The 54,499-nt window shown below is 69.6% G+C and carries 56 protein-coding genes and 7 pseudogenes (1 of these 63 only partly in view); 33 read left to right on the forward strand and 30 right to left on the reverse strand.

What is annotated here, in order from left to right:
• Positions 1–647, reverse strand: the 5' portion of a protein-coding gene (locus tag MMF93_RS00335; RefSeq protein ID WP_242748447.1) for an acyl-CoA dehydrogenase family protein. The gene continues 517 nt to the left of window position 1, outside the view; only the first 647 of its 1,164 coding nucleotides appear in the window; it begins with the start codon at positions 645–647; the stop codon falls past the left edge of the window.
• 379 nt (positions 648–1,026) lie between these two features.
• Here MMF93_RS00335 and MMF93_RS00340 point away from each other — a divergent pair, with 379 nt between their 5' ends.
• From MMF93_RS00340 to MMF93_RS00355, 4 genes are all read left to right on the forward strand, one after another.
• Positions 1,027–2,007 (forward strand): UDP-glucuronic acid decarboxylase family protein, encoded by a 981-nt coding sequence (locus MMF93_RS00340; protein ID WP_242748448.1) that lies wholly within the window; start codon positions 1,027–1,029, stop codon positions 2,005–2,007.
• 500 nt (positions 2,008–2,507) lie between these two features.
• On the forward strand, positions 2,508–3,053 hold the full coding sequence (locus MMF93_RS00345) for a hypothetical protein (RefSeq protein ID WP_242748449.1): 546 nt from the start codon (positions 2,508–2,510) through the stop codon (positions 3,051–3,053).
• Entirely contained in the window at positions 3,050–4,213 is a 1,164-nt protein-coding gene (locus MMF93_RS00350; protein WP_242748450.1) for a hypothetical protein, read from the forward strand. Before MMF93_RS00345 ends, MMF93_RS00350 begins: the two co-directional genes overlap by 4 nt.
• Positions 4,214–4,226: 13 nt before the next feature.
• Positions 4,227–4,769 carry a hypothetical protein gene (locus MMF93_RS00355; protein WP_242748451.1) on the forward strand — a complete coding sequence of 181 codons (543 nt, stop codon included), beginning with the start codon at positions 4,227–4,229 and terminating at the stop codon, positions 4,767–4,769.
• Positions 4,770–4,988: 219 nt separating this feature from the next.
• Here the strand turns inward: MMF93_RS00355 and MMF93_RS33295 are convergent, their stop codons facing one another.
• The 4 genes from MMF93_RS33295 to MMF93_RS00370 form a co-directional block, all read right to left on the reverse strand.
• Positions 4,989–5,120, reverse strand: coding sequence for a hypothetical protein (locus MMF93_RS33295; protein ID WP_274709413.1), 132 nt, complete (start codon positions 5,118–5,120; stop codon positions 4,989–4,991).
• A gap of 358 nt (positions 5,121–5,478) precedes the next feature.
• Positions 5,479–6,195, reverse strand: coding sequence for a M23 family metallopeptidase (locus tag MMF93_RS00360; RefSeq protein WP_242748452.1), 717 nt, complete (start codon positions 6,193–6,195; stop codon positions 5,479–5,481).
• 323 nt (positions 6,196–6,518) lie between these two features.
• Entirely contained in the window at positions 6,519–7,274 is a 756-nt protein-coding gene (locus tag MMF93_RS00365; protein ID WP_242748453.1) for an ATP-binding cassette domain-containing protein, read from the reverse strand.
• Positions 7,275–7,323: 49 nt separating this feature from the next.
• On the reverse strand, positions 7,324–7,557 hold the full coding sequence (locus MMF93_RS00370; protein WP_242748454.1) for a hypothetical protein: 234 nt from the start codon (positions 7,555–7,557) through the stop codon (positions 7,324–7,326).
• A gap of 158 nt (positions 7,558–7,715) precedes the next feature.
• Between MMF93_RS00370 and MMF93_RS00375 the strand changes: the two are divergent.
• Positions 7,716–8,596, forward strand: a pseudogene (locus tag MMF93_RS00375) (IS5 family transposase).
• Here the strand turns inward: MMF93_RS00375 and MMF93_RS00380 are convergent.
• The 3 genes from MMF93_RS00380 to MMF93_RS00390 are packed head-to-tail and all read right to left on the reverse strand — an operon-like array spanning position 8,559 to position 10,398.
• The gene (locus tag MMF93_RS00380; RefSeq protein WP_242748455.1) at positions 8,559–8,867 is read right to left on the reverse strand and encodes a hypothetical protein; all 309 of its coding nucleotides are present in this window, start codon (positions 8,865–8,867) and stop codon (positions 8,559–8,561) included. The pseudogene MMF93_RS00375 and the gene MMF93_RS00380 overlap by 38 nt on opposite strands.
• Positions 8,864–10,216, reverse strand: a complete 1,353-nt coding sequence (locus MMF93_RS00385; RefSeq protein ID WP_242748456.1) for a hypothetical protein — start codon at positions 10,214–10,216, stop codon at positions 8,864–8,866. Before MMF93_RS00385 ends, MMF93_RS00380 begins: the two co-directional genes overlap by 4 nt.
• Entirely contained in the window at positions 10,213–10,398 is a 186-nt protein-coding gene (locus tag MMF93_RS00390) for a hypothetical protein (RefSeq protein WP_242748457.1), read from the reverse strand. The genes MMF93_RS00385 and MMF93_RS00390 overlap by 4 nt, the downstream gene beginning before the upstream one ends.
• A gap of 885 nt (positions 10,399–11,283) precedes the next feature.
• On the opposite strand from MMF93_RS00390, the gene MMF93_RS00395 reads away from it, so the two are divergent.
• The 4 genes and pseudogenes from MMF93_RS00395 to MMF93_RS00410 form a co-directional block, all read left to right on the forward strand.
• The gene (locus MMF93_RS00395) at positions 11,284–11,847 is read left to right on the forward strand and encodes a hypothetical protein (protein ID WP_242748458.1); all 564 of its coding nucleotides are present in this window, start codon (positions 11,284–11,286) and stop codon (positions 11,845–11,847) included.
• A gap of 303 nt (positions 11,848–12,150) precedes the next feature.
• The gene (locus MMF93_RS00400) at positions 12,151–12,762 is read left to right on the forward strand and encodes an ArsR/SmtB family transcription factor (RefSeq protein WP_242748460.1); all 612 of its coding nucleotides are present in this window, start codon (positions 12,151–12,153) and stop codon (positions 12,760–12,762) included.
• Positions 12,755–14,113: an MFS transporter gene (locus tag MMF93_RS00405; RefSeq protein ID WP_242748462.1), complete on the forward strand. Its 1,359-nt coding sequence runs from the start codon at positions 12,755–12,757 to the stop codon at positions 14,111–14,113. The genes MMF93_RS00400 and MMF93_RS00405 overlap by 8 nt, the downstream gene beginning before the upstream one ends.
• Positions 14,114–14,246: 133 nt before the next feature.
• Positions 14,247–14,437: pseudogene (locus tag MMF93_RS00410) on the forward strand (IS5/IS1182 family transposase); the annotation flags it as partial.
• Here the strand turns inward: MMF93_RS00410 and MMF93_RS00415 are convergent.
• The 3 genes and pseudogenes from MMF93_RS00415 to MMF93_RS00425 all read right to left on the reverse strand — a co-directional run bounded on the left by MMF93_RS00415 (position 14,432) and on the right by MMF93_RS00425 (position 15,679).
• Positions 14,432–14,866 carry a VOC family protein gene (locus MMF93_RS00415; protein ID WP_242748463.1) on the reverse strand — a complete coding sequence of 145 codons (435 nt, stop codon included), beginning with the start codon at positions 14,864–14,866 and terminating at the stop codon, positions 14,432–14,434. The pseudogene MMF93_RS00410 and the gene MMF93_RS00415 sit on opposite strands and share 6 nt — an antisense overlap.
• 109 nt (positions 14,867–14,975) lie before the next feature.
• Positions 14,976–15,068, reverse strand: a pseudogene (locus tag MMF93_RS33300) (hypothetical protein); the annotation flags it as partial.
• A 246-nt stretch (positions 15,069–15,314) separates the two neighbouring features.
• Positions 15,315–15,679: pseudogene (locus MMF93_RS00425) on the reverse strand (VOC family protein).
• A 95-nt stretch (positions 15,680–15,774) separates the two neighbouring features.
• Here MMF93_RS00425 and MMF93_RS00430 point away from each other — a divergent pair.
• Complete coding sequence (locus MMF93_RS00430) at positions 15,775–16,740, forward strand: helix-turn-helix transcriptional regulator (RefSeq protein WP_242748465.1); 966 nt, start codon at positions 15,775–15,777, stop codon at positions 16,738–16,740.
• Between the two features lie 197 nt (positions 16,741–16,937).
• Here the strand turns inward: MMF93_RS00430 and MMF93_RS00435 are convergent, their stop codons facing one another.
• Complete coding sequence (locus MMF93_RS00435) at positions 16,938–17,603, reverse strand: helix-turn-helix domain-containing protein (protein WP_242748466.1); 666 nt, start codon at positions 17,601–17,603, stop codon at positions 16,938–16,940.
• 67 nt (positions 17,604–17,670) lie between these two features.
• Here MMF93_RS00435 and MMF93_RS00440 point away from each other — a divergent pair, with 67 nt between their 5' ends.
• Both MMF93_RS00440 and MMF93_RS00445 read left to right on the forward strand, forming a co-directional pair.
• Positions 17,671–18,513: an oxidoreductase gene (locus MMF93_RS00440; RefSeq protein WP_242748467.1), complete on the forward strand. Its 843-nt coding sequence runs from the start codon at positions 17,671–17,673 to the stop codon at positions 18,511–18,513.
• Positions 18,514–18,752: 239 nt separating this feature from the next.
• Positions 18,753–19,151, forward strand: a complete 399-nt coding sequence (locus MMF93_RS00445; protein WP_242748468.1) for a helix-turn-helix domain-containing protein — start codon at positions 18,753–18,755, stop codon at positions 19,149–19,151.
• A gap of 26 nt (positions 19,152–19,177) precedes the next feature.
• On the opposite strand, the gene MMF93_RS00450 is transcribed toward MMF93_RS00445, so the two are convergent.
• Together MMF93_RS00450 and MMF93_RS00455 are read right to left on the reverse strand one after the other, a co-directional pair.
• Entirely contained in the window at positions 19,178–19,681 is a 504-nt protein-coding gene (locus MMF93_RS00450; RefSeq protein WP_242748469.1) for a GNAT family N-acetyltransferase, read from the reverse strand.
• 416 nt (positions 19,682–20,097) lie between these two features.
• Positions 20,098–21,327, reverse strand: coding sequence for a hypothetical protein (locus MMF93_RS00455; protein WP_242748470.1), 1,230 nt, complete (start codon positions 21,325–21,327; stop codon positions 20,098–20,100).
• Between the two features lie 589 nt (positions 21,328–21,916).
• Here MMF93_RS00455 and MMF93_RS00460 point away from each other — a divergent pair.
• The 5 genes from MMF93_RS00460 (at position 21,917) to MMF93_RS00480 (ending at position 26,286) form a co-directional block, all read left to right on the forward strand.
• On the forward strand, positions 21,917–22,540 hold the full coding sequence (locus MMF93_RS00460) for a histidine phosphatase family protein (RefSeq protein ID WP_242748471.1): 624 nt from the start codon (positions 21,917–21,919) through the stop codon (positions 22,538–22,540).
• The gene (locus MMF93_RS00465; protein ID WP_242748473.1) at positions 22,541–23,173 is read left to right on the forward strand and encodes a terpene synthase family protein; all 633 of its coding nucleotides are present in this window, start codon (positions 22,541–22,543) and stop codon (positions 23,171–23,173) included.
• A gap of 9 nt (positions 23,174–23,182) precedes the next feature.
• Positions 23,183–24,139: a GlxA family transcriptional regulator gene (locus MMF93_RS00470; protein ID WP_242748475.1), complete on the forward strand. Its 957-nt coding sequence runs from the start codon at positions 23,183–23,185 to the stop codon at positions 24,137–24,139.
• Between the two features lie 207 nt (positions 24,140–24,346).
• Positions 24,347–25,345, forward strand: a complete 999-nt coding sequence (gap, locus tag MMF93_RS00475) for a type I glyceraldehyde-3-phosphate dehydrogenase (RefSeq protein WP_242748477.1) — start codon at positions 24,347–24,349, stop codon at positions 25,343–25,345.
• A gap of 200 nt (positions 25,346–25,545) precedes the next feature.
• Positions 25,546–26,286 (forward strand): class I SAM-dependent DNA methyltransferase, encoded by a 741-nt coding sequence (locus MMF93_RS00480; RefSeq protein WP_242748479.1) that lies wholly within the window; start codon positions 25,546–25,548, stop codon positions 26,284–26,286.
• An 80-nt stretch (positions 26,287–26,366) separates the two neighbouring features.
• Here MMF93_RS00480 and MMF93_RS00485 read toward each other — a convergent pair whose 3' ends face one another.
• Complete coding sequence (locus MMF93_RS00485) at positions 26,367–27,275, reverse strand: PDR/VanB family oxidoreductase (RefSeq protein WP_242748481.1); 909 nt, start codon at positions 27,273–27,275, stop codon at positions 26,367–26,369.
• 27 nt (positions 27,276–27,302) lie between these two features.
• Positions 27,303–27,932 (reverse strand): MSMEG_1061 family FMN-dependent PPOX-type flavoprotein, encoded by a 630-nt coding sequence (locus MMF93_RS00490; RefSeq protein WP_242748483.1) that lies wholly within the window; start codon positions 27,930–27,932, stop codon positions 27,303–27,305.
• Positions 27,933–28,066: 134 nt separating this feature from the next.
• On the opposite strand from MMF93_RS00490, the gene MMF93_RS00495 reads away from it, so the two are divergent.
• Positions 28,067–28,777 (forward strand): TetR/AcrR family transcriptional regulator, encoded by a 711-nt coding sequence (locus MMF93_RS00495; protein ID WP_242748485.1) that lies wholly within the window; start codon positions 28,067–28,069, stop codon positions 28,775–28,777.
• Positions 28,778–28,830: 53 nt separating this feature from the next.
• On the opposite strand, the gene MMF93_RS00500 is transcribed toward MMF93_RS00495, so the two are convergent.
• The 3 genes from MMF93_RS00500 to MMF93_RS00510 form a co-directional block, all read right to left on the reverse strand.
• Positions 28,831–30,315 carry a carboxylesterase/lipase family protein gene (locus tag MMF93_RS00500; protein ID WP_274709414.1) on the reverse strand — a complete coding sequence of 495 codons (1,485 nt, stop codon included), beginning with the start codon at positions 30,313–30,315 and terminating at the stop codon, positions 28,831–28,833.
• Between the two features lie 33 nt (positions 30,316–30,348).
• Positions 30,349–30,732, reverse strand: a complete 384-nt coding sequence (locus tag MMF93_RS00505; protein ID WP_242748488.1) for a hypothetical protein — start codon at positions 30,730–30,732, stop codon at positions 30,349–30,351.
• A 100-nt stretch (positions 30,733–30,832) separates the two neighbouring features.
• On the reverse strand, positions 30,833–31,528 hold the full coding sequence (locus MMF93_RS00510; protein WP_242757156.1) for an NADPH-dependent F420 reductase: 696 nt from the start codon (positions 31,526–31,528) through the stop codon (positions 30,833–30,835).
• Between the two features lie 72 nt (positions 31,529–31,600).
• On the opposite strand from MMF93_RS00510, the gene MMF93_RS00515 reads away from it, so the two are divergent.
• The 3 genes and pseudogenes from MMF93_RS00515 to MMF93_RS00525 all read left to right on the forward strand — a co-directional run bounded on the left by MMF93_RS00515 (position 31,601) and on the right by MMF93_RS00525 (position 33,310).
• Positions 31,601–31,975, forward strand: coding sequence for a winged helix-turn-helix transcriptional regulator (locus MMF93_RS00515; protein ID WP_242748490.1), 375 nt, complete (start codon positions 31,601–31,603; stop codon positions 31,973–31,975).
• A gap of 6 nt (positions 31,976–31,981) precedes the next feature.
• A pseudogene (locus MMF93_RS00520) lies at positions 31,982–32,455 on the forward strand (GlxA family transcriptional regulator); the annotation flags it as partial.
• Between the two features lie 159 nt (positions 32,456–32,614).
• On the forward strand, positions 32,615–33,310 hold the full coding sequence (locus MMF93_RS00525) for an alpha/beta fold hydrolase (RefSeq protein WP_242748492.1): 696 nt from the start codon (positions 32,615–32,617) through the stop codon (positions 33,308–33,310).
• Positions 33,311–33,430: 120 nt separating this feature from the next.
• Here MMF93_RS00525 and MMF93_RS00530 read toward each other — a convergent pair whose 3' ends face one another.
• Entirely contained in the window at positions 33,431–34,195 is a 765-nt protein-coding gene (locus MMF93_RS00530; protein ID WP_242757158.1) for a GNAT family N-acetyltransferase, read from the reverse strand.
• Positions 34,196–34,350: 155 nt separating this feature from the next.
• Here MMF93_RS00530 and MMF93_RS00535 point away from each other — a divergent pair, with 155 nt between their 5' ends.
• Together MMF93_RS00535 and MMF93_RS00540 are read left to right on the forward strand one after the other, a co-directional pair.
• Positions 34,351–34,512 carry a hypothetical protein gene (locus tag MMF93_RS00535; protein WP_242748494.1) on the forward strand — a complete coding sequence of 54 codons (162 nt, stop codon included), beginning with the start codon at positions 34,351–34,353 and terminating at the stop codon, positions 34,510–34,512.
• A 134-nt stretch (positions 34,513–34,646) separates the two neighbouring features.
• Positions 34,647–36,107: a glycosyltransferase family 2 protein gene (locus MMF93_RS00540; RefSeq protein ID WP_242748496.1), complete on the forward strand. Its 1,461-nt coding sequence runs from the start codon at positions 34,647–34,649 to the stop codon at positions 36,105–36,107.
• 68 nt (positions 36,108–36,175) lie between these two features.
• Here the strand turns inward: MMF93_RS00540 and MMF93_RS00545 are convergent, their stop codons facing one another.
• Positions 36,176–36,739: a 2'-5' RNA ligase family protein gene (locus MMF93_RS00545; RefSeq protein ID WP_242748498.1), complete on the reverse strand. Its 564-nt coding sequence runs from the start codon at positions 36,737–36,739 to the stop codon at positions 36,176–36,178.
• Positions 36,740–37,049: 310 nt separating this feature from the next.
• On the opposite strand from MMF93_RS00545, the pseudogene MMF93_RS00550 reads away from it, so the two are divergent.
• From MMF93_RS00550 to MMF93_RS00560, 3 genes and pseudogenes are all read left to right on the forward strand, one after another.
• Positions 37,050–37,319: pseudogene (locus MMF93_RS00550) on the forward strand (DUF6000 family protein); the annotation flags it as partial.
• A complete protein-coding gene (locus MMF93_RS00555) occupies positions 37,316–37,498 on the forward strand; it encodes a hypothetical protein (protein ID WP_242748500.1) in 183 nt (60 codons plus the stop codon). The pseudogene MMF93_RS00550 and the gene MMF93_RS00555, both read left to right, overlap by 4 nt.
• Positions 37,499–37,575: 77 nt before the next feature.
• Positions 37,576–38,061 (forward strand): GNAT family N-acetyltransferase, encoded by a 486-nt coding sequence (locus tag MMF93_RS00560; RefSeq protein ID WP_242757160.1) that lies wholly within the window; start codon positions 37,576–37,578, stop codon positions 38,059–38,061.
• Between the two features lie 290 nt (positions 38,062–38,351).
• Here the strand turns inward: MMF93_RS00560 and MMF93_RS00565 are convergent, their stop codons facing one another.
• From MMF93_RS00565 to MMF93_RS00595, 7 genes are all read right to left on the reverse strand, one after another.
• Entirely contained in the window at positions 38,352–39,287 is a 936-nt protein-coding gene (locus MMF93_RS00565) for a LysR family transcriptional regulator (RefSeq protein WP_242748502.1), read from the reverse strand.
• Between the two features lie 39 nt (positions 39,288–39,326).
• On the reverse strand, positions 39,327–40,718 hold the full coding sequence (locus MMF93_RS00570; RefSeq protein ID WP_242748504.1) for an MFS transporter: 1,392 nt from the start codon (positions 40,716–40,718) through the stop codon (positions 39,327–39,329).
• 271 nt (positions 40,719–40,989) lie between these two features.
• The gene (locus tag MMF93_RS00575; protein WP_242748506.1) at positions 40,990–42,138 is read right to left on the reverse strand and encodes a M20 family metallopeptidase; all 1,149 of its coding nucleotides are present in this window, start codon (positions 42,136–42,138) and stop codon (positions 40,990–40,992) included.
• Positions 42,135–42,809 carry a DUF1028 domain-containing protein gene (locus MMF93_RS00580; protein ID WP_242748508.1) on the reverse strand — a complete coding sequence of 225 codons (675 nt, stop codon included), beginning with the start codon at positions 42,807–42,809 and terminating at the stop codon, positions 42,135–42,137. The genes MMF93_RS00575 and MMF93_RS00580 overlap by 4 nt, the downstream gene beginning before the upstream one ends.
• On the reverse strand, positions 42,806–43,276 hold the full coding sequence (locus tag MMF93_RS00585; RefSeq protein ID WP_114025228.1) for a RidA family protein: 471 nt from the start codon (positions 43,274–43,276) through the stop codon (positions 42,806–42,808). Before MMF93_RS00585 ends, MMF93_RS00580 begins: the two co-directional genes overlap by 4 nt.
• 9 nt (positions 43,277–43,285) lie before the next feature.
• Positions 43,286–44,572, reverse strand: a complete 1,287-nt coding sequence (locus tag MMF93_RS00590) for a flavin-containing monooxygenase (protein ID WP_274709415.1) — start codon at positions 44,570–44,572, stop codon at positions 43,286–43,288.
• Positions 44,573–44,811: 239 nt separating this feature from the next.
• On the reverse strand, positions 44,812–45,549 hold the full coding sequence (locus tag MMF93_RS00595; protein WP_242748512.1) for an SDR family oxidoreductase: 738 nt from the start codon (positions 45,547–45,549) through the stop codon (positions 44,812–44,814).
• Positions 45,550–45,769: 220 nt separating this feature from the next.
• Here MMF93_RS00595 and MMF93_RS00600 point away from each other — a divergent pair, with 220 nt between their 5' ends.
• Entirely contained in the window at positions 45,770–46,588 is an 819-nt protein-coding gene (locus MMF93_RS00600; RefSeq protein WP_242748514.1) for a helix-turn-helix transcriptional regulator, read from the forward strand.
• 92 nt (positions 46,589–46,680) lie between these two features.
• Here MMF93_RS00600 and MMF93_RS00605 read toward each other — a convergent pair whose 3' ends face one another.
• Positions 46,681–47,844 (reverse strand): type I phosphomannose isomerase catalytic subunit, encoded by a 1,164-nt coding sequence (locus MMF93_RS00605; RefSeq protein ID WP_242748516.1) that lies wholly within the window; start codon positions 47,842–47,844, stop codon positions 46,681–46,683.
• A gap of 293 nt (positions 47,845–48,137) precedes the next feature.
• Between MMF93_RS00605 and MMF93_RS00610 the strand changes: the two genes are divergently transcribed.
• The 3 genes and pseudogenes from MMF93_RS00610 to MMF93_RS00615 all read left to right on the forward strand — a co-directional run bounded on the left by MMF93_RS00610 (position 48,138) and on the right by MMF93_RS00615 (position 48,927).
• The gene (locus MMF93_RS00610) at positions 48,138–48,380 is read left to right on the forward strand and encodes a hypothetical protein (protein WP_242748518.1); all 243 of its coding nucleotides are present in this window, start codon (positions 48,138–48,140) and stop codon (positions 48,378–48,380) included.
• A gap of 1 nt (position 48,381) precedes the next feature.
• Positions 48,382–48,525: pseudogene (locus tag MMF93_RS33610) on the forward strand (Clp protease N-terminal domain-containing protein); the annotation flags it as partial.
• A gap of 42 nt (positions 48,526–48,567) precedes the next feature.
• Complete coding sequence (locus MMF93_RS00615; RefSeq protein WP_423835569.1) at positions 48,568–48,927, forward strand: Clp protease N-terminal domain-containing protein; 360 nt, start codon at positions 48,568–48,570, stop codon at positions 48,925–48,927.
• A gap of 93 nt (positions 48,928–49,020) precedes the next feature.
• Here the strand turns inward: MMF93_RS00615 and MMF93_RS00620 are convergent, their stop codons facing one another.
• Positions 49,021–49,194: a CsbD family protein gene (locus MMF93_RS00620; RefSeq protein WP_114025222.1), complete on the reverse strand. Its 174-nt coding sequence runs from the start codon at positions 49,192–49,194 to the stop codon at positions 49,021–49,023.
• Positions 49,195–49,583: 389 nt separating this feature from the next.
• Between MMF93_RS00620 and MMF93_RS00625 the strand changes: the two genes are divergently transcribed.
• From MMF93_RS00625 to MMF93_RS00635, 3 genes are all read left to right on the forward strand, one after another.
• Positions 49,584–51,059, forward strand: coding sequence for a bifunctional glycosyltransferase family 2/GtrA family protein (locus tag MMF93_RS00625; protein ID WP_242748521.1), 1,476 nt, complete (start codon positions 49,584–49,586; stop codon positions 51,057–51,059).
• Complete coding sequence (locus MMF93_RS00630; protein WP_423835329.1) at positions 51,056–53,344, forward strand: ArnT family glycosyltransferase; 2,289 nt, start codon at positions 51,056–51,058, stop codon at positions 53,342–53,344. The genes MMF93_RS00625 and MMF93_RS00630 overlap by 4 nt, the downstream gene beginning before the upstream one ends.
• 240 nt (positions 53,345–53,584) lie before the next feature.
• Positions 53,585–53,941 carry a hypothetical protein gene (locus MMF93_RS00635; protein ID WP_242748522.1) on the forward strand — a complete coding sequence of 119 codons (357 nt, stop codon included), beginning with the start codon at positions 53,585–53,587 and terminating at the stop codon, positions 53,939–53,941.
• Positions 53,942–54,499 lie beyond the last annotated feature (558 nt).

The raw sequence follows: 54,499 nt of genomic DNA on the forward strand, positions 1-54,499 counted from the left end.
CCGACCGCCTGGTCCGCCGGCACCTCTCCGGACAGGCGCAGACCCAGGCTCTCGGTGCCACGCATGCCGAGCGTGTCCCACTCACCGGTTTCGGTGACCGACAGGTCGGTGCGGTCGGCATAGACCAGGGACACCGCCTGGGCGGGCCCGTCCGCGTCGCCTTTCATGGTGATCAGGAAACCTTCGGCGACGCTCGCGCCGGTCACCACGGGGGCGTTCCGTTCGATGCGCAGCCTGCCCTCGTGCGTGCTCAACGGCGCCTCGGCCGTCAGCAGGTGCCCGCCCTTGCCGCTTTCCGTGGTCACCGACGCGATGTACAGCTCCCCTCGGGCGACCCGGGGCAGCACCCGTCGCCGCAGGTCCGGAGTGCCGAAGCGGGCGATGGCGTCCACCTGCTGGCAGTGCATCACCCACGCGAGGGCCGTGGAGAGACAGCCTCCGCCGAGCACCTGGGCCACATCGGCGAAGGCGTCCAGACCCGCGCCGGGCCCCCCGTACTCCCCAGGCACCACAAGTCCGAGGAGCCCGCTCTCACGAAGCGCACCGAAGCTCTCCACGGGAAATCTGGCCCGCTCGTCCACCTCCGCCGCGTACTTGCGCAGGACGTCCACGGTGGCCAGCGCCACCTCGCGGAACGCGTCATTCATCGCCGACCTCTCCCCCGGCCGGACTGCCCGACCTGTTTCGACGCGCTTGCGTCTCCTCCCAGGTCGCGGAATGCAAAAACCTGGTGGATGCCTGAGTCCAACGGAATTCAAGACGATCGGTCAGCGTAATGGCGGCGCCCCGGGCTCCGTCAAGGACCTTCAGCCTACCCTGCATCACCCCGGATTCCCCTGCCGGAAGGTGAGTTACCCTGCTAGGATCCCGAGTTCGAACCGGCACCTTCACGCACCGCCGCATCGCGGGGCCACACCACGGGACGAACCGGCTTTTTTCGCGCACGGAAACACGGAAGTATGCGAGTACGGAAGTGCTTGAGCATGGAATGTTAATCCGGCCGACGCAGCAGAAAGCGGGGACAGCATGAAAAACAAGCTGCGGAAAGTGGTGGTCACCGGTGGTGCCGGTTTTCTGGGTTCTCATCTGTGCGAACGGCTCCTACGCGAGGGCGACTCCGTGGTCTGCGTCGACAACTTCAGCACGGGAAATCCGGACAACGTCGCCCATCTGCTGACCAACGATCGCTTCCGTCTGCTGAAGTGGGACATCTGCGATGGGATCGATATCGAAGGACCTGTCGACGCGATCGTCCACCTGGCCTCACCGGCCAGCCCGATGAACTACCTGCGCCTGCCCGTGGAGACACTGCGGGTGGGCTCGGCCGGCACCCTCGCCGTCCTGAAGCTGGCCCGGAACACGAATGCCCGGATCGTCTACGCCTCCTCCAGCGAGGTGTACGGCGATCCGCTCGCCCACCCCCAGGACGAGAAGTACTGGGGCAACGTGAACCCGCTCGGGCCGCGTTCGGTGTACGACGAGAGCAAGCGCTTCGGCGAGGCCGCGGTGGCGGCCTACCGCCGAGAGCACGGAGTCGACACGTGCATCGTCCGGTTGTTCAACACCTACGGCCCGCGCATGCAGCCGGACGACGGGCGGATGGTGCCGAACTTCGTCCTCCAGGCACTGGCGGGCAAGCCCCTCACCATCTACGGCTCCGGCCGTCAGACCAGGTCTCTGTGCTACGTCTCCGACACCGTGGCGGCTCTCCTGCGCGCCCTCCGAAGCGACCACCCGGGCCCCCTCAACCTCGGCAACCCTACGGAGCTGACCGTCCTCCGCGTCGCCGAGCTGATACGCGACCTCGCCGGATCGTCTTCCGAACTGGCCTTCCTGCCCGCCATGGAGGACGACCCACGGCTTCGCCGCCCGGACATCTCGCTGGCCCGCGAAGTGCTCGGCTGGGAACCGGAGGTCGGGCTGCGGGAGGGCCTGACCGAGGTCATCGCGTCTTTCAGGGACCCGCGGGCGGCACGGATCGACACCCCCCGCGTGACGGAAGCCTGACGTCCCGGCACCCAGGGCCGACCCAGCGCCGGGCTCGTCGCCCGCCTCACCACAGTCCTCGCCGCCCCTTGCCCCTCGGCCGGCGGTCAGCACGGCTCCGCCCCAGTCGGCGTGTGCGCGCTCAGATCCGAGGTGACGGCGCAGGCCGAGCAGCACCCGCTGTGGTATCCATCCCTGCCGGCCCTCAGTTGCGGGGAGTCGAGTAGAAGTTGGGCCTCGATACGGCCCTGAGAGCCGTACAACGCCGCATGTTGTGCCGTCCGTGGCGATGTCGGGGGTCGACGACCTTACGCGATACCCGCCTGACAAGATGGCCGGCGAAGCGGCACTCTGTATTGCTGCACGTGCTGTTGAAAGAGACCTGCGCGCTTCTGTGCTGCCCCTGCTTTCTGGAAGCTGGGAGAAGCAGGCCGGGTGACGGCTGTGGCCGAATCCGCGGTGGGACAGCGGTTCCGTGGGTCAGGGGGACGGGGAGAGACTGAGATGGGGGCGGTGCAGTCGTGAGTGGTTCAGAGCCCAAAGGTGACAGCGAGCTGCCGGAGCCGGTGTTCGGGCCACCGGTTCCGCCGGGTGAGCAGGGCATGCTCGAACCGCCGCGTGAAGAAGGCGGTCCCCTTCCTCTGCAGCCGGGCGAGGGCTCGCTCCTCAGGCCGCAGCTGAAGGTATCCCACAGCGTGCTGGCCAAGGGCGCCACCAGCGCTGGAGAGATTCACACGGCTTTCTACAAGGCCGCGGCCTCGTTGGAGACGTCGACGCGCACGGCGGCGACAGAGTTCAAGGGGTGGACGGCCGCCCAGGGGCTGCGGAAGTCACACGAACAGTGGGAGATCCAGGCCGGGAACGTGGCTGCGTGGCTGGCGAAAATCGAGCAGAGTCTGCGGGACGCCAAGAAGGCGTACAAGACTCAGGACCACGGCACCGAGACCGACCTGGACAAACTGGTGAAACAGCAGGGGCAGCAAGACAGCCCCCCACTCGGCCCTACCAGTTCAGCCCTGCCACCTGTGGCCCCGCGTCGTTCGGCGCTTGACGAGTACGACCGATGAAGAGCGGCAACTTCTACCACGAGTTGATGACCACTGACTTCTCGGTTCTCACGGACCTGGCCAAGAAGTGGAAAGCGGTCGTCACCGCCATCGACGGCTTGTCCGGCCGGATCCACAAGGAGCTGATGAAGCCCTTGCGTGACGAGGGCTACTGGGAGGGTGCGGCCGCGCCCTACGCATGGCAGATGATCGACGACATGGCGCGCCAGGCCAGTCGGGCGACCGAGGTGGCCCGCAAGATGAAAAAGGTCCTGGAGGACGGCGAGTCGGACCTGACCACGCTGCGCGGTCAGGTGAAGGGGATCGTCCGCCGGATCGAGGAGGACAGCAAAGGGACAGTGGAGGTGACCTCCCACGGGAAGGTGCGCGCCACCGCGAGCGGCGAGGTGGACAAGGAGACCGCCCAGCTGGTCCGCGACGGGCAGCGTGACCTGAACACTGCCTTGCGTGGCGGGTTGTTCATCGACAGCAACCTCGCCTACGCCCTCGTGGCCGATGTCGGTCTCGGCCAGTGGTTCAACGCCAAGCCCCAGCACACCAACCTGGACAGCACAGGCAGTATCAGCCCCGAGGACTTCGACGCTTACACCCGTGTCCTGGACGGCAAGAGTCCGCACGCGGACCCGAACAACGCGACACCCCGCACCACAGGTTGGGGCTGGCTCTTCGGCAAGGGGACATTCGAGCCGAACCGGCAGTTCCACCAGGGGGACCCGTTCGTCCAGCAGCTCCAAAAGAGCGACAGTATGGCGTCGATCCGCGACCAGACGTTGCAGAAATGGCGCGAGGGAGAGCTGTCCGGACGGGTGAAGCACAAGATCTCCGGAGAGGGGCGCGGCGACCAGATCAAGATGTTCGCCAAGGACATGGCAGGGCTGAGCGGCCTCGACAACCTCTGGGGCGGAGACACCAACGAGGCCCAGTCCCTCCTCGGCTCCTACGACGTCGACTACACGGTCAAATCCGAGGAACCGGACGGCTCCATCGTGGTGCAGTACACGCTCAACAACGACACCGACGTCGAATCCTTCCTCCCCGGCTACCCGAAGTGGCAGGAGAAGCTCAATCCCCCTGCAGGGCCCGGCACCGGCATTCACGAGAAGATGACCTGGACGGAGCGCATCCACCCGCCCCGCTTCGAGGCTCCCGATGAGCAGTGAAACGATGGCTTCCATGACGACTCACGGCTCGGCCGCCCCCTCACGCAGGCCGAGCGGCACGGCGTCACGCAAGGCGGCAGCGGTGGCCGCCTGCGCTCTCGCCACCCTCGCCTCGTGCACCGTCCTGGACGACGCTTCGGGCCCGTGCCCGAAGTCGAGCACCACGGTCCGCGCCGGCGACCTGCACGGCGACTACCAGGGCCCGCACGGCATGCGCGTCACTCTCGGGCGCGCCTCCACCCAGTACCCCGAAGGGCGTACCGCTCAGGTCGGCACGGTGCGGGTGAGGAATTGGGCGCTCTCGCTGGAGGAACTGGACGAGAACGGCCCCGCCGGCAAGGGGTTCCGGGGAGAGGGAACCTGGGAGTTCCGCAAGGAGGAAACCACCGGTGGGGAGAGGTTCCGCCAGATCAAACTCGACTTCCTCCGCGGCACACCCGAGCAGCGGGTTCCTACCGACCCGCAGTACCTGGAAATCGGCGGCACCCGCAGCAAGCCGGAACTGTTCGTGGAATCCGACCCGGACACCTGCCCCGACGTCGTCTTCCACCGGTAACCGCCCCTCCCCCACGGCAGCCGGTGGTGCGACGCGGTGAGATCACCGAGTTGTTCGTAGAGCGCGCAGAGCGGGCGGGTATGCGCTCATCACCGAGGCCGGTGCCGTACTCGTGCATCAGCTACCTGGTGGTGCTCGACGAGGGCGCCCGACCTGACGTGGCCGCGAAGTACGGTGTGCGGGCACCGCAGCGGGCGACGACGAGCTGGGCAGCGGCGCCTACGTGGTCGGCATCGTCGGCGGCACCACGTACGGGGTGGCCAAGAAGACGAACCTGAGCTCGGTCAAGGTGCTCGACGCGTCCGGTGGCGGCACCGACGCCGGGGTGCTGGCCGGGATCGACTGGGGCACCGAGCACGCCTCGGGCCCGTCGGTGGCGGACTTCGTCGTCGGCCTTCCCGGACGACGTGCTCGACGCCGCGGTGCGCAAGTCCATGGCGTCCGACCGGCCGGGTGGCGGGACGACCACGGACTCGGGCACCACCGTCTCCGCCGGCCACGTCTCCGGTGCCGCCGCGATCTACCTGAGCCGCCGCCCGAAGGTCATGCCGGGTGAGGTGGCCGGTGCGCTGGACGATGCGGCCGTGGACGGCGTCCTGACGGTGCGCCCACCGACGGCACACCCAACAAGCTGCTCCAGATCGCCCGGTAGTCCGGGCCCGCCGACCGCGCACCGATCTCGTCTGGGGCCGGGCCCGGGCCCTCTGTCTCAGGCGAGCGGCTCCACCACCGCGCCCTCACCGGGCACACCGCGCTCTCTGATCCGGGCCTGGCCTCTCCCCCTTCCTCCTGGCCATTCGCGAAAGCGCCGGAACTCCACGGGCACGCCGCGGGCGGTGACCGGGTCGCGGGTGTCCATGACCTGAAGGTGCACGTGCGGCTGGGTCGAGTTGCCCGAGTTGCCGCAGTCCGCGACGTGCTGTCCCTCGGTCACCCGCTGGCCCGGGGACACCCGCACGGAGCCGGACTTGCAGTGCGCCAGGACGACATGGGCGTCGACCTCGGACAGCGCGATGACCACGTGGTTGCCGGCGATGGCGCCGACACCGCGCCGCGCCCGGCCCGCCTGGCCGAGCGCGTAGGGCACCAGCGTCAGCTGGGAACGCCGCGCTTCGTGGTCGGCCTCGGAGTCGTGCACCGCGACGACGGTGCCGCCGCCGGGTGCCAGCAACGTCCGGCCGAAGGCGACGAAGCGCTCCGGCGGCTCGGTGGCGAAGAGGGTCCGCCAGTCGCTGACGCCGGAGGTACGGTGGCGCTCGTCCACGCCGACGAAGTCGATGGCGTAGCGCCCACCGAACAGGTCCGTGCCATGGCTCGGGACCCGCCGGGCCGGACTGTTCTCGATCAGCCAGCGTCCGGTGAACGGCAGGGAGAGCTCGACGGCCCGGGTGTTTCGACCTGGCAACGGCGATTCCTCGGCAGCCATGGCGTCAGCATAGGTGCGCGGGGCGGCGCGCGCGGCGGGTTCCTGCGCCTGTGTCGGCTCTCTCTCCTCCCCCGACGGGCGATACCGCGGTGCTCCGGGACGAGCGCCGGGGTCTCGCCCGCTCCTCGGCCATGCTCTGTTCCGACCGCTCGGCACCGTAACGGACGGTCTCCGAACCCGGCTTCGTATGACGGAGTTCTCGGTATCAGGGTGCCCAGCTCAGAGGGGGAGCCTCGGGAGACACAGCGCGTGCAGATCGGGTACGCGCACGCCGTGGGGCGCCAGGGTGGGCCCACCCTCCGATTCGGGAGCTCTCGCTGCTCTCACTGCTGCTGTGGCCGGTCGCGTGCTGGGTGGGTACCGAGTGCGGTGTAGGCGGCCTCAGCTATCCGGCCTGGGGCGGCGTCGGCGGGGGCGTGGGCGAGGAAGTCCGCGGTGGTGCCGGTGTAGGTGATGTGACCGGAGTGCAAAACGGTGACGTGCTGGGATTCCTCGGCCAGGTCGGCGATGTCGTGGGTGGACAGCAGTACGCGTACGTCACCGGTCAGGGAGGTGAGAGTGTCACGGAAGACGCGGCGCTGGTGCGGGTCCATGTCGGCGGTGGGTTCGTCGAGCAGGAGGACGCGGGCGCTGTGGACAAGGGCGGAGGCGACACCGACGCGGCGTAGTTGGCCACCGGAGAGCTGTTTGGTTCTCGTGTCAGCGCGGTCCGTCAGGTCGACGCGTGCCAGAGCGCGCGCGGCGGCGTCCCAGGCGTCGCGCTTCTTCATGCCCTTGAGCCAGCCGGTATAGGCGACTTGTTCCCGAGCGGTCAGTCCGGCCATGGCGGTGATCTGCTGGGGCATCCAGGCGACAGCGGCTCGGAAAGCCTTGTGGTGGGAGTCGCTTCCGTCGAGTTCGACGCTGCCGTGGCGTGGTCTGGTGACGCCGGCGGCGAGGCGTAGAAGAGTGGTCTTACCGGCACCGTTGGGGCCGAGCAGAACGGTGAGGCCGTCGGGGAGGGTGTAGGTGAGGTTCTCGAGTACGGGGCGGGCCCGCAGGCCGTAGGCGTAGGTGCAGCGGGTCAGTGTGAGTGTCAACGGGGCCTCCGGAGGGGGAGTTGCTGGCTGCCGCGAGAGATGTCGGCGTTCAGATGCCGGCTGTGGTGGCGGGGCGAACCAGCAGCGCGGCCAGACCGCCGGCGCATGCGAGAACGGCTGCTGTGGCGGCGACGGGGTCGGTGCCGGGGCGTAGGAGGACAGTCCAGAAGTAGAGGTGGCCGTCCGGGGCGCGGCCCAGGAAGAGCACGGCGAATCCCCACGCGACGGGTGCCAGCACAGCTCGCGAGCCGGCCACGGAGCGCACCATCAGCATCAGCCCCACCAGGAAAGCGGTGTCGCGTCCGAGGTTGAGTCCGGCGTCGGCGCCGCTCAGTTTCCACGCCAGGAGCGCGGTCGCGCAGGCAGCCAGGACCGTGACCGCGGCTAGGTTCTGTCCGGCGGATCATGTGACCCTCTGACTGGTCGCTCGTTGGTCCGGACATGGGGCGGGGGGATCTGACGAATCACGAGTGGTCGTTGCTGGAACCGCACCTGCCGCCTCTGGGCTGCCGGGGCGGCCGGTGGAACGATCACCGCACCGTGGTCAACGGGATCCTGTTCCGGATCCGAACCGGTGTCCCGTGGCGTGATCTGCCGGAACGCTACGGCTCGTGGTAGACCGTCTATGAACGGCATCGCCGCTGGTCGGCGGACGGCACCTGGAACCGGATCCTGCATTCGGTCCAGGCCGATGCCGACCTGGCGGGGCGGGTCGACTGGTCGACGGTCGGGGTCGACTCGACGTCCTGCCGAGCGCATCAGCACGCGGCTGGCGCCCGCAAGGCCAAGCCGCGGGTCCCGAAAAAAGGACGACGCCCCGGCACCACCGCCCCGACGAGGGACTCGGACGGTCCCGGGGCGGCCTGACCTGCAAGATCCATCTCGCCGGCGAAGGCGGCTGCCGCCCCATGTCCCTCCTGCTCACGCCGGGACAGTGGGGCGACGCACCGCAGATGATCGAGGTCCTGGACCGGATCCGAGTTCCCCGGCCACTGGGCGGAAGGCCCCGGACCCGGCCGGACCACGTCAGCGGCGACAAGGCATACAGCTCTCGCCGAAACCGCCGCTACCTGCGAAGACGCGACATCCGGCACACGATCCCGGAACCGAAGGACCAGCGGGCCAACCGCCGCCGCAGGGGCAGCAACGGGGGCAGGCCCGCCGGCTTCGACCGCGACCGCTATCGGCGACGCAACGAGGTCGAGCGGACCATCAACCGGCTGAAGAACTCCCGCGCGGTCGCGACGCGTTACGACAAGAGGGCCTACGTCTTCCACGGCACCGTCACCGCCGCAGCGATCCGACTCTGGCTCCGTCAGTGATCCGCCGGACAGAACCTAGGGCGGTGTCCATCCAGGCCACAGGGCGCGTGGCGGTGGTCTCGGCTGCCGGCAGGCGGGAGTCCAGGCACAGCGCCAGTGCGGCGCACAGCAGGATGGGCAGCAGAGCGATGACCGGCGCGGGCACGGTTCCGGCCAGGAATGAGGGAAGGTCGAGAACCGTGTCCCGCCACAGCACGGCCAGGAGGCAGAACGGCAGGAACAGCCCGGGCAGGACCGTGTGGGCGCGTCGCGCTTTGATCCACCACGTCACGGTGTACCGCCCCGGGCCGGGCAGACGTGGGCGAGTGTGGTGCGGTACCAGGAGCGCTGCTGGGTATCTGTCTGCTTCAGTACCGCGTTCACGCGCGCTTTCACGTGTGCCACGCGTGCGTCTTCGGCTCGCTGGATCCGGGCGAGATCCGTGTCGTTCCCCGGGTCGATGACATCGCCCCGGAGTCCCTCGAGGTAGCGCTCGTCCTCCCCCACCTGGTGTGCCTGCCAGAGGCGGAGCGCGGAAGCGTCCGCTCGGTGTGGGTGAGCGCAAGGCAGAGTGCCCGCGGCGCGCAGGACGCGGTAGCGCAGTGCGCCGTCACGTTCAGCCTGCGTGAGGGGCAGGTGCCACTCGGTGCCGGTGGTGCGGTACCTGCCTTCCAGGAGGGAGTCGGTCACCTTGCGGGGCATGTCGACGTGGACTCCAGCGGTCCCCAGGGTGGTGGTGACGTCGGTGATCGTGTTCCGGGCACGATCGAGGATCTGATCCGCCTGGCGTGGAACGCACACCCGTGGCAGCTCGCCGGCGCAGGCCGTGGGCAGATGGGCGCGCGTGGTGGGTGGTGTCTCTTCCCAGTCGGAGGCGATCCGGTAGGCAGTGGTGGAGGCGCCGGCGGTCACGAGGCAGGCTGCCACCACAGCGATCACCCGCGTGAGCGTCGATCTGCTGCCGCACCACAGCAGCCCGAGCCCGGCAGCGAGACCGATCGTGGGCAGAACATGAGCGGCCAGAGAGGACCACGTGGCCAGTTCACCGAACGCCAGGAAGCCGGCATACGAACCTGACAAGTGACGGCTCCAGTTGGCGCCGCCGTCGCTGAACTGGCCGGCCCCTGCGAACGCGACGAGGTAGAAGACGCCTACGGCCAGCAGAGGCGCAGCGAGCAACCGGGGGGCGAGCCGGCCTACGGTGAAGCCGATGACGCAGTGTCCAAGTGTCAGAACGGCCGCCATGGCGGGGAGCTGGAGCGATCCGGGGGTGGGGGCCACGCCCTCCTGGGCCAAGGCCAGGCCGGCCGCCAGCGCGAGCATCAGCCAGCCGAGTGCGAGCACCGGCCACAGGGCACCGGCCGCGATGGACAAGCGTGAGCGCACCGAGGCGAGTCGCCATACACCGTCCTGCGTGAGGCGGCCCGCTTCCCAGGCGCTCAAGGCTGAGACGACGGCGTAGGTGAGACCGTAGAAGGGCTGCAACGCGTAGGAGACGACTTCCGGTGCGTACGGCAGGGCGCTCTTTGAGTCGGGGTAGTCGACGCCGAAGATGTGCACCGCGTAGAAGAGAGTGAATGCGATGACGAGCGGGGAGGCCCACAGAGCGCTGCTCGTGCGTATGCGTGCGCGTAGATTCATGATATTCCGAGGCGGTGCTGGACGTGGCCGGGCAGGGCCATTAGCTGGTCCGGCTCAACCGTCGGTTGAGGGCCGTCCGCAACCCCTTCGACCGCACCGGCCGTCGGGGCACCGCCGAGAAGCGAGGCGGCCATGACTTCGGTGACGGCAGCAACGCCGGCCTTGGCGAGATGAACGTCCATAACGGAAAGGTATCCTCCGCTTTTCCCGTGAACGCGTTGTGCACGGCTTGTGACCGTATACGCCTGTTGCGGCGGAGATTAATGGAGCTTTTCGTGCTTGGCCTGAAAGAGCAGGCGGGTACTCGCCCCTCTAGCGCTGTGAACCAGAGGAGAGCACGGCCACGAAGAAGTAACTGTTGCGTCGCTTTCCCTAATGGTGGAACAGCCCCCTACCTGCGGCTCACGTTCGCCAGGTGGCGGCGACACAGCGCGATTCATCGCCAGCCGGCTCAGCCGCGCTGCGACCACCGCTTGGGCGCGCGGCAGGTACTCAGCGATGGCAGCCACCCGCCCTCCCCCTCCCTCCGCTGCCACCGCGCCAGGGCCACCAAGTGCGCCGGTACCCGCATCGACGTCCCAGTCGCCGAGCGACCACTGCTCAACCATCCCGTCGACGGGGTGACGGGCGAGCCCTGGACTGAGCCATGCGGTTGATGGGTCCGTGCGGGGGCTGCTGCCCCCGCCCCAGGCGCCGGGCTGGGTGAAGTAGCCGAGCCTGCCAGTCGGCCGCGGCTCCAGTCGGCAAGTCCCCGCAGCAGGCGTACCTGCCGGTCCGCTCCACGTCGGCCCTCTTTCCCCTCACGAATCCTTCCACCCCGATAGGCGGCTCTGAGCTCACGAGTATTTCCCGCACCGAATCACCGGCACTTTCGGGTGAAGAGGAGCTGGGGGAAGGTTCCGTCCCCTTCGTGCGGCAACAACACACAATGCCGACGCATTCATCGCGCCGGAGAAACCACGTTTCGGTTCTTATTCGGGACGGGAGACGGGGTCATTCCCTGCATTGAGGTTGCCTCGGTGGCGCGTGCCGGATACCTGGAATGTCGAGAACAAGGAGAGAAAACCATGGAACCCAACTCTCTGGACGCCGTCGTCAGCTCGGTGCGAGACAAGGACCCGGTGGTGCTCGTGCACTACCTCACGGGCGGCTACGCGAAGCGTGCCGGAGACCTTCAGGTGGTGCCGGACAAGGTGGCCAAGAGCTCCGACATGAGCCACCGGTTCCGCATGGAACTGGAAGGCACCCACGAGGGCAACAATCTCTACAGCTTCGAGAACCTGAAGCAGATCGACGACAAGGGGCGCCTCGAGGAGAAGCGGTTCATGAGTGCCAATCCTCGCGACATCTCCGACGGTATCATCTGGGCGAAAAAGGAAGCGCTCACCAAGGGAAGCGACGAGGCCAAGGCTCAGGCATGGTATGTGGTTCCGCAGGATTGCGGCGGCTATGCTCTGCTGAATTACCTGGATCCGACGTATCTGTTGGGCATGATCAACAAGACGCCGAATCTTGCCGCCTGCGGCCGACCCAACGAGTCCGTCTTCGGCGTCACGCCGCTCATCGGCATCTGGGTCATCGTCAAACCCCGCGACAAGGAGTGCATCCACCAGCACACCCCCGAGGTCTGACCCACACCCGAGGGCAACCGCGACCTCGTCGGCGGGACCTCAGCCTCGCAGCCGGACCGGCCACGGTGTGCTCCGTGGCGGGTTCGGCCGACGGCGTCGCCGGGACGCCGTGTTCCGTCATGCGGCGTCGCGACGGGCACGGCAGCAGAGCTGATGCTCTACCAGGCGTTCCGGTCGGCCGGGCACGGGCGAGTCGGAGAACACCACCGGGCACAGACGTCAGCCGAGGCCGCCGAGCGGCCGAGCGGCCGAGGAAAACGAGGGGTTGACAGACCGCATGACGTGAAAGAAAGCTTTCACGTCATGGATGCCGACAACCTGCTGGGTGACCTCACCGTCACGGACCCCAAGGCGATGCGCGCGCTGTCCCATCCGGTGCGGCTGGCGATTCTGGACCTGTTGCGCCGCGACGGCCCGGCAAGCGCCACGGAGCTCGCCAAGGAGATCGACGCGTCGCCCTCGACCATCAGTTGGCACCTGCGCCACCTGGCGGGCTTCGGGCTGGTGCGGGACAGCGAGGGCGGCTCGGACCGCAGGTACCGGCGGTGGGAGGTGGTAGCCCGCGGCTTCCGCTTCGAGGTTCCGGAGGACCCGGAGGACGAAGAGGGCAGATCGGCTGCACGACTGCTGTCCCAGCAGATGTTCCTGCAGGCAGGGCAGACACCGGTCCGCTGGGCGGCCGACGTGGAGCCGGGTCTGGAGCCGGTCTGGCGTCGGCTGGCCGGCCTGGCCAACACGCGCGTCGTACTCGGCCCGGACGAACTCGATTTCATTCAGCGCGAGTTCGAGCGCATACTGGCGCCCTTCGTGTCCCGCGACGAGGCCGACTGGCCGGCCGATGGCCGCCGGGTACGGCTGCTGCGCTACGTCCTTCCCGAGCAGGCCGATCTGCCCACGGAGGCACCAGTTGAGTGACGCGGCACCGTCCGCGGCGCCTGCCCCGTCGCTCTGGCGGGACCGGCGGTTCCTGCGCTTCTGGTCGGCTCAGACGGTCTCCCACCTCGGTGACCGCATCACCGAACTGGCACTGCCGCTGATCGCCGTGACGACGCTGCACGCCTCCGCCAACGAGGTGGCCTGGCTGACAGCACTGATATGGACCCCGAACCTCATAGCCATCGTGCTCGGCGCCTGGGTCGACCAAAGGCCCCGCAAGCGCCGGCTGATGGTGGCCGCCGACCTGGCCCGTGCCCTGGTGCTGCTCAGCCTTCCGGCAGCGTACCTGGCCGGAGCGGTCACGCTCGGGCACCTGTACGCCGCCGCGTTGCTCATGGGGACAGCCGCGGTGCTCTTCAACACCTCGTACTCAGCTTTTTTCGCACATCTGGTGCCCCGGTCGTCCTACGTGGACGCCAACAGCAAGCTCAGCACAAGTCGCTCGGCCTCTCTCGTGGCGGGCCCGGCACTCGGCGGGGCGCTGGTGCAGGCACTGAGCGCTCCGGCCGCCCTCGTCGCGGACGCGGCCTCTTTCTTGGCCTCCGCCTTCCTGGTGGGGCGCATCCGCACCGAGGAGCCCCCGCCCTCCACGTCACAGCCCTCTGTGCTGCGCCGGGCGCGCGCGGGGATGGCCTTCGTGATCCGCCACCCGGTCCTGCGGGCCACCCTGGGCTGCGCCGCCACCGTCAACTTCTTCACCTTCATCTCCGGCACCGGCCTGACGGTCCTGTTCGCCACCCGCGAGCTGCGCCTTTCGGCCGGTGGGATCGGTCTGGCACTCGGCGTGGGGGCGCTCGGTTCGCTGCTGGGCGCGGTGATCGCGCCTGGGATGTCGCGCCTCTGGGGTGTGGGACCGAGCATCGCGGTCGGTGCGGTGCTCTTTCCCGCGCCCATCGCCATCGCGGCGCTTGCCGACGGCCCGCTGTGGGCGCGCGGCGGGGCTCTGGCCCTCGCGGAGTTCCTGGCCGGCATCGGGGTGATGTTCTTCGACATCAACCTCAACTCTCTGCAGACCGCCGTCATCCACGACGGAATCCGCAGCCGCGTCGCCGGTGCCTACAGCACCGTCAACTACGGCGTGCGCCCCCTCGGCGCCGCCGCCGGCGGCGCACTCGCCACCACGATAGGGCTGCGACCGACACTGCTGTTGGCCGCCGCCGGCGGCGCGCTGTCAGTACTGTGGCTGCTCTGCTCGCCCGTACTGCGGATCCGCACCCTGGACCAGGCACCCACCACCGGCCCACGCGACGCAACCGACGAGCCGCCGCCCACCGAGAACTACCCAGGCCCGCTCAGCGGGGCGGACGTGGGAACTGCCACCGAACGGTGACCAACGGCACCTCCATTGCCGGAGAACGGGGTGCCGTGGCGGGTCTGCCCGCGCCTTTCGGCACGTGGAAGGCCGTCTACGACGGCGTCGACGCTGGTCGGCGGACGGTACGTGGGGCAAAGGCCTCGCGGGGGACGAACGGGCCAACCTCCAACGGCGCGGCGGCGACCGGCCCATGGCGTTCGACAAGACGTCCACAAGCGCCGCAACGAAACTGAACGGACGATCAATGCGCTCAGGCACTTCCGAGCGGTGGCTACCAGATACGAACTGTGCGCCTATGTCTTCCACGGCACGGTCGCCGTTGCCGCGCTGCGGCTATGACTTCGCTGAGACAACACAGAACTCATTGCCCTCCGGGTCGGCCATCACAACGTGGTGTCCGTCAAACACCTCCAGGATCGTCCCGCCCGCCTCCGTCAAGCGCTCGGACTCTGCCTTGATCCGCGCCCACCGTTCGTCAGGGCTGCCGTGTCCAGGCACCCGGACGTCGATGTGGAGCCGGTTCTTCGCCGACTTGGGCTCCGGGACTGTGAGGATGGACAGACGCGGGCCGACGCCGGCGGGATCACAGAGCCACGCGCCACCGTGCTCAGCGTCACCTTCCGGGAGGTCGAACTGCGCGAGCCACGCATCGCGTGTTGTGAAGGGAGGGGGCGGTGGCTCGTCAACGTAGCCCAGCGCCGTCTTCCAGAACACAGCAAGGAGCTGCGCATCCGCACAATCAAGCGTCAGGTCGATGTGAACTGCCATGGCAGGACCGTACAGCGCGCCTGTGACAACGCTTCGCGACGAAAGAGCGGCCGTTGCTGGACCGTCGTGATGCTCTGGACAGGACCTCAGTAGTCGGCTTCAGAAGTGTGTAGCAGCGGACGTAGGCCCATCCGCCGACCATGGAGCGGCGGAAGCGTTCGACCTTGCCGTTGGTCTGCGGACGGTAAGGGCGCGTGTACTTCGGTGTGATCGAGAGGGTGTCGCACGGGTCGCGCCGCTACGGTTGGCCAGGACACCTGGAATCGGGCGGCGACTTCGCTGATCGGCCAGCGCTCGTCAACGACGAGTCGAGCGACTTTCAGACGGTGGCGCGGGGTGAAGACGGCATCGGATGTGACATGTGTGAGCTCCTGGACAGCCTGAAGGGCCGACCATCGGGTGCGGCCGGCCCTTCGACAACGAGAAGTGTGGGTAGAGGGCGTGAAGATCAGTCCACCGGGGAGACCCGGATGAGGTTGCCGTCGGGGTCCGTGATGACGAACGTGCGACCGAAGACAGCGTCGCGTGGCTGCTCCGCGACATGGACTCCCTTCGCGACCCAGCTCGTGAAGATCTCGTCGATCGCGGTCGCTCCTCCTGGGACCATCAGTCCGACTTCGCTCGTTCGAGGGGTGCTCGGGACCGCTTGCTCGCTGTAGCCCGTCCACAGCGCGAACAGGACGCCGGGGCAACCTCAAAAGCTACGTAGTGGGGACTGATGAAGGTCGGTTCGATCTCGAACAGGTCGCTGTAGAAGGCGGTAGCGGTCTCGGCATCGCGGACGCCGATCAGGAACAGGTTGGGTGCGGGCATAGCGCGCTCCTCAGATCGTCGAATTCTCGGTACCGCTCCAGTCGACCGCCGCATCACGACAGTTCCTGTCACCTTTTCTGCAAAGGTTGGTCAGTATGAAGGCTTCGAGGCTGCTGCATCTCTTGCTGCTCCTGCAGACCCGTCAGCGCATCACCACCACCGAGCTCGCCGGACGTCTGGAAGTGTCTCGGCGGACCGTGCTGCGGGATGTCGAGGCGCTCTCGACAGCAGGTGTGCCTGTCTATGCCGAACGCGGGCGGAACGGCGGGATCGTCTTGCTCCCCAGTGCACGGCTCAACGCATCGCATCTGGAACCATCAGAGCTGGAGGCGCTCTCCGTAGCCGGTTTGGACAGCGCGCAACTTGAGCGTATGGGTCTGTCTGCGGTGTGGGAGTCGGCCGCGCGCAAGATCGCCGCTCGGCAGGCTGCAGCACCTGGATCGCCGAGCCTGCTGCAACTGGCGGACTTGGTGCTGGTGGACAGCACCGCGTGGTTTGCCGACTCGGAGGCAGGGGTCGACGTATCGGATCTGGCCTCGGCGCTGCGCCAGGGCCGCCGGCTGCGAATCCAATACCGGCGCAGCGCCGAGAATCAGGCCTCAACGCGGGTGGTCGACCCATACGGGATCGTAGCGAAATCCGGTCGCTGGTATCTCATCGCCGATGACCAGGGGAACGGCCGGCTGTTCGCTCTGGAACGACTCTCGTCCTACGAACAACTCGACGCGCCAGCTGCTCTCCGACCGAGCGAAACCCTCCGCACCAGGTGGGCCGCGTTGAAGAACCGCACCGAGGGGCCAGGTCGCGTGAGCGTGACCGTCCGCCTGCCAGAAAATGGACTCGACCTGGCGCGGCGCATCCTCGGCAGCCGCATCCACGACGTCTCCGACGCGGAAGACGGCTGGTGCACCGTCGTCGTCCGCTACCCCGACATCGAGTCAGTGCGTCAGCTCCTGCAGTTCGGCGACCACATCGAGGTACTCACCCCAGAGACAGCCCGCGAACGCATCAGTCAGCTCGCCAGAGACCTGGTTGAAAGGCACTCAACCCCGGCCTCGTGACCGCCGAGCGGAACGCCCCGCTCTCAAGCAACGTTTCAGTCAGCGCGTGACGTACCACTGGCCCGGCGAGCACTGGGAACACACCATCGCCGGCTTCACACCGGGATCACGCACCATTGCCCTGCGGCTGTCCGGCGAAAGCAACGATCACTGACGTGCAACCGACCGTCCCCCCGCACTCATCTCGTTAGGAGGTCTTAGCGGGAGAGCCCCAGCTCGCCCGCCCGGAGCCCGGCCTGGAAGCGGGAGTCGGCTTCGAGCTTGACCATCAGCTCGGCCACGCGCCGCCGATACGTGCGTAGCGAGACGCCAAGCCGTCTGGCCGCCGATGCGTCGGTGAGTCCCGAACCCAGGGCTTTGAGGATCATGCGGCTGTCGGCATCGAGGTGGGGGATGTCGCCGCGCAGATAGGTGTCAAGATCGACGGCGGTGTCCCAGATCGCCCGGAACAGGGAGTGGACGCCGTCGACCAGGATCTGCGATGTCGTCACGGTGTACTCGCGGCCGATGGGAGTCTGCCGGCCGGCGAGGATCATCACCTGCTGGTCGATGAGGATGGTCTCGTGCGGCAGCTGGGAGCCGCTGATCCGGACGAGAGCGCCCTTGCTCTGCACCCGCCGCAGGTGTGCGCGGGCCTCCTCGTCGGCGAGCGCGACCGGACTGAGCAGCTTTTGAGAAGTGAAGGCCGAGGCCCCCTTGGCACGCATCCGGTTCTGGATCGCGGCCCTGGCCTCCGGCTGCGAGAACGTCTTGAGGTCCCGGGCGGCGCAGAGGAACTCGGCCTGCGCGGACTCGAAGAGGTGGCCGACACGCTCGATCAGCTCTACGTCCCCACGCACTGAGAAAACCTGTTCGTTCCGCATATCGCCAGTCTGGCAGCAAGCTGCCACGAGCTCGATGGGCGTCGCGGCGGCGGACATCATGAGCCTTATGACGACCAAGACCTTCTCCCTTGGCGGAGACCTGCCCATCAACCGGCTCGGCTTCGGCGCGATGCGCCTGGCGGCAAACTCCCTCGATGGCCCGCCACGAGACCCCCAGAAGGGCATCGCGGTGCTCAGTCGCTCCGTGGAGCTAGGCGTGAACCACATCGATACGGCCGGCTTCTACCGCAGGGGTGCCGTGCGGGCCAATGAGCTGATCCGCAGAGCGCTGTCCCCGTACCGCGACGATCTGGTGATCGCGACGAAGGTCGGTCCGCTACCCACGCCAGACGGTGTACCCAGAGGGCAGGCGACGCCTGGTCAGCTGCGCGGCCTGGTCGAGGCGGATCTGCGCTCTCTTGGGCTGGACCGGCTCGACCTGGTCTATCTGCGGGTGGGCGGGATGACCGGGCCAGGCGGCGAGTCGATTGCCGAACGCTTCGCGGTGCTCGCCGAGCTCCGCGCGGAGGGGCTCATCCAGCATTTGGGCGTCAGTAACGTCGATGCCGTCCAGCTCGCCGAGGCCCGGAAGATCGCGCCTGTCGCGGCGGTGCAGAACCGCCACACTGGTGACTTGGGGCTGCTGGCGGAATGCGAGGAAGCGGGTATCGCGTACGTGCCGTACTTCCCGCTCGGCGGTGGCATCAGTCCGCTGGACACCGAACGGCTGGACAAGGTCGCAGTTCGCCTGGGCGCGACCGCCACGCAGGTGCACCTCGCCTCGTTGCTGGCGACCTCGCCGTCGATGCTGGCGATTCCGGGCACCGGTTCACTCGATCACCTGGAGGAGAACCTCGCCGCGAACGGCCTCCGTCTCAGTGACGAGGATCTTTCTGACCTGCGAGGTTAACGGGACAGCTCCGAAAGTCGGCCTGCCTGCCGTGCCCGTTCCCGTCGCCCGCCCGAATCCCGACCGTACCGAACTGTGCCAGCTGAACAAGGCAGCCAGAGGCCACAGGACCGAGCATCGGCTGCGGGTGCGTGCGCAGATCGTGCGGCACGGGGCACGCGGCACGCGGGCTGCGGGCTGCGGGCTGCGGGCTGCGGGCTGCGGGCTGCGGAACGCGCGGGTAGCCGAGCGGGGTCGGCATGCACGCGGACACCGTGCGCACGTGGCGGAACCGCTTCGCCGAGCTGGGCATGCCGGGTCTGGCCGACCGCAAGCAAACCGGACGCCCACCTTCCTTCACGCCGCGGGCCGCCCGTGCCAAGGCCCTCGCCTGCCAACTGCCCGCAGAAACGGGTGCGCCGCTGGCCCGGACCATCCCCGAACTGTGGATCTTCCTCACCGACCCCGACTTCCGCACCAAGACGGGACAGGTGCTGCACCTGTACGCTCGCACAACCTGGAGGATCTGCTCGCCGGGCTCGACAGGCACACCGCCGATCACCAGGATGAATCCTTCGTCGCACTGGCGGCATGAGCAACCCCCGCCGGACTTCCGGAGCCAGCCACTAAGGACCCGGCAACGGGACTCGTCCGTGTGAGCGCGTCCTCGGAGCAGTCTCTCGCCTCACGGCAACGAGCGGGTCAGCCACACCACTTCACCGTTGTCTTCCGTGGAGACGTGATCCCGCTCGAAACCGAGCTTGTCAAGGACACGGAGCGACGGTGTGTTCCAGGCACCGACGGTCGACCAGAGCCGTCTCCGCCCCGTCGCGACAGCGGCGTCCAGCACCGCACCGGCCGCCTCGGTGGCGTACCCACGCCCATGGACGCGCTGGAACAACTCGTATGCGATTTCGGGCTCCTCCACCGTGGAGCGGCCGATGATGAGTCCGCAGTAGCCGATGAAGTCACCTTCGTCACGGCGCAGGATGGGCAACAGAGCGATCCCCGTGGTCGCCGTCGCGGTGAGCATCTCCGCGAGGGACTCCCGGACGTGTTCGACCGTGAACGTGCCGCTGTCCCGTTCGGAGAGGAGAGCGCAGAACTCAGCGGCATCCGACTCGGCCCACGGCCGCAGTATCAGCCGCTCGGTCTCCAGATGGAACGGCATCGTCTCGTAGGTGGACATGCCCCCACCCTGCCCCACCCAATGTCACCACAACAGCCGGAGGAGACGGGCACCCACCAACCGGGCGCCCCGCTTACGGTACCGGCCGATGCGTGCATCCCGTAGGAGGAGGACCCGTGCGAGCAGCGAGAGGTACGGCAAGCGCAGGCTCCACGAGGGCTGCGGCCAACTGATCGCTGGGCCTGTAGTCGGTCCGGTCCTGCCGCGCCCGTCCAGGTGCGCGGGCCGGCTCTGCGGTACGAGCACCGTGCCGGGACCGCGCTCGTCCCGGCCGCTCCTCATGCGTACGGGGCTGATGCGGCGCGACGCACACCACATGACAACGCCACCCTCATCAGCATCGTCCTCACGTTGTTCCAGGCGGGCCGCCGGCCCATCGGCCGCGTCGAGAGTGCGTGAGGCGGACCGCGGCGGGCTCAGGACGTCGCCGCCACCCCCGTCGGCATCCGGAGTTGCGGCTCCGACCGCAGCCCGGCGACGTCCACCCCGCTCTCGGACAGCAGACGTTCGATCTCCGCCGCTGACTCAGCGTTGGTCCCCTTCTCGTCCAAGAGCGCGGCCAGCAGGTGGGTGGTGCCGACCGTGGGGGAACTCTGCGCAGAGGCGGTGAGCTGAGTGACGTGCAGGAGGCGCCGTTCGAAGTCGGCGGGGCCGCGCACCTCCGAGGGCCTTCCCTCGGCAACCCCGGTGGTGGGGAGGAGTACTCGGGCCAGTGTGTCCTGCCGTGCGCCGTGTCGGCGGAGGAGTCGCGCTCCCTGGTTCGCTTCCGTCAGCTTCTCGGGCAGCTCGCGCCCCGCGACGGTCAAGGACCTGTCCAGCGCCAGGATGCCCAACAGCATATCGACGGGGGTCATCTCAGACGCCCCTCGCCGTACCGCTCCTCGTTGTGTCTCCTGGCGCACCGCACTCACGACCGCGGAGCCGAATCCGGCACCGCCGCCGAATATCCAGAAGGTGAGCTTCCGGGTCAGCGGATTACCGCTCTTCCCGAACGTTCCCGCCTTACGCAGCACCAGCACCGTGGCGGACTCCGGCGCCTCTTCGTCACTGTCCCGCAACGCGTCGAGCGCAGTCGATGCTGCCGTGACATCCAGTTTCTCCAACGCCATGGCCTCGTGGGCCCGCGTGTCGGACAGATCCAGCAGTGCGCGCGCCACGTGACGGACGCGCACGGCGGGGGCGCCCTCCTCCCGTGCGGCCTGAAGCGCCTTGCGCAGGCAGGCCCGCAACGCGCCGGTCATCGGCCGGAGTTCGAGGCCTTCACGCTGCTGCTTTTCCTCCTTCTTCCGGTTCTTCCACAGCAGCCTCTTGGTCTCCTCCAGCCGGACCTCCCGCCAGAAGGCGTCGATCTCCCGCTCGTCGTCCGGGCTTCCCGCCGTGCCCTCGCCCGCGTCCTCACTGACCCACACGGACGTTCCCCGGCACCCGATCGAACCACCGAGCGAGCCCGAGACCCTCATACCGGGTGCGATCGCGGAACCCGCGGCCCAGTCACCCGACACGAGCGCGTGCAGCACGCTTTCCGTACCGACATCCTCGCGCTCCTGCTTGTCCACCGCGCGCATCGCCTCGAGCAACAGCTTGACGACGTCCCTCTCAAACTCGGTGGTCACATCGGCGTCGCGGTCGGGCGTTCGCTGATCCATCGGGCCTTCCCCTCCGTGCTGTTACCTGCCGAAAGGGACGCTAGCCGCTACTCTCCCGGCTCCGCGTCGGCCGACCGGCCATGCCTGCGGTCCGACCGGCCGGATGCTCCCGTCCGGACGGACGACAACGTCACGCCCCCGCGATCCCTGTGGCGTCCCCGCCCACGGCTGGCCGCGACGCATGGCGGGAAACGGGCAAGACGGCAAGTAGGGGGGCGGTTCTCGGCCACATACATGAGGGGGCGTCGTGAGGCCGAGACCGACAGCGTACGGAGGCCAAGGCCGTCCGCGAGGAGCGTTGGGACACGTCACGCGCAACGCTGCGGGAGGACTGGTGCGGAGGGCCGTCCCAGCCGACCGGTACCGCCGCGACCGAGGCGGGTGCGCACCTGCTGGCCACAGTCATCAATGAGGAACGTGATCCGTCATCGTCCAGCGGCAACCTCGCCCGCACCTGCCGCGCACTGGCCAGGTGACGGTAGTCCGCCCGCGGCTCGAGCCAGTCCCTTGGGTGGGCGGAGGGAACCGGCCCTCACGGGGCAGCGTCTATCAAAGCGCAAGATCGCTAGCAGGCGCAGGGGAGCTTGAGATGACTGGCAAAGCCACCCGTTACCTCTATCTTGTCCGGCACGGTGAGGCATCAGCGGACGAGAGCGGGCTGACGGAGGCTGGACGGCGGCAAGCCACACTGCTCGGCCAACGCCTTCGAGGCATCTCCTTCGCAGCTGTTCACCACGGCCCCCTGCCGCAGACTGAGCAGACCGCACGCCTGATCGGCAACCAGCTGAAGAGCGTTCCTCTGCACGTCTCGGAAGTCTCCGGTGACTACGTGCCTTACATACCGGAACGGGAAGAACTTCCGGCGGAGTCAGCAGACTTCTATCTCCGCTTCCTCGCTGGTGCCACCGACGAAGAGCGCAAGCACGGACCTGCGCTGGCCCGTAAGGCGCTGGATCTGTTCACCGGGTCGGTAGACGGCAAAGAGGACCGGCACGAACTTGTCGTCACCCACAACTTCCTGGTCGCCTGGGTCGTCCGGGACGCCATGTATGCACCAAAGTGGCGCTGGCTCGGCCTCAACCACTGCAATGCTGGACTTACGGTCATCCGCTACGCGCCCGACCGCCCTGCCTCTGTCCTCGTCTCCAACGACATGCGGCATCTGCCGACCGAGCTTCGCTGGACGGGCTTTCCGCCCGAGCTGTACGTCTAGATGGCCGGATGGCTGGCGCCCGGGGCCGACCCGGCCGAGCTCGGGCTGCTCGCGCAGTGGAGCGCGGTCATCGCGTTGGTCGACGATGTATTCGATCGGCATGGCCAGTCACCCGAGCGGGTAGGGACCGTGCTGGACGAACTTCTCGACGTGCTCGGTGCCGGGGACGGAAACCGGTGTCCGATGCCGGCGCCGCCGACGGTACGTGTACTCGCCGAATTGTGGGAACGTACCACGCGCGCGGCCCGGCCGGGGTGGCGGCAGTATTTCCTCGCGCTGTACCGGGACTTCGCCGAGGCCCCCCGCACCGAGACGCGGCTGCGTGCCCGCGGCGCACGTCTCGGGCTCGACGACTACCTGGCACTGCGCCGCCGCACCGTCACGGTGCTTCCGGTGCTCGCCGTCGTCGAACGAACCCTTCCCCCGGCAGGTGAGCTCGACGGGCTGCGGGACGCAGCCGCCGACATCATCGCCTGGACCAACGACCTGCGTTCCGCTCCGCGTGAGGAGGCAGAAGGCACGGAGAACCTCGTCGCCGTGCTCGCCTGCGGAACCGCCGGCTACGAGGCGAGCGGCACAGGCACCCCCGCGCGCGGCCTCGGTCGGATGTGTCGAGGTCGCGCCTCCACGTAACCTCTTCCTGTGCCAGCCTCACGCCTGCAACGCGTCGCCGTCCTCGTGCTCGAGGGTGCGAAGCCGCTCGACATCGGGATTCCCGCGCAGGTCTTCACAACCCGCGCGAGCATGCCGTACGAGGTGCGGGTGTGCGGAGCGAGCCGGGGTCTCGTGGCGGGCGGCGACGGGCTCGCGTACCACGTGGCCCACGGACTCGACGCGCTCGCGTGGGCCGACATCGTCTTCGTCCCCGGCTACCGGTTCCCGGACCGCAGCGACCCGCCGCGCGACGTCGTCGACGCACTGGTCGACGCGCACGGCCGGGGGGCGCGGCTCGCCGCCATCTCGACGGGCGCCTTCGCGCTCGCCGCCACGGGCTTGCTCGACGGCAGGCGCGCCACCACGCACTGGCACTACACGCGGGCGCTCCGGGCCAGGCATCCGCTCGTCCAGGTCGATGAGAACGTGCTGTTCGTCGATGAGGGCAGCGTCCTCACCTCCGCCGGTGCCGCCTCCGGCATCGACCTGTGCCTGCACGTCCTGCGCGGCGACCTGGGAGTGGCCGCGTCCAACCACGCGGCCCGGCGTCTGGTCGCGGCCCCCTACCGCAGTGGCGGCCAGGCCCAGTACGTGCCGCGCAGCGTCCCCGAACCGCTCGGCGAGCGGTTCACCGCCACCCGCGAGTGGGCTCTGCGCCGGCTCGGCGGGCCCCTCACTCTCGACATGCTGGCGCGGCAGGCGGGCGTCTCGCCGCGCACGTTCTCCCGACGCTTCGTCGAGGAGACCGGCTACACGCCTATGCAGTGGGTCATGCGCGCCCGCGTCGACCTGGCCCGTGAGCTGCTCGAACGCTCGCAGCGCAGCGTCGAGCAGGTCGCCGCCGACGTCGGACTCGGCACCGGCGCGAACATGCGCCTGCACTTCCAGCGCATCCTCGGCACCACACCGAGCGAGTACCGGCGCACCTTCGCTCGCGGCGAGTGATCCGCCAGGAGCCCCATGGGGCAACCCTGCACCACTCAGGTGTGCTCTCTCCGAGCCGGCCGCGCGGCGGAGCCCTCTTGAGCCGGCCGTCGGTGTGTTCCCTCGGAACGGACCGCTGGCGCGATCCTTGCGGCCCTTGGCGATGCCGCCGCTGTCAGCGCCGCCTTGCGCGGGCGAGCCTGGTGGGGAAGGGAAAGGACCTCGCTCATGACTCGCATCGCCATCAACGGATTCGGCCGCATCGGACGCAATGTGCTGCGTGCGGTGCTGGAGCGCGACAGCGCTCTGGAGATCGTCGCCGTCAACGACCTGACGGAGCCCACCGCTCTCGCCCGGCTGCTCGCCTACGACAGCACGGCCGGCCGGCTCGGGCGCCCGGTGACCGTCGACGGGGACGCCCTCGTCGTCGACGGCCGTCGGATCACGGTGCTGGCCGAGCGGGAACCGGCGCGGTTGCCCTGGGCCGGTCTCGGTGTCGACATCGTCCTGGAAGCCACCGGCCGCTTCACCTCGGCGGAGGCCGCCCGCGCCCACCTCGACGCGGGCACGAGGAAGGTAGTCGTCAGCGCGCCGTCGAACGGCGCCGACGTCACGCTCGCGTTCGGGGTCAACACCGCTGCCTACGACCCGGCCGCCCACACGGTCGTCTCGAACGCCTCCTGCACCACCAACGCGCTCGCGCCGCTGGCCGCCGTCCTCGACGAACTCGCCGGCATCGAGCACGGGTTCATGACGACTGTGCACGCCTACACGCAGGAGCAGAACCTCCACGACGGTCCGCACCGCGACGCCCGCCGCGCCCGCGCCGCCGCTGTCAACATCGTTCCCACCACGACGGGCGCCGCCAAGGCGATCGGCCTCGTGCTGCCGAACCTGGAGGGCAGGCTGTCGGGCGACTCGATCCGCGTACCGGTGCCGGTGGGCTCGATCGTCGAACTCAACACGACCGTGGCCCGCGACGTGACGCGCGACGACGTGCTGGCGGCGTACCGCGCCGCGGCGGAGGGACCGCTCGTCGGCGTCCTCGAGTACGCGGAGGACCCGCTCGTGTCGTCCGACATCACGGGCAATCCCGCTTCGTCGATTTTCGACTCCTCCCTCACGCGCGTCGACGGCCGCCACGTCAAGGTGGTCGCGTGGTACGACAACGAGTGGGGCTTCTCGAACCGCGTGCTCGACACGCTGGAACTCCTCGCCACCCGCTGACCGGTCGCCGACGGTGCCGCGCCTCCGGCGACCTTGTCGAGCAGCACACACCGGCGGCCCGACGCGAGACCGTGGGGGCCGAAGTCGGTGACCACGGCGCCACGGTTGTCGACCGTGGCGCCGGAGCCGGTGATCGGCACCGGATCGGTGGGTGTAATTCCGTCGACAGCTCCCCTCTGCACCCGGCAGAGTGGCCACCCGTGACGAGCAGTGAGCTGTGGACCCGAGCGACCGCCGATCGCTACGACGCCGAGGAAACCGCGATGTCCTCGGCCGCCGCTCTCGAACCGACTCTCGCCGTCCTCGCCGAGCTCGCCGAGGACGGCCGGGCACTGGAGTTCGCCATCGGCACCGGACGCGTGGGCGTCCCGCTCCGGAAACGCGGCGTACCGGTGGTGGGCATCGAACTGTCCGCGCACATGGCGGCGGTCCTGCGGCGCAAGGTCGATGAGGACACGCTTCCGGTTGCCGTCGGGGACATGGCCACCACCGTCGTCCCGGGCGAGTTCACCGTGGTGTATCTCGTCTACAACACCATCACGAACCTGCTCACGCAGGAGGAGCAGGTCGCGTGTTTCCTCAACGCCGCACGTCATCTGGCGCCCGGCGGCCGGTTCGTCATCGAGCTGGGCGTGCCGCCACTGCGGTTCCTGCCGCCCGGCCAGGTCGCGGTGCCGTTCGACGTCTCCGAGCAGCATCTCGGCTTCGACACCTTCGACCTGGTCGAGCAGATCCTCGTCTCGCACCACCTCACCCGGGACGGCGATGACGGCCGCTACCGCAAGGACGCCTCCCGGCACCGGTACGCATGGCCGGCAGAGCTCGACCTGATGGCACGGATCGCCGGGCTCCAGCTGGAGCGTCGCGTCGCGGACTGGCACGGGGCGCCGTTCACACAGGACAGCACGCAACACGTCTCCGTGTGGCGCAAGCCGCTCTGAGGCGTACCGGGGCGAGGGCGGAAGCGACGCCGGCCCGCGTACGGACCGCACTGCGGAGGGACACGATCCGTCCGCACCCCCTACAGGTCGAGGACGAGGCGGGGGGACAGCGCGCGGGACACGCACGGGTACATGTGGCCCTGGGGCGCGCCGATGTCGTCCCGGTGCTCAGGGGCTCCGTCCAGGACGGTGACGTCACAGCTGCCGCAGACACCTTCGCGGCACCCGGCAGGGAGGGGGTGCCCGGCGTGGGAGAGAGCGTCCAGCAGGGAGACGCCTGCCGGCACGGCGACGGTGCTCGCGGACCGGGCGCAGACCGCTTCGAAGGCCGTGTCAGGGCCGAACGTACGGGCCGCGGGCTGGAACCGCTCGGCGTGCAGCCGCTCGGCGGGGAACGCCGCTTCGGCCGCCGCCAGCATGCCGGCCGGACCGCAGCAGTAGACCTTGGTGTCCGGTTCGAGGGTGGCGGCGAGAGTGTCGAGGTCCGGCCTGCCCTGCCGCCCGGTCTCCACGATCCGCACCCGGTCGCCGTGAGCGCGCCGCAGTTCGTCGGCGAAGGGCATGGTGTCCGCTGACGGACCCACATACAGCAGGGTGGCGGGGAGCGCGGCGGCGGCCGCCGCCCGCATCATCGGCAGCAGGGGGGTGATGCCGATTCCGCCGGCGAGGAAGAGGTACCGCGACGCGGTGACGAGCGGGAAGTGGTTGCGCGGCAGGGACACGTTCAGGGTGCGGCCCGGGCGCAGGAAGCGGTGCAGGTACTCCGAGCCGCCGCGGCTGAGCGGGTCGTAGCGGACGGCGATGCGGTAGGCGTCCCGGTCGGCGGGGTCGCCGCACAGCGAGTACTGCCGTGTCAGCCAGTTGGGCACGAACAGGTCGATGTGGGCGCCGGGCTCCCAGGGCGCGAGTTCTTCGCCGGTGGCGCGCAGGGTGAGGGCGAGGACGTCCTCGGTGAGACGGTCGAGGTGTTCGACGACGGTCTGTTGCATCGGTTCTTCCTCCGTCGGCCGGTGTGGTCAGTAGAGCTCGCGGTATCCGGCCTCAAGGGCCTGTTCGAGCAGCGCGGTGTCATGGTCGGCGCCGAACTGCGCGGCCGCGATCTCACCGACCGACGGCATGTCCTCGGCCAGTGCCTGGCTGGCGGGGTCCCACAGCCGGGAGCGGATCAGCGCCCGCCCGCAGTGGAAGTAGGCTTCGGCCACCTCGACGACGATCGCGAACTGGGGCTGCTTCGCCTCGGTGCGCATCCGCACCAGCACATCGGGTTCGTCGGTGACGTAGCCGCTGCCGTTGACGCGCAGGACCTCCCGGACGCCGGGGACGAGGAAGCACAGTCCGACGCCGTCGTTCTCGGCCAGGTTGCGAAAGGAGTCGGCGATCTTGTTGCCGGGGCGGTCGGGGAGGGCGATGGTCTGCTCGTCGAGGACCTTCACGAAGCCCGGGTAGTCCCCGCGTGGCGAGCAGTCGGTGCGTCCTGCCGCGTCGGCGGTGGCCATCATCGCCAGGGGCGAGTGGGCGATGAAGAAGCGGACGTACTCGTCGATGCGGTCCTGCACCTTCGCTTCCACCATGGGTTCCGGCGGCCCGAGCCGTGTCAGAACCTCACTCACGGAGATGCGGCGGGGGCGCGTGGAGACATGTGTCATGACAGCTTCCCTACACGGATCTGTGGTACGGCAGCGGGCCTCTGGCGCCCGCATCACCGCAGTTCATGACACTATTGTGAGCAATTACTCAGCTCATGCGCTACTCGCTTTCCCACCCCTTGGCAGGAGGTCCGATGACATCCGAACGCCGCGGTCTCGCACCACGTAAACAGCCCCGCCAGGTGCGGGCCGAGTTGACCCGGCAGCGCATCCTCGACGCCGCTGCTCGCGTTTTCGCCGAGTACGGGTACGCGGCCGGGACCACCAACCGCATCGCTGAGCGGGCCGGGGTCTCGATCGGCTCGCTCTACCAGTACTACCCCAACAAGGACGCCATTCTGGTCGAGCTGCTGACCCGGCACCTGGACGCCGGCATGGCCGCCACTCCCCCGGACCAGGACGACCAGCTGTCCGCACCCCTCGAGGGCATCATGCGCTTCCACGTGCGCCGAGCCATCGACAACCACCGCGACGACCCGCAACTGCTGCGCGTGATGATGGAACAGGGTCCCCGCACCCCCGCCATACTCGAACGCGTCGCCCACAGCGAACTCGAACGCATCGCCTATGCGCGCGAACTGCTCAGCAGCCACCCCGAAGTGCGGGTCACCGACACGGACACCGCCGCTCGGCTCCTCGTCTCGACGATCGAGATGGTCGTGCACAAGATGATGGCCACCTTCGACCAGACCGACACCACACGGCTCGAGAACGAACTCGTCGCCATGCTCACCCACTACCTCACCAGCGGCCCCGCCCCCGCACCCGAGCACCCGGACGCGGCCACGGCCCCGGTCTCGGCCCCGGCCCCGACCCCGGCCCCGGACTCGGACACACGAGTGTGAGAGCCCGCGGCGGGCCGGAGACCGGCGCGTGCAGACGTTCGTCCGGGCGCGTTTCAGCGCCCGGGCCGCAGCAGGTCGAACCGGACGTCCCGCCACAAGGCGCGGAGGTCGGTCCTGTCGTCGGCGGCCAGATGGTCGTCGGGGAAGGCCCAGTGCCTGACCGGCGTGGTGTCTGCGGTGACCGCCGGCCAGCCTGGGGCGCCGGCGGTCGCGAAGTCGGCCCAGGAGCGGAGCATGCGGGCGGACAGGGCGCGGTCGTGGTCGTCGGGCGCTCCGCCGATGAGGAAGTCGGCGCCGACAGCGTCCATGTTGCCGAAGGCGAAGGGGACATCCGCGGTGTGCCAGGGCCTGGCCTCTTCCCGTCTGCGGGCGAAGCGGGCCAGGTACGCCCGGCCGCCCGCCCTCGCGTGGTGCTCGGCGAGGCGGGTGGTGTACTCGCCGAACTGCGCGTCGCCGAACATCGCCAAGTAGCGATCGAGTACCGGCGCGTCCGGTGTCAACGCACGGTAGCCGTCGACCAGATGAGCCGGGAGGTCCAGCGCCTCGGCGAAGTCGGCCAGTTCGGACTCGGTGGTGACCTCCCGCACGGCTCCCACCATGTGCAGGAACCGGTACTCCTCCAGCGTGTGGCACGCCAGCAGGTCCACCTGCCGCGCCGCCCCGGAGGCGACCGCGTGGAGCGGGTTCGCGGGCAGCACCTCGCCGTCGACGACGGGCTGGAAGAGCACAGGGTCGAAGGCATGGATAGCCGCCGCGGGATCGGCCCCGCTGTTCGCGGCGGCCTTGTCGGAGGCCGTCACCAACTGAGCAGGTGACGCGGACAGCAGTCCCGCCGCGGTCGGGGCGACCCCGGCCTCCGCCGCGATCCTCTCGGTGACCGCCGCGGCCAGTTCGACCATGAACAAAGCCCTGGGCACGCTATGGGTGATGGCCCGCCGGAACAGCCCTCGGGCCTGCTCCATGGCCATCAAGCAGGTGATCGAGCCTGCTCCGGAGGAGTGTCCGGCGACGGTGACGTTACCGGGGTCGCCGCCGAAGGCCGCGATGTTCTCCCGGACCCAGCGCAGCGCCGCGGCCTGGTCCAGCAGCCCGCGGTTGTCGGGAAAGCCGCGGACATGGCCGAAGCCCTCGAAGCCCACCCGGTAGTTGCAGCTGACCACGACCAGCCCGGCGCGGGCCAGGGCCGTACCGTCGAAGTCGGGCTGGGCGGAGGAGCCGAAGGTGTAGGCGCCGCCGTGGATGAAGAAGAACACCGGCAGCGCGCCGGCATCCGCACTTTGTGGCATCCACACATTGACGGTGAGGATGTCCGCGTCGCCCTCCCGCCACACCGGTGCTCCGGGCAGCTTGGCTGACTGCGGAGCGATGGGGCCGAAGGCTGTGCAGTCCCGAATGCCGGCCCAGGCAGTCGCCGGTTGCGGCGCACGGAAACGGTGGGCACCGAACGGCTCGGCCGCGTAGGGGATTCCGAGCACGGCAGTGACACCCTCAGCGGCGTCCCTGCCCCGCACACGGCCATGCGACGTCTCAAAAACCACTTCGGCTCCGCACGATCGCTCATCCCCTGCACATCAGTCCTGCTCACCCACAGGTGCCCGCGTGGCCGCGTCGCGTGTGTTCTCGCGACGTCCGTCCCCTCGGGTCTCCTCAAGGCGAAGGAGGACGCTGCCCACCACGCAGCCGAGCGCGCCGACCACCGTCAGGCCGACACGCCCGGCCTGACGGAGCTGGCTGGTGTGACATGAAGCCGTCTGCATCCCCTGCTCATCGGGTAGGACAAGGGAGCCGCACGACGGGGTGGCGGCCTGCGCGTAGTTCGAGTGCGCGTCGAGCCCGACGAAGAGCAGGAGGGCCGCGAGTACGACCAGGCCGAGGGACACACCCGCGCAGCAGCGAGCCCATCCCCGCAGGAGTGCGATCCGCCTGGGTATCCGCACGTCCTCCACGTCCGACATCACTGTCAACCTCTCCCCCGGTTCGCCTGCCACCTGCCACCTGCCACCTGCGCGACCGGGAAGAGAGTACGTCCTCAGCGGTCCGGCCCTGGCCTCGGCCTCAGGACCTGCGACGGTCAGCCGCTGCGCCGCTCGCTGCCTCCTGATGGCCCGGTCCGGCCGCATAGGCCAGGGGAGGCGCGAGCGCCTGGGCGTCCGCGCCCTCGCCCACCCACAGGGCGATGAACAGGGCGGCGGTCGCCTCCAGCAGCCCCGCCCGTTCGAGACCGCCGCCGGCCACCGGTGTGCAGCCCACGTCCCGTACCAACGCGCGGACACGCTCGACGGCCGTCTCGTCGTCCCCACACACCGGCACGGCCAGTGCTCGTCCGTCGAAGACGGGCGGCCGCATACGCCAGACATCCTCATGGCAGAGGTTGAAGGCCTTGACCACGTGAGCTTCCGGCGCCGCCGCGGCCAATCGCTGCGCGGCCGAGCGACCTCCTTCCGTCAGCAGCCGGAAGCCCGTGCCGACCGGGTTGGAGCAGTCGAGCAGTACCTTGCTTTCCAGGACCGCACGGAGATCGCCTGCCACGTCCGCTCCCGCGCCGAAGGGCAGCGCGGCCAGCACCACCTCACCGAACTCGGCTGCCGCCCGCAGACCGGCAGGTTCCACGCTGCCGCCTCCGATGCGTGTCGCCAGCCGCTCCGCCTTGCGCACGTCCCTTCCCCCGATGGTCACCTGGTGTCCGGCCCGCACCCAGTGGGTGGCGAGCGCGTCCGCCATGCCGCCGGTCCCCAGTACGCCGATTCTCATCATGTTCCCTTTCCGTGCCGGGATCGCTCGTTCGTACCGACGCTAGAGAGAGCTTCGGGCACCATGTGGTACGTGACGACCGATGCCTTCCTCGCCGACTGCCGGGCCCGACTCGCCTTCGACCTGTTTTCCAACACATGGAACGCCGTGGTGCTCTGGGCACTGCGCGACGGCCCAAGGCGTCCGGTCGAACTACGCGAGCGGATCGGGGGTATCAGCTCCAAGGTCCTCACCGAGACACTGCGACGCCTGCAGTTCAACGGCCTGATCGACCGACACGCGCATCAGGGCGCAGGGACACGTGTCGAGTACGAACTCACCCCCGTGGGGCGGAGTTTGCTGGTGCCCATCGATGCCGTCGGCGCGTGGGCTTTCGCGTACGGCGATCAGGTCATGGCCGCCCAGGAGGCAGCGTGCGCGCACGGCCGGCCTTCTCCGACTCGCTGACGGACCGGCGCGGGCATAGACCTGTGTCTGCACCTGGTACGTTCCGACCACGGCGCGGCGTACGCTGCCCAGGTCGCCCGGAACATGGTCCTGCCGCCACACCGCGACGGCAGCCAGCTCCAGTACGCCGCGCAGGCCGCGCCGCCGACCAGGGTGGACAAGTCCCTGGCACCGCTGCTGGAGTGGGCCGTCTCCCGACTCGACACCCGGCTGAGCCTGGACCACCTGGCCGAACGTGCCGGAATGTCCAGCCGGACACTCGCTCGTCGGTTCGCCGAGCAGCTGGGCACCAGTCCTGGTCAGTGGCTGCTCAGCCAGCGCCTCGACGCGGCACGGGCACTGCTGGAGCAGACCGATCTGCCGGTCGAAGCCGTCGCCACCCGCGTCGGGCTCACCTCGACGGTCAACCTGCGCCGCCGCTTCCGGGCACACCTCGGCACCACACCCGGCGCCTGTCGACGCGCCTTCAGTCAGACGTGAGGGCCGGGCTGTTGATTCCATGGCCTTTCGCAGTGGCGGGGCGCGGTCGTCGGCCGCCCCTTCGGACGGATCACGCTGTCAGCGGAATGTGCGTCACGGTGGGCGCTCGCAGCCTCCGCCGAAGGACAATGCCGAGAACAAGGCGATGATGAGGTGGCTATGAGGGTCGTTTTCGTGCACGGAGCGTGCGTGCGGGACGGGTCGTGGTGGTGGCACCGCACCGCGGAGCTGCTGCGGGAGCGGGGGATTCCGAGCGTGGCACCGGCGCTGCCGAGCTGCGGCGAGACGGAGGCGCCAGCGGGTTCCGCCGGCCCGGGGTTGCCCGAGGACGTCGCGGCAGTGCGGCAGACGCTGCTGGACGGCGACGAGCCGACCGTCGTGGTCGCTCACAGCTACGGCGGCATCGTCACAGCGGAGGCCGCCGCGGGGGTCGCGTCGGTACGCCATCTCGTGTTGGTCTCCAGCTACCTGCCGGAGGCCGGGCAGCGGCTGTCGGACTTCGGAGACGCCGGCCCCGCCCCGTTCCTTGCCGTCGATCCCGACGCCGGCACCTTCGGGGTTCGCCCAGAGCTGCTCGTGGACACCTTCCTGCACGACTGCGACTCCCAGGTGCAAGCACAGGCAGCGGACCACCTCGCCCGACAGAGCGTCCAGGTGACCGAGCAGCCTGTCGGGGCGGCCGCGTGGCAGCAGGTGCCGTCGACGTACCTCGTCTGTGCCCAGGACCGGGGCACCCCACCGCGCCTCCAACGCGAGTACGCCGGCCGGGCCGGCAACGTCGTCGAACTCGACGCCGGCCACCACCCGTTCCTGTCCAGGCCGGCCGCGATGCGGGACCTGCTGCTGGGACTGTGACGGCAGCCGGGGACGAGCCCGGCCGCTCGGCTGAGAGGCCCCGCACGCTGACGCGGGTGCGAAGAAGACCGTCCGCATACCGCAGCAGTTCCGCAAGCTGACTGCCTGATCCCCGACGGCTCAGGGGTCAATGGCGTGTTCGGTGAACTGGCCACACGAGCGGAACCCCAGGCGATGGTAGACGGGCCGGCCCTCGGCGGACGCCTGCAGGACCGCGATGCGGTGGCCCCGGTCGCGGGCCGTCCGGAGTGCCGCAAGCGACATGGCGCCGCCGTAGCCACGTCGGCGGTGGACGGCCAGGGTGGAGACGTTGTAGAGACCGGCGACTCCCGCGTGGCGGAACACTTCAGCGGAACAGACCGGACGGCTCTCCACGTAGCCGACCAGGTACCGGGCCGGGCTTTTCGCGGCCAGTGCCTGCGGGGCGGCGTGGGCGAAGAAGCGCCGGACGGTGTCAGCGGGCGGGTCCCAGTTCGCGGCGAGAACCGTGGCGTAATCGGCGAGTTGTTGTGGCGTGGCCACCCGCTGGATGTCCAGCCCTGGGAGGGCGGGCGGTGGCGGGATGTTGTCCAGCTCGGCCCACATCGCCGTCTCGCGTTCGGAAGCGGACATACCGGCCGCCGTCAGGCGGGTGGTGAGGTCCGGCGGTGTCGAGGCGGGCCCCACCCACCAGGAGAAACGGCGGCCGGTACGCGCCAGCGTACGAGCGGTCTGGGAGATACGCGCCGTGGCGTCGGTGGCGGTGAAGCGGGCCGCGGCAACGATGTTGAAAGTGTCGTCGTCCAGTCCGCTGTCGGCGACCACGAGGTCTTCAGCCTCCGTGACGGTCGCACCAGTCATGCTCCGATGCAGGTGACAGGCGTGTTCGGCCAGGTTCCGTTCCATCCTGTCGAACAAGTCGGCTTCGTCGAGGAAATGGTCATTCATGGCGAGATCCCAGCTTGAAACTCACCTGCGTAATTCCCGCTCATCACACATATTCCTTCCTATTCTCTTAGCGTTCCGAAATCGTTTGCCACCCTAATGGAGGCGCGAATCTCATGCCGTACGGTTCGATCACAGGTCCGGGCGGGACGCTGGCCGCGACAGGGCTCGCAGCGGGGCAGACCTGGCTCGCTGTGCTGAGCGGCCTGCTGGTGCTGGCCGGGGTGGTACTGGTACGTCTCACCTTCCGTCGCGGCCGCGGGCCGGTGGCACGATGACCGGTTCGGTCACGGGTGCGCAGGTGCCCGTGCCGGACGCCACTGCGAAGCCCTCAGGTGGCACCCCTGTGCCCCAGGCGGGGCCGGCACCCGCCGCCCCGGGGTGCTCGCCGCGGACAGGATGCTGGCCGGGCGTGCCGGATCTACCCCGCGCCTGGCACGCCCGCCCCTGGTTCCTGGTGCTGCTCGGAGTCGTCCCGCTGACCGGCTTCGCCGCCTGGGGCATCGCACATACCGTCGCCGTCCTACGCGATCTCGGCGGCGCCTCCGGCGGGTTCATGTCCGTACCCTGGTTGGTGTCGTTCCTGCTGCTGTGGTGGGTGCCCCTGGCCTGGCTCGAGCGGCCTCGCACGACACCTGCGGCCGTTCCGGCCGATCGCGGTACGGATGCGCGAGGCCGCGGTACCGACGCGGCAGGCCGTGCTTCCGACGTGGCGGGTGGCACCCCTGGCGCGGCGGGCCTGGACGTCTTGTCCGTCACGGTGCAGATCCCGGTCTACAACGAAGACCCCGCCGCGCTGCGTGCCTGTCTGCACTCGGTTCTGGTCCAGTCCCGCCCGGTCGACCGGATCCGCGTCGTCGACGACGGCTCCCACGCGCCGGACGGCACCCCGATGACCTACGACGACGTGCGCGCCGAACTCACCGAACGGGCTGCTGTTCGGGGGGTCGAGACCACCTGGGACCGCACCCCCAACCGCGGCAAGCGTCACGCCCAGATGCACGTACTCGCCCACGACGACGCCGATATCTTCGTCACTCTGGACAGCGACTCCGTCCTGGATGCCGACGCCGTCGCCGAAGGTCTCAGGCCGTTCGCCGACCCGGCCGTGCAGTCGGTCGCCGGGCAGGTCATCGTCCTCAACCACGACGCCAACGTCCTCACCCGGCTCATCAACCTGCTCTACCTGCCCTTCACCAGGGGACTGCGCAGCGCCCAGTCGGTGCTGGGACGGGTGACCATCAACTCCGGCACACTCGCCTTCTACCGGGCCGAGGTGGTGCGGGGCGCGGCAGGGGTGTACGAGCACGAGCGGTTCCGCGGCCGTCCCATGCAGATGAACGACGACTCCATGCTGACCTTCTACGCGCTGTGCGCCGGGGATACCGTCCACCAGCCCTCGTCGCTGGTTTTCACACTCGCGCCGCAGCGCTGGAGCCATTACCTGCGTCAGCAGATGCGGTGGATGCGCGGCACCACCGTGCGGCATCTGTGGTGGCTGCGCTACATGCCCCTCACCGGAATCGTGTTCTGGACGACCGTCGCCGAGTACCTGCACATCGTGCTCGGTCTCGCCATTCCCCTCGCCCTGGTGGCGAACCCCGACTACCGGGATCACCTGCGGACGGTCGCGGCACTGGGCGCGTGCGTCGGCGTGGCGATGAGCTACCTGATGGCGCTGCGCCTGTTCACGGTCGGTCGCACCGACATGAGGACGCGTCAGGCACTGCTGCTGTTCGCTGCTGCACCGCTCGCGGCACTCTGGCGGGCCGTCTTCCTGCGTCCGCTGTATCTGTACGCGATGGTCACCTGCCATCGCGTCAGCCGCTGGGGCACGCGCGACAACGTCGAGGTCGACCTCGCCACACGATGACGGGGGTGCGCCCAGATGCTCGTCGGCCCGCCAGTTGGCGCCGGACGGGGAAAGGAGCTGGACCTCGCTCAGGTGAGGGAGGTGGCCACGAGGACACGGAATTCGGAGACGGTGATCTCCTGCTGGAGTTCGACGCTGGGGGCGGGCTTCGCCACGGACGGCAGGTTCATCGCCGTGGCGTCGGTGACAGGGAAGTCCTGCCGGGCGAGGCCGAGCGTGACGTGCGGCCAGAAGCTGTCCTCCGCGATGCCCAGGTGTTCGGTGATCTGAGTGTAGAGCGTGGTCAGCTCGGGCGTGCGCTCAATGCCGAGCCGGACCTGTTCCTGCTTCTGGACGACCCGGTCGTCGTACCGGTACGCGGGGTCCTTCTGGAGTTGCCAGCTGCCGTGCCGCACCTCTCCGGTGAGCCGGAGCACGGGGGCGGTCCACCTGCCACTGCTCAGCGTCGCGGCCGCCTCCGCCAGTGTGCCCGCGTCGGCGTCGTGGAGGAAACCGAGTGTGATGTGCATGTGATCGGGCTGCTGCGGCTCCACTCGCTCCGCGTGTTCGCCTTGCACGGCGACGAGAGCGTCGACCAGTTCGCGGGGAAGCCGGAGGCTGACGAACGCGTTTACTGTCTGGCTGGCCATCATGTGCCCCTCCACACGGACTCACACGGCCCGCGTCGTGATGACTGATGTCTGGCCGCCTTGCTGCCCCTTGACGTGAGGTGCGACGCCTTTCGGAACGCCGACTCACCCCATCGGGGCAGCGCATCACCGGCGTACGCGGTGACAGGACGACCTCAGAAGGCCGGCGGTGAGAGCGTCGCCGAGCGCCTCGGCCTCACGTAACGCAGCGGCGATCACCAGCATCCGAACGAGGCGGGGTACGGCATCATGGCCGATGTGATGGTACAGCAGGTACTGCAAGTTCAGCGTATGGCCACCCGCCGACGCCGACCTCCTCGCCGCCTACCTCGACCGGTACCTGCGCTGCCCGGAGCTCGACTACGACCAGGGCGCCGCGCTCGGGGCGCTCCTGTTCCTCGACGCACGACTCGGCCGCGACCAGGCAGCCCGGTTCCTCGCGCCGGGCGGCCTCTGGCAGCAGTGGCTCGACGGTCCGCCCAGCAAGAGCCGCGACGCCCCGGACAGCTATCGCGAGACGATCGGCGAGCTGTGCGCTTTCGCCACCGCATGCGCAGGACACAGCTCTGGTACGGAGCGATGACTCATGCGACGGGCATCGTCGGCCGCAACGCCGCGCCTGTCCCGGACGAAGCTGGTGCCGTGGCCGGGGACCTTCGTCGGGATGGGCTTGTGGTGATGGATGATGCCTCGGGCCGCTTGCCCGACCGCGTCGAAATCGTTGGACACCTTTCCGGTGAGTCGGCGAGCATCCGCAAGTGACAGATGAAGCCGATCGCCGAAGACCCTGCACGCGGAGCCCGAAGCACGTCCGTTTCGTCGAGCTGTCCGGCGGGACGATGTCCGCTTTGCTGGATGGAAACCTGATCGGAGCCAGCACGTTGGCCGGGGTTGCCCTGACCGACTACTTCGTGACCGACAGAGCACGGTGGCTGTGGCGGTACCGACTCGATCAGATGGCCGCCGACCCCGGCCATGCGCGGTGGATGGTGCGGCAGGCGATCGTCGGTGACAAGGGCCTCGTCGTCGGGCATGCCGGGTTCCATGGCCCGCCCGATGAGCTCGGTATGGTCGAGATCGGCTACTCCGTCGCTCCCGACTTCCGCCGCCGGGGATACGCCCGATCCACGCTGACCGAGTTGCTCCGCCGGGCAGCGGCCGAACCCGCCGTCACGACCGTGCGGGCGACGATCAGCCCCGGCAACGTGGCGTCCCTGGCCACAATCTCGGGTTTCGGGTTTGTTGAGGTCGGAGAGCAATGGGACGAGGAGGACGGTCTCGAGCTCATCTTCGAGGTCCCTGCCCGCCGGGTTCCACCCGTTTGAGGGAAAGGTCCGCGGCAGAGCGCTGGGCTGTGGCAGTGGCGTTCGACGCCGTGGTCCGTTGCGGCAGTCAGTGTGCGTCCGCCCCAGCGGATGCCTGCCTCGCTGCGGACGTGGACGTGGATGCGGACGCTGGCGCGTTCGCGGCGATGAGCGGCCGGGACGTCGGGGTGGCGGCATGGGCGTTGCGCCCTCGCGGGGAGCGGCGGGTGGCGGGCCGTGACGGGTTGCAACGAGTCGCACAGGTCGAAGGAGCAGCCCGGTGCTGGTGCGACCGCGCGATGGCACCCGGTTCACACCTCGCCGGACTCGGCGGTGTCAGCGGCGATTTCGCGCAGCAGCGCTGTCACGGCTCGGGCGCGGGGGCTTTGCGTCACGCCGTCCACCGAGGCGATCTTGACTTCGAGTGCCGGGCTGCCGTCCCGCAGCTCCAGTTCCGCGACCTCGCCGCCGCCGTAGGTCTGGCTCGTCGCCGGCCGCTGGTTCAGTACGGAGAAGCCGAGCCCGCGGGCCACCAGGGAGCGCACGGTCTCGTAGCTCTGGGTGCGGTAGCGGACATCGGGGGTGGTGCCGGTGGCGGCCACCAGCGAGCGGAAGTAGTCGCGGCTGTGGGGCAGGTCCAGCAGAACCAGCGGCTCGCTGGACAGTTCCGCCAGCTCCACACTGCCCGCTCCGGCCAGCGGGTGGTCGGTCGAGACGATCACATAGGCGGGGGCCCGGGCGATCGTCTCGCTGCGCAGGGCCGGCTCGGCTGTCAGACCGAGGCCGTAGGTGAGCGCGAAGTCGATGCGTCCCGCCTCCAGTGCGTGGACGAGCTGGTCCGTCTCCCCTTCCACCACGTCGATCTCTATGCCCGGATAGCGTCTGGTGCATTCGCTGAACAGCGGCGGCAGGTAGGAGGGGGCCAGGGTCACGAAGCAGCCGACGGCCACGGGCCCTGAGAGGGTCTCGCCGTCTCCCTGGGCCTCGCGTTCGACCTCACGTGCACGGGCTAGCAGGTCCCGCGCCTGCTGCCTGAGCCTCTCTCCGGTGGGCGTGAGCGTCAGTCCCCGGCCCCGTCGCCGGATGAACAGCTGTACCTGCAGGTCCCGCTCCAGGTTGTCGATGGCGGCTGACACCGCGGACTGCGCGATGTGCAGCTTGGCCGACGCCTCCGTCATCGAACCGTGTTCAGCGGCGACGAGGAAGTACCGGAGCTGAACGAGGGTGAAACCCACTGGTGACGTCATCCGCGATCCCTGTGCCTGGCGGTCGGCTGCGCCCCCAACCTAGGCGGCCTCGCCCTGCTGTGTCCCGGAAGGCGTCTCCGCAGGCGTCCCGGAAGGCGTCCCGGAGACGTCTTCGGGACGCAGCAGGGTGGAACCGGCGGTCTCCCGCAGGGACAGGGCGGCGATGAGACCACCGGCGGCGAACACCATCAGGTACGGGCCCGGCACCAGAGTGCTGCCGGTCGCGGAGATGAGCATGGTCATCAGGTAGGGCACTGTCCCGGCGAACAGGGCCGCGGTGAGGTTGTAGGAGATGGACAGCCCGCTTTGGCGCGTGCGGGTGGGGAAGACCTCCGCGGACCACACCGCGTAGGTGCCGAGGATCGCCGCCAGGATCGCGCCGAGCAGCAGGCCGGCGATCCAGGTTCCGGCGAGTCCGGTGCGCATGAGGGCAAAGGCCGGAGTCGACAGGACGAGCAGCGCCGCCGTCGCCCCGACGAACACGGGCTTGCGGCCCACCCGGTCGGACAGCAGACCGAACAGGGGTACGAGCGCGAGGCCCAGGAGCGATATCGCGGTGGACAGCAGCGCGGCGCTGTCGGCCGAGTGCCCCAGGTTGTCGGTCTGGTAGGTGACGAGGTACGTCAGCACCGCGTAGAAGGGCACGTGCATGGCTGTCATCAGCCCCGCCGCCTGGAGAAGCTCTCGCTTGTGGGAGCGCAGCAGCTCCCGCACGGGGCTGCGCGGTGCGGTGTCGTTCGCCTCCAGCGCCCGGTACTCCGGGGTGTCTTCGATCTTGGTGCGGATGATGAAGCCGATGATGCCCAGCGGTGCGGCGATGAGGAAGGGGATGCGCCAGCCCCAGGAGGTCAGCCGGCTCTCGTCGAGGCCCGTCGAAAGCAGCAGGAAGACGAACGACCCCGCGAGGAAGCCCAGGAGTGAGCCGACCTCCAGCCAGCTGACGCCGAATCCGCGGCGGCGCCGGGGTGCGCTCTCGGCGAGGAAGCTGGCAGCGCTGCCGAACTCGCCGCCGGCGGCGAAGCCCTGCACCAGCCGCAGGAGTACCAGGATCACCGGGGCGGCGACACCGATCGACGCGTAGCCGGGCAGCAGGCCTATCCCCAGGGTCGCGCCTGACATCGTGAAGATGACCAGTGACAGGGTGCGTTTACGGCCGATGCGGTCACCGAGCGAGCCGAACACCAGGGCACCGATCGGTCGGATGCCGAACGAGACGGCGAAGACGCCGAACACGGCCAGCAGCCCGCTCGTGCTGTCGTCGGACGGGAAGAAGACGGTGGCGACCGTGCCGGCGAGGTAGGCGTAGGCGGCCCAGTCGAACCAGTGCACGAACACGCCCACGGCTCCTGCGGCGACGCTCCTGCGCAACGAGATCACATCGGTGGCCGCCTCGACGTCGGTCGTCGTGGCTCCACTGTTACGGGTGCGCATACGCGCCTCCTAGTGAGGATGGGTGGAGAGGCCGGAGCGTGGTGCGGGACCCCGGCGCTTGTCCCTCAGGAAGTGGGCCGGCCGGGCGGGGCGGCCGGGCTGGTGAGTTCGCGGGGTTCCGTGTCGGTCAGCGGCTCGCGCTCGGGCGTGCGGTGGCGCTGCGGGTGCCGAGGCGGTGGGCACCGCCTCGGCACCCGCGGTGCCTCACCGGCGCACGCGTCCGGCGGTGTCCGCCGCCGTGCGTGCCCGGACCGCCCGGCAGCTGTCCGGGTCATGTCGCTGCTTCCCGGCTCGACGCGCTCCGGTCCACCGCGGTCCAGGCCAGTGCGGTCGCCCCGTCGAGCAGCGCCCGCTGTGCCGTACCGCCCACGCAGTGCGCGGCGAACTCGCGCTGGTGGTTGGTGGCGGGCAGGGAGCCGACGCCGATGTAGGGGTGGATGGCGGGCACCACCTGCGACACGTTGCCCATGTCGGTGGAGGCGCGGTTCATCCGTGCGGCCTGGCCGGGCGGCGCGAACTCGCGGCCCAGCGCGAGGGCGTTGGCCCGGTAGTGTTCCAGCGCGGTCTCGTCCGCACGGAACTCGGCGTACGGTTTGCTCTCCGGCTCGATCTCCAGGTCGCAGCCGGTCGCCAGGGCTCCGGCCTCGAAGGCCCGCATGACCCGCGGCTCCAGCTCGGCCAGCTCGGCCAGCGTCTCCGCGCGCACGTACCAGCGCCCGGCCGACCGCTCCGGGACGGCGTTGGGGGCGTCTCCCGCGTGGGTCACGACCCCGTGCACCCTGGCCGAGGCCGGCAGTTGCTGGCGCAGCAGACCGATGGCGACCTGGGCCACGGTGAAGGCGTCCGCCGCGTTGATTCCGGCTTCCGGATAGGCCGCGGCGTGCGCCGACTTCCCGGTGTAGGAGATCTTGGAGTGGCTGACCGCGAAGGGCCGCGCCTCGGCGACGTCGACCGGGGCGGGATGGACCATCATGGCGAGGTCGACTCCGGCGAACGCTCCCCGGTCGAGCATCTCGATCTTGCCTCCGCCGCCCTCCTCGGCCGGGGTGCCGTACACCTCGACGGTCAGTCCGGCCTCTTCGGCGACGGTGGCCAGGCCGAGCGCGGCGCCGACCGCACTCGCCGCGATGAGGTTGTGCCCGCACGCGTGGCCGAGGCCGGGCAGCGCGTCGTACTCGGCGCACAGGGCTATCCGCACGGGCCCCTCCCCCGCCCTGGCGAGGAACGCCGTCTCCAGACCGAGGTAGGACGAAGTCACGTCGAATCCGGCGCGGTCCAGCAGTTCCGGGACCGCGGCGGCGGCCCTGTGCTCCTCCCACGCCGTCTCCGGGTCGGCGTGCAGCCGCTCGGAGAGCCCGATCAGTTCCTCGGCGTGGCGCGCCACCGTCTGCCGGACCGCCTCCTTGGGGCCGCCCCTCACAGGTCGCCCGGAACGCCGTAGGAGGGTGACGCCGCCGGGTCGAGTCCACGGCGCACGTAGTCGTCGCGCTGCGGCAGCCAGACGTCGAGCAGGTCACCGAGCCGGTCCACGGGTTCCTCCGCCCAGTCCACCCGCAAGTCGGTCACCCGCCAGCCCACGTCCGCGACGACCGCCAGGCCCGCGGAGTACACAGGTCCCTCTTCCCCACCGGCCGCGAGGCCCGCCTTCAGGGCAGCGAGCAAGCGCTCTTCCAGCTCGCCCCCGGCCGCGAGGTAGGCGTCGAGGATCTCGCCGGGCACGTGTTCGCCGGCCAGCATGTTGCCGGCTGCCACCGCGCCGTCCACGGTGGCGGAGGCGTGCGTGCCCAGTGTGCGGGAGCCGCTGTAGGCGAAACCCGGCCCCGAGCGGCCGAGTACCGTCAACTGCCGGTACGCGAGGGTTCGCGCGTGCTGTGCCGCGCCCGTGACGTCGGCAAGGGCGCGCTGCGCGTCACCGTGCTCGGCCAGTCGTTCCAGCAGGCTGGTGCCGAGCATGGGGTCGGTGACGTTCTGCGAGGCCGCCGCGCCGACTCCGGGCCGCAGGTGTGCGGCCCGGGCCGCGACCGCGGGGCTCGACGAGCTCACCGCGATACCGAACCGGTCGCCGTCCCGGGCCACCAGGGAGAACGTCATGCCTGCTCCTTTCCGGGGATCACGGCGATGGCGTCGATCTCGCACAGCCACTCCGGGCGGGCGAGGGCGGAGACCACCAGGCCGGTGGAGATGGGGTGTACGCCCTGGGTCCAGCGGCCCACGGTGCGGTACACCGCCTCGCGGTAGCGGGGATCGATCAGGTAGATCGTCAGCTTGACCAGGTGCTCCATGCGGCTGCCCGCTTCTTCGAGCAGCGTCTGGATGTTGGCCATGGCCTGCTCGGCCTGTGCCTCGGCGTCACCGATGCCCACGGATTCACTGGTGTCGAGGTCCTGGCCGATCTGGCCCCGGACGTACACGGTGTTGCCGGCGACGACGGCCTGGCAGAGGTCGTTCGCGAGGTTCTGCTCGGGATAGGTGTCGCGGGTGTTGAACGGCCGGATCCTGGTGTGCCCGCCCGCGGTGATCGGGGCGTTGGGCTGCCGGCTCTCCTGCGTGGAGGTCATGACTGCTCCTCAGTTGTGCTGTGTCGCCAGTGCGGCGCCGGGCCGGTCGTCGGAGGCGTAGGCCAGATAGCTCCGCCGGGTCGCGATGTGGTCGGCGACGTGCCGGGCGTCGTGCCACACCCCCCAGATGAAGCTCGACCCGCGGCGGGACAGCCAGGGCAGGCCCAGGAAGTAGACCCCCGGTTCGCGGGACACACCGCGGCGGTGCTCGGGCCGGCCGTTCTCGTCGAACGCGTCGACCTCGAGCCAGCTGTAGTCGGCGGCGAAGCCCGTCGCCCAGACGATCGAGGTGACCCCTGCCTCGGCGAGATCGAGCTCGGAGCGGGGGTCGGTCACGCACTCCGGGTCAGGGCCGAGGACGTGGGCCTCCGGCTCCTCCGGGAGGTCGAGCCCGTCACGTTCGACGTACGCGTCGGCCGCCCGGAGGAACGCCAGGTACTTCTCGTCACCGAGTGCGATGTTCGTGCCGAGGTCCGGTGCGAAGCGCAGCACACCGCGGTCGTAGGACGCGGTCATGCCGACGAGTTCGATACCGCTGCCGGCCAGGGCGCGGAAGTCGACGCTGTGGCCGCCACGCGCGCCGCTGACCGCGATGGTGACATGTTCGGCGCCCCGGGGAGGGGTCTCGGCGTCCCAGATGCCGAGGACGCCGAGCCACCAGCAGAAGTCTCGTCCCCGGTACTGGCGGGGAGGGCGGTCGTGCGGGCCGACGGAGAGGAAGACCCGGCGTCCCGCCCTGCGCAGCTCGTCGGCGATCTGGACGCCGGACGAACCGGCTCCCACGACGAGGACCGCGCCGTCGGGCAGTTGCTCCGGGTTGCGGTACGCGCTGGAGTGGATCTGGGTGTGTACGGCGCCGTCCGGGACGATGGGCGGGATCACGGGCTGCTGGAACGGCCCGGTCGCCGTCACGACGAAGCGCGCGTCGATGGATCCCTTCGACGTCCGCACCCGGAAGCCGGGCCGCCCTGTGTGCCTGCGCACCGACGTCACCTCGACACCGCACCGGATCGGTGCGCCGATCTTCTCGGCGTACGCGGCGAAGTAGTCCGCGATCTGGTCCTTCGAGGCGAAGCCGTCGGGGTGGACGTCGGGGAACTCCAGCCCCGGGAAGCGGTCGTGCCACGCGGGTCCGTTGGCGACCAGCGAATCCCACCGCTCCGAGCGCCATCGCTCGGCTATGCGGTCGCGTTCCAGAACCAGGTGCGGCACGCCGTGGGCTCCGAGGTGTTCGCTCATCGCCACACCTGCCTGGCCGGCCCCGACGACGACCACTTCAGTTTCTTCACTCGGCACTCTCAGCCTCCACTCGCGCGGCAGTTCACCCCGGCCGCGTCCACCGGGCTACCGCACCAGCCATCCTTGAGACGTCACCAAGTGCTGTCCAACAGATGTTTCCGTGGTAAGTGATCTGTTTTTCCGATGTGAAGGCGAGCAGTCGGCATCAGACGTCCGGTGCCGGCGGGCCTGTGATGCCATGTGGCCGTGGAACTGTCCCGCGGGGACAGGTCTGTGCGCCCGGCGACCGGGGGGCGTCAGCCCTGGGCGGTGGGCCGGACGACGATGTCGTTGACGTCGACGTCCGCAGGCTGTTCGATCGCGAAGGCAATGGCCCTGGCAATCGCCTCGGGCGCGATCGCGATGTCGTCCCGCATCCTCGCGATCTCCGCCCTGACCTGGCTGTTCGTCGACGCCTCCGCGAAGTCGGTCGCCGTCGCACCAGGTGAGACGGTGGTCACCCGCAGGGAGTCGCCGGCTTCCTGACGCAGTCCCTCACACAGCGCCCGGACCGCGAACTTGGTGCCCGCGTAGACGGCCATGATCGGAACGATGCGGAAGGCAGCCGTGGAGGCGGTGGTGACGAAGTGGCCGGTGCCCTGCGCCCGGAAGACCGGCAGCGCGGCGCCGATCCCGTGCAGCACTCCCTTCACGTTGACGTCGACCATGTGGTCCCACTCATCGACGCGCAGATCGTCGAGAGGGGAGATGGTGCCGACTCCGGCATTGCTGACGAGTACGTCGAGCCGGCCGAAGCTCTCGCCGGCCAGCGCGACCAGCGCCCGCAGGTCCTCCCGCCGGGTCACGTCGGTGCGGATCTGCACGGCCGTGCCGCCCGCCTTCTCGATCCGGGCCACCAGTGCCGTCAGGCGTGCGGACCGGCGCGCGCCCAGGACGAGTCGCGCGCCGCGCGCGGCGAGCAGCAGCGCGGTCGCCTCGCCGATACCACTGCCGGCTCCCGTGATCGCCACCACTTTGCCCTTGATCTCGGACATGAGTTGCCCTCTCCCACTTTTGGCGCCGGGCCGGGGTGCGGGGTAGCGGGGCCTGGAGAGCCCGGGAACCGTTGCACGTGGGAAGGCCGGGCGCTGGTGTGACGGTGTGACTGCGTGAGGCCGCCGGCAATGCCGCGGCCCGTGTTCGGACACCAGTCTCCGGGCGGCTTAGCCTGGTATCCAGACCGTGTTTATTCTGGAATTGAAGGTGCCATCCGTCATGCACGCGGAGCCGGACCAACGCCGTCAGCTGAGTGCGTTCCTGCGCTCTCGGAGAGAGCGGCTGACCCCCGCAGAGGTGGGCCTGCCGCAGACGGGTCGCCGTCGGACTCCGGGACTGCGCCGAGAGGAACTGGCCCTGCTGGCCGGGATCAGTGCCACCTGGTACACGTATCTGGAGCAGGGGCGGAAGATCCGCGCCTCCGAACAGGTGCTCAACGCCCTCGCCGCGGCGCTGCGGCTCGACCGGCACGAGCGCGGCCATCTCCTCCAGCTTGCCGGTCACGCGTTTGACCTCGCAGCCGAGGAACGCGAGCCGCTGACGGCCGAGGCGGGCGCCGTCCCCCAGTTGCTCCAGCCGAACCCGGCCTACATCATCGGCGGCACCTATGACGTCCTCAGCCACAACCAGGCAGCCGAGGAGTTGTTCCCGAGGCTCATCACGGAGGCGGACCGGCCAGCCAACTTCGTCCGCTGGGTCTTTCTCGAACCGGCGGCGCGGGACGTGCTGGTCGACTGGGAGCCCGAAGCACGCGGCCTGCTCGGCCGGCTCCGGACGCTGGCGGCACGCCATCTCGGCGATCCGCGGTACACCCGGCTGATCGAGGAGCTGCACGAGGGCAGCCCTCAGGTGCGGGACTGGTGGCCGCAGTACGAGGTGCAGGCCCGGCACAGTGGTCGCAAACGGCTACGCCACCCGCGACGCGGAGCGGTCACTTATGCGTACACCGCCTTCCACCTGGCCGAACAGCCGGAGCAGACACTGGTCGTCTATGTCGACAGCGGCGAACCGCCCGACAGGGGCGCAGCCGGCGTGTGAGGCGCAGTCCTCGTCAACGCCGGTGGCCTGGAGGCTTCCTCGGGTACGGACCGTGCCGTCGCGCAGGACGCGACGGGGCAGGGCCTCGCTGGTCACCGGAGGCGGGAGCCCGCACCGGCGCTCGCGCTCGCACTCGCGCCCGCGCCCGCGCCCGCACCCGCACCCGCACTCGCACCCAGGGACTCGATGGCCTGGAGTGGGTAGCCGGCTTCGCGCAGGGGGCGGTGGACGTCGCGGTCGAGGTCGGGCAGGTAGCCGAACAGGACATCGGCAGGCCCGGTGATCTCGACGTGTCCGCAGGCCGCGGGGAGCAGCAGGGTCTCGGCCCGGCCCAGTTCCTCGTACCACTCCCCTGCCCGCACCCGCACAGGGAGCCCGACGTTGGTCAGTATCTGGGCGGTGGCGAAGAAGTGCCGCACGGGCTCTTCGGTTCCGGCCCGCCAGCGTTCGAGGGCGAAGTACGGGCCCGCGCACAGGAAGACCCGTTCCACCGCGTCACCGACGGCGATCCCGAGTCCGGGTGTGAAGTCCGGCCGCGGCTCCAGGTCGGCCTGCCGCATCAGCATGTCGAGGTGGGCGCCGAACTCCTCGTCGCTCACCGCGGAGCCGTCCTCCATCCTCCAGCGCATCGCATGCTGCTGGATGTCGGATGTCTGTTCGATCTCGTAGACCAGGGTGTCAGGTCCGAAACTGTGCAGGGTTCCCCCGGGGACATACACGGTCTCCCCGGCCCGCACCGGCAGGCGGCGCAGGACGTCGTCGAACTCCTGCGCCTCCAGTGCTGCGCGCAACCGGTCACTCGTCACCCCGTCCTTGACACCGCACAGGGCGGTCGCACCGGGCGCGGCGTCGAGGACGTGCCACGCCTCGGTCTTGCCGTTGCGCTGCCCTTCCAGACGCCGGGCGGTCTCGTCGTCGGCGTGCAAATGCACAGGGAGAGCCCCGGCCGCGTCGATGAACTTCGTCAGCACCGGGAAGTACTCACCCGCCCAGCCCTCCCCCATCAGCTCTTCCGGATGGTCGGCGACCACCCGGCGCAGGGTTCGGCCCGCCAGGGGCCCGTTGGCCACCACGCTGCCGCTGCCCGGGACGTCGCTGCACTCCCACGTCTCCGCGACGCTCCAGTCGGGGATACCGGTCTTGCCCAGACGGCGGGCGATCGCGTGCCCACCGAAGACCAGCGGCCTGGCGGTCACCGTCAGCCGCAGGGGATACAGGCCGCTCGGGGCCCTCACGGGAGCGTCCAGGGCGGCCACGGGGTCACGCTGTCGGCGCGGATGCCCCTCCGTCCCGGTGCCCGGCCGCCATGGCCGCGTCGGGGCGCCGGTTCGCAGGTGACACCGGACGGGGGCTGCTGCCGACGAGGACGGGACATGGCCTCTCCGAGTGCGGTCGAGCTGGACGCGAGTAGCGAAGCCTCCCCACGCAACATCCATCCTCAGCCCCCGCCCCTGCCTCCGCGACCCGGGAAGGCGGAGCCGGCTCGCATGGGCAGCACTCCTGTCAGGGTAGCTTGACATCGGGGGCGCGTCAGGGCAGCCTGACACGCATGGAAGCTGAGGGCACACCGGCCTCGCTGGCCGGACAGGTCACCGACAAGGACCCCGCGGTGGGACTGCAGGCTGTTGTCGCCCTGCGTCGTCTCCTGGAAGAACTCGAACGGGTCCACGTCGACAACGCCCGCGACCAGGACTGGTCGTGGCAGAGCATCGCCAACGCACTGAACATCAGTCGCCAGTCGGTGCACGAGAAGCACGCGAGCAGGCGCAGAGCCGAGAACAAGGAGAAGTAAGGTGTTCGAATACTTCACCGACCGCGCGAGGCACGCTCTGGTGCTGTCCCAGGACGAGGCGCTCACCCTCGGACACGACTTCATCGGCACGGAGCATCTCCTGCTCGGCCTGATCGGCAGCGACCAGAGCACGGCCGGGGACGTGTTGCGCGAGCGGGGCGTCGAGCTGACACGGGCCAGGGAGGAGATGGTGCGCCTCCTGGAGGCCGCCGGGGTCGCCGCCACCGGCGGACAGCCCGCGAAGGACGCACTGTCCTCCCTCGGTATCGACGTCGAAGAGGTCAAGCACCAGGCCGACAACACCTTCGGCGCCGGCGCCTTCCAGTACCCCAGGCCCGCCTACACCGAGGACGCCAAGAAGGCGCTGGAACAGACCCTGACCGAGGCCCGCGCACTGGGGCGGGAGCGGTTCGGCACCGAGCACATCCTGCTCGGCATGCTGAGCTCGGGCCAAGGCCGCGGTCTCGAAGTGCTGGCAGCTTGTGAGGTGGACGCCGGTGGCCTGCGCGAAGCCGTCCTGGCTCGCGTGGCACGGGACGCCTCGTAGCGAGGAGTGCGCTCGCGCGTGCCGCGGGGCAGGACCCGTTCGAACGCGGGTCCTGCCCCGCGGCACGCGACCTCCTGCCGGAAGGAGGAGTTTTCAGCGGCGGAAGCGGTCCGTGGTCTCGTCGCGGGCCTCCCGGGCCTGGCCCTGCGCCTGTGCGGCGTGGCCCTTGGCCTGCATCTTCTTGTTGCCGGTCGCACGCCCCGCGGCGCGCATCGCCTTGCCCGCCGCCTGTTCGGCCTTCGCGCGCGCCTTCTCGTTGGCAGCCACCGTTCTCAACTCGCTTTCCTCGCGTCGACGTCCGGTTGCACAGCGGCGGGTGACCACAACGCACCGAAGCAAACCAGCCTCGGCGGACACGACGACGCATGAGCCATGGCCCTGTATCGATCCACACCGACCCGTGCGCGGTCGCGCGAGGCTGCCCGGGCACGTGAGACTGCCCGGTCGCGCGAGGCTGCCCGGGCACATGAGACTGCCCGGGTACGTGAGGCTGCTCGGGTACGTGAGGCTGCCCGGACGCGTGCGGACTTGGTGTACTGAGAAATCGGGCTCCGGACCGGGTCACGTCGCTCAGGCAGGCAGCGCTCCTCGGATTCACAGCCGGGACACAGGTGGGCCACAGGCCAGGTACAGGGCGGTTCGCGAGCGTCGCAACCATGCCAACCAAGACCACCAGCGGCACCGGGGCGCTGCCCGGGGAAGGCGGCCGACATCGCAGCGTCCGCCCTCTGGACCTCCCGACGACTCTGCCGGCTCGCCGCCACCTGACCGTCGCGCACACGCACGCCGGCCGCACCACGCGAACCGTGCTGGACGTCGTCGTCCCGGTCTACAACGAGGAAGCCGACCTGGAGCCGTGCGTCCGCCGCCTGCACACCTTCCTGCGCGACACCTTCCCGTACGGGTTCCGCATCACGATCGCCGACAACGCGAGCACCGACCGGACACCGCTCGTCGCCGGCCGGCTCGCCGACGAGTATGCCGAGGTCGGCGTCGTGCGGCTGGAACAGAAGGGCCGCGGCCGCGCGCTGCGCCACGTGTGGGGTGCCTCCAGGGCGCCGGTGCGCGCGTACATGGATGTGGACCTGTCGACCGACCTCAACGCGCTGCTGCCGCTCGTCGCCCCACTGATCTCCGGACACTCGGACCTCGCTATCGGAACCCGCCTCGCGGGCAGCTCACGCGTGGTACGCGGCGTCAAACGGGAGGTCGTCTCCCGTTCCTACAACCTCATCCTCCGCAGGTCTCTGGCCGCCCGCTTCAGCGACGCGCAGTGCGGTTTCAAGGCGATCCGCGGAGATGTCGCCGATCTGCTGCTGCCACTCGTCGAGGACACCGGCTGGTTCTTCGACACCGAAGTGCTGGTGCTCGCCGAGCGGGCGGGACTGCGCATCCACGAGGTTCCCGTCGACTGGATCGACGACCCGGACAGCCGCGTCGACCTCGTCCGCACCGCCGTCGACGATCTGAAAGGGGTGTGGCGTGTCGGTCGCGCACTGGCCAACGGCGCGCTGCCGCTGGACCGGCTGCGCCGTCCGTTCGGCGACGACCCCAGGGACCGGGCCGTGAGCGGTGTGCCGGGCAGACTCCCGGGACAGCTCATCGGGTTCTGCGCCGTCGGCGCGTTCAGCACGCTGCTGAATCTCCTGCTGTTCGTGCTGCTGCGGCAGGTGGCCGGTGTCCAGGTCGCCAACGGGCTGGCGCTGCTGCTGTCCGCGGTCGCCAACACGGCAGCCAACCGGCGGCTGACCTTCGGTGTCCGGGGCCGTGCCCGCACCGTCCGGCACCATGCCCAGGGTCTGCTGGTGTTCGGCATCGGGCTGGTGCTCACCAGCGGTTCGCTGGCCGCGCTCGACTTCGCCGACCCGCAGGCCGGTCGCAGCACGGAGGCCGCAGTCCTGATCGTCGCCAACCTGGCGGCGACGGTGCTGCGCTTCGTGCTCTTCCGCTCCTGGGTCTTCTCCGACTGCGACGACCGGCCCGAGGACCGCAGGCCAGATGACGACCATCCCGACGAGGTACGACCCGACGAGGGTCGTCCCGACGACGAACGACCAGCCGACGGCCGGCCCGGGGACGGCCCAGCCGACGCGGCACTTCCCTACGACGCCGAACGGACCACCGCATCATGACCACCCTCGCCCACCCGGGCTCGGCCGGCGCGCAGCCCGGTGACTCATCCGGGCTGCGCGCCCGTATGCGCGCGCGGCAGGCAGCACGGCCGCGCTGGGAGCGTCCCGCGTTCTGGGCACTGCTCCTTTGCACCGCAGTGCTGTACCTGTGGAGTCTCGGTTCGTCCGGGTACGCGAACTCCTTCTACTCCGCGGCGGCACAGGCCGACAGCGCCAGCTGGAAGGCGTTCCTGTTCGGTGCGCTCGACGCGGGCAACGCCATCACCGTCGACAAGCCCCCGGCCGCGCTGTGGCCGATGGCTGCGTCGGTGCGGCTCTTCGGCCTCGGCTCGTGGCAGATCCTGGTGCCTGAGGCGCTCATGGGCATCGCTACGGTAGGCGTGCTGTTCGCCGCTGTACGGCGCCGAGTCGGTCCAGCCGCCGCGCTGCTCGCCGGGGCGTTGCTCGCGGTCACACCGGTAGCGGCCCTGATGTTCCGCTTCAACAATCCGGACGCGCTGCTGTGCTTGCTGATGGTCTGTGCGCTGTACTGCGTCGAGCGGGCGCTCGAGGACGTGCGGACCAAGTGGCTCGTGCTCGCGGGCGCCTGTTTCGGGTTCGCGTTCCTCGTCAAGACGCTGCAAGCGTGGTTGATCCTGCCGATCGCCGCACTGGTGTACCTGACGTGTGCGCCGACACCGGTACGCCGGCGGATCAGCCAGCTGCTGCTCGGCGGCCTCACGATGGTGGTGACGGCCGGCTGGTGGGTGGCGCTCGTCGAGCTGTGGCCCGCCTCTTCCCGCCCGTACGTCGGTGGTTCGCAGACGAACAGCTTCCTGGAACTGACCTTCGGCTACAACGGGTTCGGACGTCTCACGGGCAACGAGGCCGGCAGCGTCGGAGGCGGCGCTCCGGGCGGCCAGGGCGGTGGACCGGGCGGCGGGCCCGGAGGGGGCCCGGGTGGCGGAGGCGGCCCGGGCGGCGGTGGCGGAGGCTGGGGCGAGACCGGCCTCGGCAGGCTGTTCAGCAGCGACATGGGAGGCCAGATCGCATGGCTGCTGCCGGCCGCGCTACTGCTGCTGATCGGCGGTCTGATCCTCACCCGCAAGGCCGCTCGTACGGACGGACTGCGCTCGTCGTTCCTGCTGTGGGGCGGATCGCTGGCGATCACATTCGTGATCTTCAGCTTCATGTCCGGCATCTTCCATCAGTACTACAACATCGCGCTGGCGCCCTACATCGCCGCGACCGTCGCCCTCGGCGGTGTGCTGTTGTGGCGGGAACGGGCCACGATGTGGTGCGCGGGGGTGCTCGCGGGGGCGGTGGCCGCGACGGCCGTGTGGGCGTACGTGCTCCTCGGTCGGACCCCTGACTGGTTCCCCTGGCTGCGCTGGGCGGTTCTGGTCGTGGGCGTTCTCGCCGCGCTCGGCCTGCTCGCCCAGCGGGTGCTGCCGCGTCGGCTCGGAGCGGCTGTGGCGGCCGCCGGTCTGCTGGCCGCGGTGGCCGGGCCGGTGGCGTACACACTCAACACCGTGGGCACGCCGAAGGCCGGCTCCATCGTCACCGCGGGCCCGTCCGTCCGCGGCGGGATGGGAGGTCCGGGCGGCGGCGGTCCGGGCGGCGCACCGCCCGGGATGCCGGACGGCCAGAACAGCAACCGGGACCACAACCAGCAGGGCGGCCCCGGCAGCGCCCAAGGGATGCCCGGAGGCGGCGATGGCGGCGGTACGGGCGGTGGGCAGGGTACGCCGGGAGGTCCGCAAGGCCAGGGCAACGGCGGCTTCCCACCTGCCGGCGGCAAGGCGCAGGGCGGTCGGAACGCGCAGGGCCAGAAGAGTCAGCAGGGCCAACGGGGCCAGCAGGCTCAAGAGGGCCGGAAGAACGGGACGAGCAACGGCCGTGGCGGGCCCGGCGCAAGGGGTGGCGGCGGCATGGGCGGGCTGCTCAACGGCAGCGACGTGTCGTCCAAGGCCGGGGCCATGCTGCGGAAGAACGCCTCTGACTACGTCTGGGTTGCGGCAGCGGTCGGCTCGCAGAACGCCGCGAGCTACCAACTCGCCACCGAGTCTCCCGTCATGGCCATCGGCGGCTTCAACGGCAGCGACCCGTCACCCACGCCGACGCAGTTCAAGCGGTACGTGAAGGAAGGAAAGATCCACTACTTCCTGTCCGGCGGCATGGGCCCCGGCGGCAGCCAGGGCACCGCCTCCGCGATCAGTTCGTGGGTGGCGAAGAATTTCACCGAGGTCACGGTGGACGGTGCCACGTTCTACGACCTGACGAAACCCAGGTCGTCCGAGAACTGAGGCCCCGCAACGCCCACGCGGGGCCCCAGGAGCAGGCGGGGCGACCTGGAGTCCGGTCGCCCCGCCTGCTGAGGCACCCGCGCACGCCGTTCCCGCCACCGTCCGAAGGCCGGGAGAGGCTGTCTCGATCGGCCGGCAGCCTCAGCCGACGAGCCCGGGTTGAAACGGATCCTCAGCGGGCTGCACCCAGCGAAGGGCAGGTTCTTGCCATGCGCTCAACGCACGGCACATGCTGTGAACGTGGATGAGCGCTTGGACGTCCTGGCACGCTCCGTCGTATGGCGACGCACCGGTTCCCCCGTGTTCGTCTACGCCGCGCGGGTCGACCGCACCTGGTGGGTGTTGCGGCTCAACGACTTCCCCGACCATCCGCTGTTCACGCTGTTCATCGGCGGCGTACCCGTCGGCGACCTGGACGATCCGGCGGGCCGGGCCCGCGGCTGGGACCTCGATACCGGCACCCGGGCCCCGCTGGGCGACGAGGAACAAGAGGAGGTTCTCACGCTCATGCGAGGGCTCGCGCCCTACGGCAGCGAGGTCGGTCAGCCCTGTGATGCCGTCTGGTGCAGCTGTGACCAGCTCGCGAACGGCGAGTAGGAACACCTGCGAGGACCGTCGACCGGTGGCAGACGGACTGAGGCGGACGAGGGATGGCCCGATGACCGACGCGGCACCACACACCACGCCCCTCCGCCCCCTCCCCCCCCGTAACCCGCGCATACGCGCCACCCGTGGGCAGGGCGGTGTACGAGATGGCCGGAGAATCGACTCGGCGGGCCCAGGAGAAAGGCGGCGACAGACCGTGGGCGCAGATCCTGTGACAGAGGGTGGTGCGGCGTGGTTGCGGCAGGAGCTCTGGGACATCGCCTCGACCCTGTACCCGGACCGACGGCCGGTGGTGGTCCGTACGTGGTGCGACTCGGTGCGGCTTCAGGAGCCCCGGCCCGTCGGCCGACGTCATGTGCTCCTGGTCGCCGTCGGTGGGGACGCACGCCCGGCGTCCCCCGACCTGGACGACGTCTCGCACGCCTTCGCGAAGGCCGGATGGGCGGCAGGATCATGGTGGGCGGCAAGTTCAGGAGGGACGGCAGGCCCAGGGGGCGGGGACCTCGCGCGGGGACGCCTGTCGACGGCGCGGCGCGCGGGTTGCGAAGT

Origin of the sequence: Streptomyces tubbatahanensis (genome assembly GCF_022699385.1) — a bacterium.
GTDB lineage: Bacteria > Actinomycetota > Actinomycetes > Streptomycetales > Streptomycetaceae > Streptomyces > Streptomyces diacarni.

What these genes read in the sequence shown, in the direction of transcription:
- MMF93_RS00430 (WP_242748465.1), top strand. Translation starts at nt 15,775, where the DNA reads ATGAAGGCTTCGAGGCTGCTGCATCTCTTGCTGCTCCTGCAGACCCGT.
- MMF93_RS00560 (WP_242757160.1), top strand. Translation starts at nt 37,576, where the DNA reads ATGTCCGCTTTGCTGGATGGAAACCTGATCGGAGCCAGCACGTTGGCC.
- MMF93_RS00390 (WP_242748457.1), bottom strand. Translation starts at nt 10,398, where the DNA reads ATGGACGTTCATCTCGCCAAGGCCGGCGTTGCTGCCGTCACCGAAGTC.
- MMF93_RS00395 (WP_242748458.1), top strand. Translation starts at nt 11,284, where the DNA reads ATGGAACCCAACTCTCTGGACGCCGTCGTCAGCTCGGTGCGAGACAAG.
- MMF93_RS00495 (WP_242748485.1), top strand. Translation starts at nt 28,067, where the DNA reads ATGACATCCGAACGCCGCGGTCTCGCACCACGTAAACAGCCCCGCCAG.
- MMF93_RS00445 (WP_242748468.1), top strand. Translation starts at nt 18,753, where the DNA reads ATGCACGCGGACACCGTGCGCACGTGGCGGAACCGCTTCGCCGAGCTG.
- MMF93_RS00625 (WP_242748521.1), top strand. Translation starts at nt 49,584, where the DNA reads ATGCCAACCAAGACCACCAGCGGCACCGGGGCGCTGCCCGGGGAAGGC.
- MMF93_RS00580 (WP_242748508.1), bottom strand. Translation starts at nt 42,809, where the DNA reads ATGACGTTCTCCCTGGTGGCCCGGGACGGCGACCGGTTCGGTATCGCG.
- MMF93_RS00435 (WP_242748466.1), bottom strand. Translation starts at nt 17,603, where the DNA reads ATGCGGAACGAACAGGTTTTCTCAGTGCGTGGGGACGTAGAGCTGATC.
- MMF93_RS00510 (WP_242757156.1), bottom strand. Translation starts at nt 31,528, where the DNA reads ATGAGAATCGGCGTACTGGGGACCGGCGGCATGGCGGACGCGCTCGCC.
- MMF93_RS00355 (WP_242748451.1), top strand. Translation starts at nt 4,227, where the DNA reads ATGACGACTCACGGCTCGGCCGCCCCCTCACGCAGGCCGAGCGGCACG.
- MMF93_RS00350 (WP_242748450.1), top strand. Translation starts at nt 3,050, where the DNA reads ATGAAGAGCGGCAACTTCTACCACGAGTTGATGACCACTGACTTCTCG.
- MMF93_RS00400 (WP_242748460.1), top strand. Translation starts at nt 12,151, where the DNA reads ATGGATGCCGACAACCTGCTGGGTGACCTCACCGTCACGGACCCCAAG.
- MMF93_RS00630 (WP_423835329.1), top strand. Translation starts at nt 51,056, where the DNA reads ATGACCACCCTCGCCCACCCGGGCTCGGCCGGCGCGCAGCCCGGTGAC.
- MMF93_RS00600 (WP_242748514.1), top strand. Translation starts at nt 45,770, where the DNA reads ATGCACGCGGAGCCGGACCAACGCCGTCAGCTGAGTGCGTTCCTGCGC.
- MMF93_RS00450 (WP_242748469.1), bottom strand. Translation starts at nt 19,681, where the DNA reads ATGTCCACCTACGAGACGATGCCGTTCCATCTGGAGACCGAGCGGCTG.
- MMF93_RS00340 (WP_242748448.1), top strand. Translation starts at nt 1,027, where the DNA reads ATGAAAAACAAGCTGCGGAAAGTGGTGGTCACCGGTGGTGCCGGTTTT.
- MMF93_RS00615 (WP_423835569.1), top strand. Translation starts at nt 48,568, where the DNA reads ATGGTGCGCCTCCTGGAGGCCGCCGGGGTCGCCGCCACCGGCGGACAG.
- MMF93_RS00460 (WP_242748471.1), top strand. Translation starts at nt 21,917, where the DNA reads ATGACTGGCAAAGCCACCCGTTACCTCTATCTTGTCCGGCACGGTGAG.
- MMF93_RS00485 (WP_242748481.1), bottom strand. Translation starts at nt 27,275, where the DNA reads ATGCAACAGACCGTCGTCGAACACCTCGACCGTCTCACCGAGGACGTC.
- MMF93_RS00440 (WP_242748467.1), top strand. Translation starts at nt 17,671, where the DNA reads ATGACGACCAAGACCTTCTCCCTTGGCGGAGACCTGCCCATCAACCGG.
- MMF93_RS00585 (WP_114025228.1), bottom strand. Translation starts at nt 43,276, where the DNA reads ATGACCTCCACGCAGGAGAGCCGGCAGCCCAACGCCCCGATCACCGCG.
- MMF93_RS00545 (WP_242748498.1), bottom strand. Translation starts at nt 36,739, where the DNA reads ATGATGGCCAGCCAGACAGTAAACGCGTTCGTCAGCCTCCGGCTTCCC.
- MMF93_RS00360 (WP_242748452.1), bottom strand. Translation starts at nt 6,195, where the DNA reads ATGGCTGCCGAGGAATCGCCGTTGCCAGGTCGAAACACCCGGGCCGTC.
- MMF93_RS00465 (WP_242748473.1), top strand. Translation starts at nt 22,541, where the DNA reads ATGGCCGGATGGCTGGCGCCCGGGGCCGACCCGGCCGAGCTCGGGCTG.
- MMF93_RS00490 (WP_242748483.1), bottom strand. Translation starts at nt 27,932, where the DNA reads ATGACACATGTCTCCACGCGCCCCCGCCGCATCTCCGTGAGTGAGGTT.
- MMF93_RS00570 (WP_242748504.1), bottom strand. Translation starts at nt 40,718, where the DNA reads ATGCGCACCCGTAACAGTGGAGCCACGACGACCGACGTCGAGGCGGCC.
- gap (WP_242748477.1), top strand. Translation starts at nt 24,347, where the DNA reads ATGACTCGCATCGCCATCAACGGATTCGGCCGCATCGGACGCAATGTG.
- MMF93_RS00505 (WP_242748488.1), bottom strand. Translation starts at nt 30,732, where the DNA reads ATGTCGGACGTGGAGGACGTGCGGATACCCAGGCGGATCGCACTCCTG.
- MMF93_RS00525 (WP_242748492.1), top strand. Translation starts at nt 32,615, where the DNA reads ATGAGGGTCGTTTTCGTGCACGGAGCGTGCGTGCGGGACGGGTCGTGG.
- MMF93_RS00415 (WP_242748463.1), bottom strand. Translation starts at nt 14,866, where the DNA reads ATGGCAGTTCACATCGACCTGACGCTTGATTGTGCGGATGCGCAGCTC.
- MMF93_RS00595 (WP_242748512.1), bottom strand. Translation starts at nt 45,549, where the DNA reads ATGTCCGAGATCAAGGGCAAAGTGGTGGCGATCACGGGAGCCGGCAGT.
- MMF93_RS00455 (WP_242748470.1), bottom strand. Translation starts at nt 21,327, where the DNA reads ATGGATCAGCGAACGCCCGACCGCGACGCCGATGTGACCACCGAGTTT.
- MMF93_RS00610 (WP_242748518.1), top strand. Translation starts at nt 48,138, where the DNA reads ATGGAAGCTGAGGGCACACCGGCCTCGCTGGCCGGACAGGTCACCGAC.
- MMF93_RS00535 (WP_242748494.1), top strand. Translation starts at nt 34,351, where the DNA reads ATGCCGTACGGTTCGATCACAGGTCCGGGCGGGACGCTGGCCGCGACA.
- MMF93_RS00555 (WP_242748500.1), top strand. Translation starts at nt 37,316, where the DNA reads ATGACTCATGCGACGGGCATCGTCGGCCGCAACGCCGCGCCTGTCCCG.
- MMF93_RS00385 (WP_242748456.1), bottom strand. Translation starts at nt 10,216, where the DNA reads ATGAATCTACGCGCACGCATACGCACGAGCAGCGCTCTGTGGGCCTCC.
- MMF93_RS00565 (WP_242748502.1), bottom strand. Translation starts at nt 39,287, where the DNA reads ATGACGTCACCAGTGGGTTTCACCCTCGTTCAGCTCCGGTACTTCCTC.
- MMF93_RS00530 (WP_242757158.1), bottom strand. Translation starts at nt 34,195, where the DNA reads ATGGAACGGAACCTGGCCGAACACGCCTGTCACCTGCATCGGAGCATG.